The following is a 57,671-nucleotide window of genomic DNA, read 5'->3' on the forward strand; positions in this document are numbered from 1 at the left end:
CGCGCAGAAGACCAAGAGGGACGATGGCGGTGGGCATACACGCACGAACGACTCGTGCGGGCCCGCAACAGTGTGAACCGGCTCATCGGAGCCGAGGTGTTGTTCACCTACACCGACCCCCAGTTTGAGGGGGCGTTGCCGGCGATGAACAACCAGATCGAAGGCGCGACCAACGCGCCCTTGCGTCAACTGTTGCGCGACCACCGGGGAATGCGGCTGACCCGCCGGATCAAAGCGATCTTCTGGTGGTGCTACATGCACACCGAAAACCCGCTCCCACCAGCCCAGATCCTCAAAATCATGCCCACAGACACCCAGATTGAAGCCCAATGGGAACACGCCTCGCGCACACACCCCGCAGCCGGTGTCATCCCCAGATGGGGCGACGCTATCGCCTGGCACGACCTCCACCACACAAGCCCCCACCGAAACAACTGGGACTAACCCTCCACCAACTCTTTTTGTCCTTTAACCCCGATGCGGACCAGTGTTAAATGATACTGGCTTGCAGGTAGTGATTCCTTGATGTTGGCGGCGTGCAGACTGTGTAAGGTGGGGTAGGGGCTGGAAGTAAAGACTGTATGGGCCTGGTGGGAAGGCCTACATAGAGGTTGGCTGGAGGGCTGCCGGCAGAGGTGCGGTAGTCCTTACGAATAGGGGCGGTGGCAATTTTTCTCAGTTTTATTAGTGGTTTGAGACACATTGGTGCAGGTTTTTTGATTTGCCTGCGAGATCCAGGTTGCAGATCTAAAATATTAGGCATTACTAAACGCGATGTATAACACTCCAAAAGCACGGGGTGTTATGTACCATGCTTTGTAATACTTCCCCAACACTCCCTTAAAGCTTCATCAGTGTAGATAAATCACGGGGGAACACAATGGGGGCCTCAACAAATAAACGGTATCTGCAGGCAGCACTGGCCTTAACCCTGCTGGCTTGCTCGAGCATAGCCGGCTGCAGTGACAACCAGGAGCAAAGCGGTTCAAATTCTAGCGGTAAGGCCGCCGTCGCCACTGCACATGCCAAGACGCCAAGCGCCACGCCAAAAGCCAGCGGCAAGGCTACTGGTACGCCTACTGCAACCGGCACGCCCAGCGCTACATCTAGCCCGACACTCATCATGACCCCAGAGCTGGAGGCTTCTAAAAAGCGTGCCCTGGCCACGCCACCACCACCCAAGCCTGAACTGATCACAGTCAACAGTGATGACGGTGCGATCGCTACCGCTAAATACTGGGTGCAGCTTCACTATTACATCTACACCACCGGCAAAGTAGATGAATACAAAGCACTCTGTAGCGGCGATGAATCTACTGCTGTTACTCCAGTAAATTACGCAACCGGAAACCATGCTAGGGGTGGTTGGACTGATCCAGTTGTAATTAATTTTACCGCAGCGTTCCGCAGAGATGACTTCAAAGACGACGTAGTAGTACAAGTTAATTTCGAACGCGAAGCTTACACTGTATATAGCGGTAATGGGGCGACTGAATATTTTCCAAAACAATCACGCTGGGCTGGCGTAAAACTTGAATACACTGACACACAGTGGATCGTTAAAGAGGCTGTTAATAATGAACGTTAAGCAATTATCTGGTTTACTAATTCCAATAATTACTCTATCTGCTTCTGCGCCACCAGATACAGCTGGAGATAGGGACTCTACTGGAAAATCTTTCATTATAAGTGCGCGTGAAGAAACAACTACTCCTGGTGGTTTTTCTGCGGTGGCTGAGCCAGCCGGGCCTGTAGACCCTGAAGCAGCTAAACGAGCCGCTGAAGAATACGCCCAAAAATGCATACTGCCACAGGTAGAAGTACTCATGACAATGGGGATGGCCCCAGGGCCTCCCCAGGAATGCACTGCCCAAGTCAACACTGGCGCGCCACTGGCTGCTGGCCCTACCACGGTCAGTAATGAGCAAGTAGCTCGTCTGATCCCGCATGGTTCTGGGATCAATCGTTACCCCAGCGGGGAAATCTTCGTTATCTTCAAACAACCCATGATGGTGTGGACCAGCCCTGACAAGCAAACCTTCAACATCACCCTGCTAGGCACACCCATTGAGGTTGAGGCGACGCCTACTTCTTTTAACTGGGACTGGGGAGACGGCCAATCCCTCGACACCACTGACCCGGGCACTCCATACCCTAACTACACTGTCAGCCACCCCTACGAAGTAACCGGTAACGGATACGTGATTAGGCTGCGTACTTCCTGGAGTGCTAGGTGGCGTATTGCAGGCCAAGCCCAATGGCACCAGGTCAACGGCACAGTCACCACTACTGAGACATCCAGCCCGTTCAACTTGTATATCGCTGACTCTTACGGAACCACTCCGTAAGTCTTAGTTGCTGCTTCGTAAGAGCTTCTTACGGCACTACTTCAAACTTTTCGGCAACGGCTTGTTGCCACTCGTAATTAGATAAATCAATGCGGATTAATCATGGGGGAAACACAATGAAGACAGCACCATATAAACGTCAGCTTCAAGTAGCGTTGGCTTTAACCCTGTTGGCCTGCTCAGGGCTGAGCGGGTGTAGCGGAGGCCAAGAGCAAGGCGCTGCAAATGCTGGTAGTAGTAAGGCCGCCGTCGCCAGCACACACACCAAGGTAGCCACCGCTGCCCCCACAGCCAGTGGTAAAGCCAAGGATGCTGATAAACCCACAGCCACCTCGACCGCGACCTTGTCACCAGAACTTGAGGCAGCTAAAAAGCGAGCCCTAGCCACACCGCCACCACCCAAGCCTGAACTGATCACTGTCAACAATGACGACGGTGCGATCGCCACTGCCAAGTACTGGGTGCAGTTACACTACTACATATACACCACCGGAAAAGTAGATGAATACAAAGCATTATGTCCAGGAAACGGCGACACGGCCACCAAGCCAGTAAAACACGCAACCGAAAATTACGTTAATGGCGTCTGGAATGACCCCGTCACAATTACGTTTACCAAAGCTTTCCGCAGATCAGATTTTAAAGATAACGTAGTAGTACAAGTCAACTTTGAACGTGAAAGCGTTAATCAGTATGACAGTAATGGCAAGGTTACATATCGCGAGAAACAATCTCGTTGGGCTGGCGTAAAACTTGAATACAACGGTTCACAATGGATCGTAATCGAGGCGGTAAACCGGCTCTTCATAATTGAGGGTGTAGTTGGGGTCTGAATCCTCCTGTTTCGAGGAGGCAGCGGGCGATGTAGTTGGTGAGGTTGCGGAACCCAAGTGCGGATCCGCGTAGATGTTCAAGGCGCCCGTTGATAGCTTCGGTAGGGCCATTGGAGGTGTGGGGATGATCGAAGTAGGCCAGGATGTCCCCGGCTCGGCGTTTGAGTGTCCTGCCCAGCGTAATGAGCTCTCTCAGACCCCTCGGTACACGCGTGCAGGTCAGTGTATTAATTTCGGCTTGCATCATGGCCTTGCCCGCAGCCGTGTCGGGCGCGCGGTAGGCATCAATGATGTTCTGGTAGGCACTCCAGGTGACCTCGAGGGCGACGTGCTCCTGACTGGAAAACAGGTCGAGTAGTTGGTGCTGCTGGCGTGGCGTGAGCAGGCAAGATCTGGTGCGCAAGCATCCTGCGAGCCTTGTACAGGGGATCCGTGGCACGCCCGCGCCGATGGTGAAGGTCTTGCCCGATGCGCCTGCGGCACTCATCCAAAGCGTTGCCAGCCAGGTGTACAACATGGAAGGGATCCATGACTGCCCTTGCATCGGGGAGTTCTTCGGCGGCAGCGCTCTTAAAACCAGTGAATCCATCCATCGCGACGATCTCGATACGCTCACGCCACGTGTCGGGGCGGGAGGCCAGCCAGGCTTTGAAAACCTGCTTGGAGCGACCCGGGACCATGTCCAAGAGCCGGCAGGGGCCGCGACGGTCGCGGATGGGCGTCAAGTCCAAGATAACGGTGACGTATTTGTCTCCGTAGGGGGTGTGACGCCACACGTGTTCATCCACCCCGATGACACGCACGCCATCGAACCGTGCTGGATCATTGATCAGTAGACGCTCTCCTTCGGTCAGGACAGCGGTGTTGGCGGTATTCCAGGACACGCCTAGGGCCTGGGCGATACGAGCCACTGTCAGATGGTGGACCACCAGGCCCACCAGCGCCCAGCGCACCGCCGAGTGTGAGAGCTTCGCGCGTGGATCGGCCGCTGCACTCATGTTTTGACGCCACACGTGAGCGCACTGGGAGCAGCGGTAGCGGCGCACGCTCACGTGCAAGATCGTGGGGTGCCACCCGTAGGGTACGTGAGCCAAGCGCCTGATCACCGTGTCGCGTACGACGCCTTCGCCCCCACACTGTCGGCACCACCGGTCCTCACCCACTACCTTGCAGGCCAAGATGGTCCGATCGCCTCCTACACGCTGGCCCGTCACTTCCAGGCCCAGGTCATCCAGGCGTGTGAAGGTGCTCAGGTCAGGGCGATCAAAGGTAGTATTAGGCATGTCGAGGTCTTTCGGATGGACGGTGTAGGAACCCCCATCATCGGAAGACCTCGACCCCTACCCGGCCACGACACGCCGAACCCCGCATACCACCCCCACACCCTCAATTATGAAGAGCCGGTAAACCGTGAAAGCTAACCAATTGGCGCATTTATTGATCCCGGCAATTATTCTATCTCTTCCTGCAGATACAAATAATTGGGGAGAGATTGATGATGGTGCGGACTCTTTCGTTATTGGTGAGAGTAAAGAAAGTTCAACTAGTCCTGGTGGTTTTTCGGCGATGGCTGAGCCAGCCGGGCCGGTAGATCCTGAAGCGGCTAAACGGGCCGCTGAAAGGTACCGCTTACATTGCGTCACAATGCCGAAAATAGTCGCCATCTTTGATAAAACCGAGGTGATCACCCCCGAGGAATGCACTGCCCAGTGCTAACACTGGTGCGCCTTTGGCTGCTGGGCCTACCACGGTCAGTAACGAGCAGGTAGCTCGCCTTATCCCGCACGGCTCCTGTATCAACTATCCCAGCGGGGAAATCTTCGTTATCTTCAAGCAACCAATGATGGTGCGGACCAGCCCCGATAACATCACCTTGCTAGGCACGCCCATTGAGGTTGAGGCGAGCCCTGTGTCTTTTAATTGGGATTGGGGGGACGGTCAGTCTTTCGAGACCACTGACCCGAGCGTACCTTACCCTAACTACACGGTTAGTCATCCTTATGAGGTTACTGGTGACGGCTATGTGATCAAACTGCGTACTTCCTGGAGTGCTAGGTGGCGTATCGTCGGCCAGGCCCAGTGGCACCAGGTCAATGGCACAGTCACCACTACTGAGACATCCAGCCCGTTCAATCTCTACATTGCCGACTCTTACGGAACCACTCCATAAAAGCTTCTTACGGGACTATTTCAAATTTTTCGGCAATGGCTTATTGCCACTCGTAATTAGATGAATCAACGCAGATAAATCACGGGGAAACACAATGAAAACACCACCAACTAAACGCCACTTACAGACGGCTTTGGCTTTGACGTTACTGGTTTGTTCAGGACTGACTGGGTGTAGTGAGAGCCAGGAACAAAGCGGTTCAAACACAGCTAGCGGCAAAGTCGCCGTCGCCAGCACGCACACTAAAGCGGCTACCGCCACGCCAAAAGCTAGTAGCGGCGCGTCTACTGTAACTGGTAGGCCAAGCACTACAGCTAGCCCGACACTCATCATGACCCCAGAGCTGGAAGCTTCAAAGAAGCGCGCCCTGGCTACGCCACCACCACCCAAACCAGAACTAATCACCGTCAATAGCGATGACGGTGCGATAGCTACCGCCAAATACTGGGTACAGCTGGATTATTACATCTACACCACTGGAAAAACTTCCGAGTACAAAGAACTATGTCCAGGCAGTAGCTACACGGCTACTACGCATGTCGAACATGCAAAGGAAAATCATGCTTTAGGCGGCTGGACTGAGCCGGTTACAGTGAAATTCACTAAAGCTTTTCGTAGGGATGACTTTAAAGACACGGTAGTAATACAAGTCGAGTTTGAGCGTGAAGCTTTCACTCAATATCACAGTGAAGGCAGGATTCAACACTACGAAAAGCAGTCACGCTGGGCTGGTGTAAAGCTTGAATACAACGGCTCAAAATGGATCGTAATTGAAGCGGCTAATCGTGCAGATTAAAAGATTAATATATGTGCTAGTACCAATAATTGCCTTATCTCCTTCTGCGATGGCAAATACTGAGGGAGAGAGTGACGATAATGGCATTGTTATCAGTAAGCGTGAGACCACGACTAGTCCTGGTGGTTTTTCAGCGGTGGCTGAGCCAGCCGGGCCCATAGACCCTGAAGCAGCTGCGATATACGCGGCAACATACCAGTTCGCATGCGTCATAATCCCAAACCTGCTATCTCATGCAACAGGAGGAAAACCTATAGCAGTCCACGAAATGTGCGCTGCTCAAGCCAACACCGGCGCACCCCTAGCAGCCGGCCCCACTACGGTCAGTAACGAGCAAGTAGCGCGGCTCATCCCGCATGGTTCTGGTATTAACCGCTACCCGAGTGGGGAGGTTTTCGTTATTTTTAAGTAACCCATGATGGTGTGGACCAGCCCTGACAAGCAAACCTTCAACATCACTCTACTGGGTACCCCTATTGAGGTTGAAGCTACACCCACTTCTTTTAACTGGGATTGGGGGGACGGTCAGTCCTTTGACACTACTGATCCGGGCAGTCCATACCCTAACTACACGGTCAGCCACCCCTACGAGGTAACCGGCAACGGATACGTGATCAAACTGCGTACTTCCTGGAGTGCTAGGTGGCGTATCGCTGGACAGGCCCAGTGGCACCAAGTCAACGGCACAGTCACCACTACTGAGACATCCAGCCCGTTCAACTTGTATATCGCTGACTCTTACGGAACCACTTCATAAGTTTGACCTAGTAGCTGTAAAAGAGCTTCAAACTAGGTAAATTTAAGCTACGGCGACGGTGGTGTTGACTTCCGCCTAACATAAATCCAGGTGCCATAGTTAGGCAGGGGGTGCACCGCCGTCGTCGTTACCCTAAAAACCTGCAAAACAAGAGGCTGTCCCTAGAGGGACTTCCTCTATGGGCAGGGCGCGGCAGGCCGGCATTGCTTGCGGCTTGCTAGTCTGTTGAGACTAAGTGACCTCAGATTCTAGTGAAGGTTGCTGCAACTACCCCCTAGAATCCAGCGGGCCAGGCAAGTAAAGGACAAGTACGCAGGGAAGGGGTTTACAGATACGGGGTTTTCGTCCGTTGCCTATAAAACCCCATGAAAAAATTATAGGGAAGGGACGATTTTGCCTGTAAATGCATGTGGCTGTACAGAATTTGGCTGTGAAAATTTGCATCACCCAGGTTGCTTGTCCAAGCTGCAGTAATCATGACAGCTTATTTATGTGACACATTCACGCAAATCCGTATCATCCCCTGAAGGGGCCGACACTACACAGTCACGTTTAAGCACCGAGGGGGCAGGTGCTACTTTCAATGAGTCAGGCTCAACCACTAAAAGCCTAGCCGCACCTACACTTATCGCATTGGCACTTATGTCTGGGGTAGCACCGCTATCTACCGACCTATACCTGCCGGCAATGCCAGCCATGGTTAAAGATCTGGCTACCGAATCAGCCACAGTACAGTTGACACTGACTACATTCCTGATCGGTTCGGGACTTGGCCAGGTGTTTTTTGGTCCGCTCTCTGACCGAATTGGGCGCCGTAAACCATTACTAGCAGGGCTAACACTGTATGTTGCGGCATGTCTGATTGCTGCTTTCTCCCCAAATATTGAGCTACTGATTGGGGCCCGCTTACTTATGGGCCTAGCCGGCAGCGCTGGTATGGTGCTTGGACGCGCCATTGTCCTAGATGGCGCTCAGTCTAAGCAGGCTGCCAGCGCCCTAAACGTCATGATGACCATTACTGGGCTAGCGCCAGTTGTTGCCCCATTGCTGGGAGGGGTACTCGCTGACCCTATTGGTTGGCGCGGAATCATGGGGGTTATGGCCGCCATTGGCACGCTAACCATCATCATGACTGTGCTGTTTGTAAGCGAATCGCTTCCGCGTCAGGTGCGTGAAAGTCGCCGAGCAGCGGGGGACAAGGGCGGATTTAAAGCCTTAGCAAACCTGCGCTATATCGGTTTTGGGGCCACCATGGTGTGCGCGGCCGGAGTGCTATTTGCCTACATCGCTGCCTCACCTTTCGTATACCAAAACATGATGGGCATGAGCGCGACGGGCTACTCCATCGCCTTCGCTGTCAACGCTATGGGCATGGTCTCTTGCACTGCGCTTTCAGGCAAACTAGCCAAACGCTACAGCCTAGAAAAGCTAATTGCTTTAGGTCTGGCTATCAATGTTTCAGCCGTGGCAGGTATTGGCCTAGTTACCATTACCGGCTCCGATATTCGCCTGATGGCGCTGTGTTTCTTCTTTGCAGTTGCCTCGCTGGGATTCATTTTTGGTAACTCTACTGCCGTGGCACTGTCCGCAGTTGACCGCGCCGCCGTGGGCACTGCTTCAGCCATGATTGGCATGAGCCAGTTTGCCTTAGGTGGTATCGCCACGGCCACAGCCGGCTTGAGCGGCGAAAACTCTACGGTTGCGCTTGCCATTGTCAGTGCAGTTTCAGCTGCGTGTGCTTTGACTGCTTTCCTCATGGCCCGCAAGGCGCCGGTGAAGATACACCACATCGGCTAGTAGATTGGGGTAGATGGTTAAATTTGTGGCAGGTGGCTGGTCAGCTGCCCGCCATAAGTGTTTTAGGGGGCGCTGTGGCTCTGGCTTCTGTGGCCCTGACTTAGAATGTGCTCATGCAAGCTTTTAACGTTTTAGTTCCGGCCCATGTTGATAACCAGGGTAAGCACGTGCCAGCCTTGGAACTAAGCGAATTTGTTTTAGAAGATGCCGCTGCAGTTAGTGAGATTTGCGCCGACGCCGCGATCGCTAAATGGACTACGGTGCCCAGCCCCTACACGCTTGCAGATGCCCAATATTTCATTAAGGAAGTAGCTCAAGCAGGTTGGCGCCAGGATTTACGCGCAACTTGGGCAGTGCGGTTGGACGGCCAGCTGGTGGGCTGCGTTTCACTTGAGTTTGCTAGCTCTGCAATTGGCTACTGGTTTGCGCCCCAGGTACGCGGCAGCGGGGTTGCCAGGGCGGCTGTGGCGGCAGTAATTCATGCGGCTTTTGATAATTTTGATATGCCCGCCCTGTATTGGGCAGCTGAAATTCACGACGGCGTACCTAACTGGCCTTCGTGGCGTTTGGCCTGGTCGCTTGGTTTCAAGCGGGAAGGTTTGGTGCGTTTGCATGGGCAAAATAAGGGCGAGTATTGCGACCAGTGGGTGGGCACACTGCTAGCTGGTGACCCATTAGAGCCGGTTGCTCCCTGGGATGGCCCGGTCAGGGGGCGCCAGGCTGTGGATACTACTTTGGTGGCTCACGACGGCGTCGGTGAGCGTGAGGGGGACGACCCGGAGGCTTTGGTGCGCCGCTTCCACCATGTTTATGGGCTGCCGGTTTTGCCTACTGATGCCCCTAGTGTTGATAACGAGCGCGTACATATGCGCATGAGCTTGATTGCCGAAGAATTTAGTGAACTAGTAGGTGCGGTCTATGGCAAGCGTGCTCGCGCAGGGGTTGAGGCTGCTTTTAAGCAGGCAGTTAGCGACGACGACGGCTCGCGCGACACGGTCGAGGCGGCTGACGCTTTGGCTGATCTGATCTACGTCATTTACGGTATGGCCCTAGAAATGGGTATTGACCTGGCTAAAGTGTTAGCTGAAGTGCAGCGTTCGAACATGTCTAAACTGGGTGAAGATGGCAAACCTATCTACCGTGAAGATGGCAAGGTGCTTAAAGGCCCGGGCTACTTTAGGCCTGATGTGGCCGGGGTGCTGGGGCTGTAATAGGTTCTGACTATGAGCTAGGAAGGGGACAAGGGCATGAATGTAGAAGCTGAGGCAACTAACCGGGTAGCTATCCTACTGGGCCGAAAAGTGAGCCTAGAAGATTTACACCGCCTGATTTTAGATATCAACTCTCTACTTTCACCCACTGTTCCTATCGTTATGGGCCCAGATTTCGCTATTCGCTGGGTGCTAGGGGTGCGCAGTGTAGAACTTGGCGTCACTGCGGATAGAAAATGGGGCTATAAGCTTACGCTGCGCTGCTATGACACCCAAATAGTAGAGGGTGAAGAAAAGCTTGCGGTTGATTACCGTGAGCCAGATGAAGATATAGCTAATTTTAGCTATGCCTGGTCTATCTATCCGCTTGGTGCACCTAAAGGTTGGTTAGATCTAGCTTATATGCTTTGCTATAACTGGAGTACGTTTGATATGTATTTCGCTCCAGTGCTTAACAGCTTGCCTGAAGCTATCAAACTAATGCCACCCGCTTGGCGTAAACCGGTTAATTTTAGCTGGAATATGGAGGCGTCTGGTTGGGGGATTGTGCAGGTTGGCGCCACTGAGCAGGGACTTACTATCAGCTCAGTTGTGGGCGCCGAACAGGTTGAAATTCCTCTAGAGGCATTATGGCATGTTGATATAACTGCGGTTCTCTCTGGATTGGGTGGGGGAGTGCCACTTAAACAGCTACCTTTCCTAGGTTGTGAAGGTTTAGCTAATGGTCCAGAGTCTTTGACTGGCCAGGAAAGCGCAGAGGATCTAGAGCTGTTTGCTGAGTGGGAAGATGACGAGGAAAACGAAATAGAGCCTGATGGCAGTAACTTTCCAGCCCTTAGTTTCGACGACGTACGCAACTTGGTGGCTAAAGCTCAGCTTGATGAGAGTGAAGGCTTTGAAGAAAAACCGTTGCAGGGTGTGCCAGTTAATCCGGGCCTAGCGTTGCAGTCAGTTTTTAAAATCATTGATAGTTGGCTCTCTGGCATAACCCCCAGCCAAAGCGCCATTGAGGCGGGTGCCTGTCCGGGAGATCTAGGTGGGCGCCAAGCTTGGCTAGGGCCAGGATGGTATTTAGAAAAGCGCTATGCCTGGAATCTAAATGTGGCCCCAGAACCTAAGGAGGCTAGCTTAGAGCTAGATCCAGCCAGTCGTGCCCGCATGGCCTGGTCTTTAGCTTGGGAACTTGAAAAACGTTATGGCGCCCCCATTGGTTCACGCACCACTAGCCAGGGTGGTTTAAGCAGACTGTTTAAACTGGGAGATAAGGGCGTGCAAGTCCACACTGACATCTGGGGGATTACCGTCACCCTAGGTGACTTTATCCAGATCGGTATCCAAAACTCATTTACCTAAAGAGCTGCCAGCTGGCGGGTAGGTTAAGGATAACTGACCCAGAACATCTATAAGCAGCGACTATAAAAAGCTGTGGGGCCACCAAACGGTGACCCCACAGCTTTTAGTTAATGGGCCTTAGCTGTTTAGGCCCTTGTCTACGCCGTCGGCAACTGCCTGCTCAACGGTAGGGGCTACCACCTTGGCACCTACCAGGGCGCCCAGCATCTGTCGCAGGTCTAGTCCCATGGTTTCGCCAAGGCCAGCGTTTACCTGAGACAGGGAGTTGGTAATGTCAGCAACCATCTTGGCGCTGTTACCCTCACCGTACATGGTGATGGAGTCGACGTTAGCCAGCGGCGAGGCAATAGCTGCGGCCACATCCGGCAGGGCCTTGAAGTACATTTCCAGAACGGCTGCCTGATTCATCTTGGCCATGGCTTCAGCCTTCTTTTCCAGACCTTCAGCCTCAGCGCTAAGGATTGCAGCCTTAGCGGCAGCTTCAGCTTCACCCTTGGCACGTAAACCGTCAGCCTCAGCTAGCATCGCCTGCTTGGTGGCCTCAGCGCGCTTTATCTGTTCGAAAGCTTCAGCTTCAGCTTCACGCTGACGGGAATAAAGCTTGGCGTTGGCGGCCTGCTCAGCGGCGTAACGGTCAGCATCGGCCTGGGCGTTAACGGTTGCTTCCAGGGCGTTGCGGGTTACCTTTACTTCGCGTTCCTTAACCAGGGCTTCTTGTTCCTGCTTGACAATGTCTGCCTGAGCAGTTTCGCGCTCAATGTCGCGGCGCTGAATCTGAGTCTGAATCGTGTAGGCAGCGTCGGCCTTGGCCTTTTCAGTGTCGGCCTCAGCCTTCAGAGCTGCGCGGCGCTTAGCTAGATCAGTGTCGCGCTTGGCGATCTCCATGTCGGTGGCTACCTGGGTTTCGTTAGCCTCGTTCTTAGCGCGGGCGCTAGCACTAATAATGTCTCGCTCAGCATTTGCCTTAGCGATAGCAGCGTTCTTGCGGATCTGCTCCACATTGTCGATACCCAGGTTGGAGATCACATTGCGATCATCGGAAACCGACTGGATAGAGAAAGCCACGATTACTAGACCCATTTCCTCCAGGTCACGGGTGGCATTTTCCTGGACACGGTCAGCTAGAGCGGTACGGTCGGTGACGATCTCAGTCAGTTTCATCTGACCGATAATGGCGCGCAGGTGACCTTCAAGAGTGTCACGCACCTGCGTACCGATTTCTGCAGCGCTGCGGTGAATGAAGGAACTAGAAGCTGCGTTAAGTAGCTGCTGGGTTTCGTAACCGATACGCACCTGCACTACTGCATCTACATGCACGTTGATGAAATCATTGGTGGGCACGCTGTCAGTGGTCTTAGCGTCAATGCTAATCATGGAGGCAGTTAGGGTATCGACGCGCTCAATTAGCGGCACTTTCCAGCCGGTCTTACCACGTAGGGCGCGCTGTCCCCAAGGGCCAGAAACTACCTTGATGTCAGCGGGAGAAGCCGAGACAAAGGAGATCCTCAAGAATAAGAACAAACACAGCAATCCGCCACAAATTGCGGCAAAGATAAACATAGATGCACCTTTCAAGTGCTAGAAACTAGCTCAACAGCTAGAAGTCTAACCTTAGAAGCTAATGAAAATCTGGGGGATTAAACCCCAAGTTAAGCTTCATTGAGATCTACTTGGGGACTATTGTCCACTAGCGCGCCGCGATTATAAGTTGTCCACCCCAGCTAAGTGCCACGACACGCCTTAGTTAGTGCTTAGCTCCCTTAGCTCAGCTTTAACTTCTGTGATCGCGAACATATACTTACCTAAACCAATCCGTAAGACGCCGAGGTCTTTTAGCTATGTCTCACCGCTCCAAAGCTGGGGTTTCTATCAACCCTCGCTCAGCTCAAAACATGTCCACGCGCCCCGCTGGAGTGTCTAAAAAAAGTTCAGCCCCTTTAAAACTTTTGGTGCCTTAGGTGCCCTGGCAGCCATTACCATCTGCCTGTTTGTGCAGCTGCCAGGCTTAAGCGTAGAAGGCACCAGGATGTTCGGTATCTTCCTAGCCGCCATTTTGCTGTGGGTTAGTGAGGCTGTGCCGCTAGCTGGTACCGCAGTGCTAGTGATCTTCTTAGAAGTGCTGTTCATTTCTGATCACGCCCTGCTTGACGTAGCTAAAGGTGCCCCAGCCTACACCAAGTTCTTTGGGGCACTAGCCAACCCGGTCATTATTTTGTTCCTGGGTGGCTTTATGGTGGCCGACGGCGCCGCCAAGTACAAACTCGACCGCGCCTTATCAGCGGTGTTGCTAAAGCCTTTTATTGGTAAGCCGCGCCTGACCGTGCTGGGCGTCATGCTAATTACCGCCATCATGAGCATGTTCATGTCGAACACGGCCACCACCGCCACCATGTTTGCGGTGATGATGCCGGTAATTATGGCTCTGCCTGAGGGCAAGGCTCGCACTGGTATCGCGCTGTCGATTCCGGTGGCCGCAAATGTGGGTGGCATGGGCACACCCGTGGGCACACCCCCCAACGCAATTGCCCTGGGTGCACTGGAAAACGCTGGTATTAACGTCACCTTCTTACAGTGGATGCTGGCGGCAGTGCCGTTGATGCTGGTACTGCTGGCATTGTCTTGGGCTTTTATTGCCTGGCGCTACATCCCTAATGACGCAAAGTTCAATATTGACACCAGTGCCCGCTTTGAAAAGTCACGTAACGCCATCATTTTCTACTGCGTAGCTGGGCTGACTATTTTGCTGTGGATGACTGAGTCACTGCACCACATTTCTTCAAACATTGTTGGTTTCTTACCGGTAGTGGTGCTGCTGATGACCAAGGTAATGAGTGGCGATGACCTGCGAGCTTTGGACTGGCCAGTGCTGTGGCTGGTGGCCGGCGGTATCGCACTGGGCTCCGGGGTTAGCGCCACAGGACTAGATAAGTGGATGCTGGGTTCAATCGACTGGACCTCTATCCCTGGCCTGCTGCTGATTTTGGTTTTGGCCCTGGTGGGTTGGGTTACCTCTAACGTAATTTCCCACTCGGCTTCAGCTAACCTGCTGGTGCCTATGGGTATGGGCTTGGCCGTGTCGGTTTCCAGTGGAGCCGCTGAAATTGCCATTGTGATTGCTCTGGGTTGCTCGCTGGGTATGTGCCTGCCTATCTCGACGCCGCCTAACGCCATTGCCTACTCCACGGGCACCACCCCCACCCGCGAAATGGCTATTGTGGGTGTAATCGTTGGCCTGATTGGTATTGTGCTGCTAGCTTTTGTTGCCCCACTAACCTGGGGTGCCATTGGGATCAAATAGGTCATGGCTGCAGATACTGTAACTATTTTGGTCTTTGGCGATAACTCTCATGGTATCGCCGAGCCGCTGAGAGTAGAGCTAGCTAAAGCTTTTACGAAACTACATGTAGACCCAGTTCTTGGCATTGAGCAGATAGATGACTACTGCGCAGGTTTAACTGAGCTTGATCATGTAGCTATCGCGATTGCCACCAGCGAGGTAGCAAATATTGATGCCTTAATTTTTAAGGCCCGCACCCACCAGCACCTAAGCCAAACTCAGTGGCTAGTGGTAAGTGACGCGCAAGTTCACCGTGACCTTACCCAGGCCACCAAGGACGGCATCTTGTCAGCCATTATTAGTGCGCCTTGGAGCCTGCCGCTGCTGGCTGGCCAGGTGTATTCAACGATGCTGCGTTACCTTAACGGTTACAGCCATAAACGCATTCGTGAACTGATTGGCAGACCCCCAGATTTTGCGGTGCAAGGCCCCTTATTAAAGGGACTAAGCACTGATGAACGCGAAATCGTGATGAAGTTTCTCGAAGGCGTGGAGCGAGTACTGGGCCGGCGCCCCCGCATCCAGGTGCCTCCCGGCACGCATCTGCTTACCGAAGGTAAACCAGTTGCGGCTGTGAACCTAGTGCTTGAAGGTAAAGTTTCTCTCTACCGCGACGCGCGTCATGGTGAAGTGTTAGCTCATCTGGCTTCATCAGGGCCAATTATTGGCCTGGTATCGCTGGCACGTGGGGAGAACGCGTTTTTTAGCGCGGTTACTACCGTAAACACTACTTTAGTGCGATTAACTACTGAGCAGCTGCAGATAGTTATCTCTAATGATCCTTCTATTGGTTCAGCCTTAACTGCGCTAGCTATTGGTTCACTGACGCGCCGCCTAATGCGCGCAGAAGAACTGCATGTAGAAAACGCTACCTTAGCTGAGGATCTTGAGGCTCAAAAACAGGCGTTGGCCCGCACTAATGAGGATCTGCGCCAAACCCGCGCCGAGCTAGTGGAGCAGGCCAGGTTTGCAATGCTGGGGGAGTTGAGTGCAGGTATTGCCCATGAACTCAACAATCCGGTTACGGCCCTGCTGCGTGCTGCTGGGCATCTAACCCAGGATGTAGATACGGTACTTAGCTGCGCTAATCCTGAAATAGCCCGCAGTGGCATGCATCAAGGCATGCACAGCCAGACACTGTCTACTGCCGTTGAGCGTCAGCTGACTCGCGAGCTATTGCCTTTAGTGGGGGATAGGAACCTGACGCGCACTCTGGTAAGCGCTGGGGTTAGAGACCAAGCCCAAGTGCGTGAGCTTATGAGCCAAGCTGGAGCAGTTAAGGCTTTTCAAAATGGGGCCAGGCTGGGACAAAGCCTGCGCTCAGTGCTGGCAGCTGGTCAGCGCGTAACTGAACTAACCCAGTCACTTAAAGGCTATGCCCGCCCTGACGCCCAGGAAGGTAGACCCGTAGATTTACGTGCCAACATCGACGACGTCTTACGCCTTACTGCTCATCGCTTACGTAACGTTGAAGTTGAGCGTAACTACGACGACGTACCCGAGGTTCTAGGTTTCCCAGCCAAGCTCTCGCAGGTATGGACCAACCTGATTGTTAATGCGGCTGAAGCTATAGATGACGAAGCTGAAGATCTAACCGCCGGGCAACTACCTGCTCGCGGAGAAAACAAAGCTCATATCACCATCACTGTCACTAATGAGGTTCAGGGAGTTCATGTGGTCATTGAAGATAATGGCCCAGGTATCGAACCCCATGTGCTAGAAAAAATCATGGAGCCACACTTCACTACTAAAGCTGGGCGCGTGCGCTTTGGCTTAGGTATGGGAATGCCTATCGTGCGCTCCATCATTGCTGATCACGGCGGACATTTCTCAATCGATTCCCACCCCGGGTGCACTCGTATGCATGTACTGTTGCCACTAGCAGGGGCGGACAACCTATTCGTAACCCCCTTGCCAACCCCATCACCACAGGAGGAATCATGACTGTGACTATTTTATTGCTCGAAGATGAGGCTGATGTACGCACTGCTTTAGAGCGTGACCTTGAGCCTTTCTGGGGCAAGATCCGCTATGAAGTAGCCCAAGATGTGCCCGACGCTTGGGCAGCTATCGATGACATCCTCTCTGACGGTGACGAACTAGCCCTAGTTCTCTCCGATCACCGCCTACCAGGCGAATCCGGGGTGGACTTCCTAGTGGAGCTAACTCACGACGAGCGTTTTAGCTCCACCCGCACTGTGCTAGTAACTGGTCAAGCCGATCAGGATGACACCATTAAAGCAGTTAATGAAGCTAGCCTAGACTACTACATTGCTAAGCCTTGGGATCCCCAGAAGCTAGCAGCAGTAGTGCGTGAGCAGCTAACTAACTATGTGCTTGAAAACGGCATAGACCCCTTACCCTACCTTCCTGTACTTGATGGGGTACGGGTAATGGAAGCTATACGCTAAGTAGCTTGCAGTTGCTTGGTGAGGCTAGCGGATAGCTAGCCTCACCAAGCAGTAACTTGGCGCGTGGAAAAACTTTGACGGTATTGATTTAGAGCCGCTAGAAAATCCCCCAGCACAGTTTCCACATCTGCTGGTTGTGTGGGATCGAGAGCCGAAATCAAGGTAACCAGTCCACCACAGATGAACCACAGCATTTTTATCTGAGACTGATCCAGTTCTCCGATTTGCCCAACAGCAAGCTCTTGTAGCTTTCCTACAAGCTGACTTGTTAACTCCCTTGCGAAAATAGGATCCTCCACTAGGGGAGCCAGGCGAGCAAAACTATCATCAGCAAAGCGCACTGCAAACTCACGTGGCTGCATAAAGAACTTATCTAGGTAATCCATAGCTTCAACCAGCTTGGCTACTTGAGTAGAAAGATATGCACCACGCAGCTGGGCCAGATCTCGATAATGCAGATAGAAGGTGGCCTTGTTGATACCAGCTTCACGAGCTAGGGAAGTGACAGAGATTTGATTAGCGCTCTTTGGATCCTCTAGAGCGCGAGTATAAGCCTGAAGAATCGCTGCCTCGGCGCGTAGCCAACGTTGGTCTTGCTTGTCTACCATGTACCTAAAATACTGCAATTACGCCTATTAGACACCTGTATCATAGATAAATAGACACTAATCAACGACTGTTGTAGAGAAGATAGACAGTAGATAACTAAGCAACTGTTGTCGAATAAGCAAAGAAGCATAGAACGACAGTTGTCTAACAAAACATTAAGAATAATTATGCACGCCCGGCGGAACCTTAACGAATGAATAAATATGCGGTAATTTTATCGAAAGACTCCCCGAATATTTATTCAACATTGAAGTGAAGAAGTGGGGCGCATACTTATGCACTCATGTTTTGCTAAGCATTTCCAACGTTTCCAGCCGCTTCCCATCCACGCTGCAGGGGCGTGTTATATCCACAAACGACTTTGTTGGAGACCTATAGGGGAGTGGGCTACGTATGCTTGACACTAGTAGTTGTCAATGATGGCCATATAAGCCCTCATCTTAGGAATCGAACCCTATCTGCTAGAGGGCTGAACTTTAAGTTGAAGCTGGCTTATATGAGGCTTCGCGGGGTCAAGGCGTCATCTTAAGTGCGCTACGGCTAGTTTTTTGAAGCGAGTGGTACAGATTCAGTTGGCACTTATGGCACTTAGTGGGGCATCAGCCCAGGGGAGAGGCACCAAACCGCGCTTAGGATGCTTCTGAGCGAAGCTTGATCGGCAATTTTGTAAATTTTTCGCCCTCATAGCCCCATAAACCTAGGGGGAGGTGGTGGGAGCACCAAAAATATGGGTCTTATATTTGGGGAAGATGTAGATTTTTGTTGGAGCTGCTTGCTCTACCGGGGGCGACCTTATGTCATTTTCAACACCTACTGTAAAAGTTGCAGCAAAACGGGCGCCAACCTTTACAGCTGACGCCCGCAAAATTTTACAGAAACTAAATTCTTGTCTTCACTGAAAACGGTTTCAGTCGATTTTCAGTAAGGACGAAAGAGTGTAGTTCTCTCCTTAGAACTGGTCTAGCCGGGGGATGTTACGCATGTTTGAGGTAGCCATTGCTATGGCCTCACCAGCGCCACCGTTCAAAACCACCTTGCTCATAGCAGTAGCAAACCCAATCATCTGCTCACCCTTGATCTCCGGAGGCAGCGATAGTGCGTTGGGGTCGGTGATTACTTCCACCAAGGAGGGGCCATTGTGGGCAAAGGCCTGGCTGAAAGCGTCGCGTAGATCCTTAGGATCATCTACGCGCTGAGCATGGAAGCCGGCAGCTTCAGCGATCTTGGCGTAGTTAACGTCGTGTACGTTAGTGCCAAAATCAGGTAGGCCGTTTACTAGCATTTCTAGTTTGACCATGCCCAGGGTGGAGTTGTTAAACACCACCACGTTGATGGGTAGATCGTACATGCGGGCAGTTACTAGTTCACCTAGCAGCATGGATAGACCGCCGTCGCCAGAAACCGAAATTACCTGGCGACCAGGGTAGGCTACCTGGGCACCAATAGCATGGGGCAGAGCGTTAGCCATAGATCCATGCAGGAAAGAACCAATTAGGCGGCGCGTGCCCAGGGGATCAATGTAGCGGGCAGTCCACACATTGCACATACCGGTGTCAGCAGTGAAGACGGCATCCTTAGCGGCCACTTCATTAAGTACGTGGGCAGCGTATTCGGGGTGAATCGGCTTTAGCTTCTCAGCGTTACGAGTATATGAACCCACTGGGGCGTTCATAAGCTTGGCGTGCTTCTTAAGCTTTCCCTTTAGGAAAGCATCAGAGCGGTTACCATTTAGCTTGGGTAGTAGTTGCTTAATCAGTTCCTTGATATCAGAGTGGATAGCCAGGGAAACATCCGTGCGGCGGCCTAACTTTTCGGCGTGGCTGTCAACCTGTACCGTGCACTTACCAGGTAAGAACTGGTTGTAGGGGAAGTCAGTGCCCAGCATTAGCAGCACATCGGCGTCGACCATACCTTCAGCTGCAGCGCCATAACCAAGCAGGCCGGTCATACCCACATCGAAGGGGTTGTCGTACTGGATGAAGTCTTTACCGCGTAGGGTGTGACCCACGGGAGCCTTGAGCTTATCTGCCAGGGCCACCACCTCGTCGTGAGCATCTTCAACGCCGGCACCTGCAAAGATAGCTACCTTCTTAGAGCGGTTGAGCAGCTCAGCTAGCTCGCGCACATCCTCACTGTTGGGGGAAATCACGCTAGAGCGTGCGGGCACATACTTAGGGGCGTGACCAGTAGCTTTTTGATCTGAAATGTCGCCAGGCAGGGTGATAACACTGACGCCCTTTAGCTCAACTGCGTGACGGATCGCGGCGTTAACTACGCGCGGGCACTGCGCAGCCGTGGAAACCATCTCATTGTAAACGGAGCACTCGTTAAACAGACGGTCAGGGTGGGTTTCTTGGAAATAGGTCTGACCAATCTGCACGGTGGGAATATGTGAAGCAATAGCCAGCACCGGGGCACCTGAACGCTGGGCGTCATAAAGGCCATTAATTAGGTGCAGGTTGCCCGGCCCACAAGAACCAGCGCACACTGCCAGCTTGCCGGTCAGCTGAGCCTCAGCAGCGGCCGCAAAGGCTGCGCCCTCTTCGTGACGTACATGGATCCAGTCAATGCCACCCTTAGCGCTACCGCCAGACTTACGTACGGCATCGACAACGGGGTTTAGAGAGTCTCCAACAATTCCATAAATGTGGCTTACGCCAGCATCAATTAGCTGCTGTACTAACTGCTGAGCGACGTTCATACAAGCTCCTTAAAACTAAGTGTGCCTCCAGTTAAACTTGGAAGACGCCAACTGTTAGGTTTTTAAAACCTAGTAATCCACCATACTCCCTATGGGTCAAAAGTCCCTAGTTTTGTGTGCAAAGAGACGCGGTAGGTTAGCACTGCTACCGTTTTGAGATACTAGGGGCGTGTTGGAACAGCTTATTGCCGCGCCACCGCCCCTGCCGGTAGCCGAGAGTTTAGAGGCCCTAACTGCCCTGGCTACCCCAGGCAACTGCGCACTTATTACGGCTCCTGCCGGTAGTGGCAAAACCACCTTGCTATCGCCAGCCATTGCAGTAGCTCTAGGCGGGCTAGAAAACCGTCGGGTGCTAGTCACTCAGCCACGGCGCGTGGCCGTACGCGCTGCAGCTCGACGTATCGCCTCACTGCTAGGTCAAGAAATAGGCCAAGAAGTGGGTTATAGCGTACGCGGCGATAGGCGTGTAAGCGAAGCTACCCGCATCGAAATGCTAACTCCCGGGGTGCTGCTGCGGCGTCTGCAAAATGACCCTGAGCTACCAGGGGTAGGAGCGGTAGTACTCGATGAATTCCATGAGCGCGATCTAGACACTGATCTGGCTCTAGCTTTCTGTCTGGATGTACGCGCCAGCCTACGCGAAGACCTATTTTTAGCCATCACCTCGGCCACATTAGACGCCAATCCGGTAGCTGAGCTACTTGCCAAAGCCACCGACAGCGCCTGTATAACTACCGAAATTCCCACCCCCATACACCCTCTAGACATTGTCTATAAACCAACGTCGCAAGCTGCTTTAACACCTAATAGCCAGGGCCACATGGGGGTTAACCCTAAGTTCTTAGCTCACTGCAGCCAGGTAGTAGCCGCTGAAGCGAGCCAAACAAATGACGACATACTGGTGTTTTTGCCCGGGGTGGGGGAGATAGAGCGGATCCGCCAGCTTTTAAGCCCCCAAGTGGGCGACGACGTCGAGATTTTAAGCCTGCACGGACAGCTAAGCGGCCCAGCACAAGACCGAATTTTTAGCCCCAGCGCTAAGCAAAGAATTATCCTAGCCACCGCCATTGCCGAGTCTTCTTTGACTATGCCCAAGGTGCGCACCGTGGTGGATGCGGGGCTAGCACGCGAACCTCGTTTAGATGTGCGTCGCGGTATCGGCCAGCTAGTTACCCTGCCGGCTTCGCGTGCTCGTCTGGCCCAAAGAGCTGGTCGCGCCGCCCGCCTAGGACCAGGCAAGGCCATTAGACTCATGGATAAAGTCGATTACGCCCGGCGCCCAGCCCACTCCCAGCCCCAAATCGCCACCTCTCAGCTAACCAATATGCGTTTGCAAGCCGCCGTGTGGGGCGCGAAAAACCCCGGCGACCTGTACCTACTAGACCCACCGCCCAGTGGTGCATGGAGCCAGGCTGGTCAGCAGCTGCGTGCTTTAGGGGCCATTGATGACGACGGCGCCGCCACCAAGAAGGGCCGTAAGCTAGCTAAACTGCCTTTAGAGCCAGCCCTAGCTAGAGCGCTATGGCAAGGCAGCTCCCTGATTGGGATTAGAGACGCAGCCCAGTGCGTGGCCACACTAGCCCAGGACCTGCGTGTAGACGACGGCGACCTAGCTCGCTTTGCCAGTAAAATCCTTTTTCAAGGTGCTCGCCAAGGCAGCGGCGCCTATAAAAGCAGTGAAGCTGGCCAGATTCGCCGTGAAGCTAAACGTTTAGAAGCCACCGCTAAAACCGAGTTTGGGAACCAAACCTTAGGAAAAAGCCCGGAAAAACGTGGCTTTCAAGATTGTCTGGCGCTAATTAGCGCCCTGGCCTACCCGCAGCTACTGGCTTGCAAACGCCCCGATTCTGACACCTACCTGCTAGCTAATGGGGTAGGGGCGCAGCTAGAGAGCCACAGTCCACTAATTGGGCAGCAGTGGCTAGCAGTGAGCGGTGTTGACCGCGCCCCCACCTCCCGTCAGGCACGCATACTTGCGGCTGTGCCCATCAGTGAGGACGACGCCCTAGCTGCTGGCCAGGCGCTGGTTAACGAATGCGACCAAATCACCATTGAAAACGGGCAGGTAAGCGGCCTTAAGCAGCAACGTTTAGGCCAGATTGTGCTGCGTACTAGTGCCACCGCGCCCAGCCCAGAGCAAGCCCTTGAGGCAGTAAAACAATATTTACATAAGCAGGGCCTACAAGCTTTGAACTGGTCTAAAGAAGCCACCAACCTGCGCCAGCGTATGGAGGCTTTGCATCTGGGCTTGGGCTTACCTTGGCTTGATGTAAGTGATCAGGCTCTTTTAGCTAGCCAAGATAGTTGGTTGGCACCCTATGGCCAGTTGCTTACGCAGCACAACATAAGCCAAATACCAATGCTGGAAGTTATGCGCTCCATGCTGCCCTGGCCCCAAGCTGCCCAGCTAGATGAGCTAGCTCCAGTAAATATGCTGATCCCAAGCGGGATATCTAAAGCTATTGATTGGTCTAGTGGCCGCCCGGTACTAACCTTGCGGGTACAACAAGCCTTTGGCTGGACTAGCAGCCCACGCCTAATTGGGGGAGAAGTAGCGCTGTTACTTCATTTAACTGATCCAGCTGGCCGCCCGGTAGCCATAACTGATGATCTAGCCTCGTTTTGGGCTGGGCCCTATCAACAGGTACGTTCCCAGCTACGCGGGCGCTACACCAAACACCCCTGGCCGCAGGATCCTTTAAACGCCACGCCTACCAACCGAGCCAAACCACGTAAGTAAACTAGAAGTTATGACAGCTAAGCAGACTTGGACGCTAGTATTCCTGGGCGCAGCCGTGGGGGCCGCTAGCCGAGTGGGTTTAGGCTCGCTCTGGCAGGGAGCCGCTATTCCTTGGGCTTATGTATTAATTAACCTTTGGGGCGCTTTCGCCTTAGCGGTTCTTTATGGTGGTTTAGCAGGCGAGGGAGGACAAGTTTTAGCAGCTAAGCACCAGCAGGCACTACGCCTGGCTGTAGGTACTGGTTTTATGGGTGGTTTTACTACCTATTCCTCATTTATGCTTCAGGTTTTTAAATTACCTGCGCATCTAGCATTTAGCTACGCTTTGGGCTCGCTTGTGGCCGGCTTAGTGGTGGCAGTTGTGGGCTATAGGCTTGGCCGCACTCTGCGCTGGCGTTACGCGGCAGCCCTAGTTAGTGCCACAGTTTTACTGGTGGGGGCGATGAGTCTGCCTAAAATGTCTACGCTGCTAGCCTTAAGCACCCTGGGAGCAGCTGGAGTGGGGGCACTAGGGCGCTGGAAACTGGGGGACTGGGTGAACAGCAAAATTCATACCCCCATAACTCTGGGCACAACAATAGTTAACCTGGTGGCCTGCACTTTGATGGGGGCAGTAAGTGGGGCCAGTGCTAGCGCTAACTGGCCTTGGCTGGCAGTTATTACCACTGGATTTTTAGGTGGCCTATCTACTTTCTCAACGGCCAGTGTTGAAGGTGGCTCCCTGGTGCTAGCAGGTAAAACTCGCTGGGCACTAACTCACCAGGTAGGTATGGCGTTGAGCTGTTTTGCTGCCCTGGCTTTGGCCTACACTTTGACAAACTAGACTTGGGTTAACTTCCGCGCCACTGAAAGAGTCTTCATGCCCGACATCAAGCTAGTTATCAGCGATCTAGATGGCACCTTGCTAGATGGCAACAGCCAGTTTCCGACCGAGTTTTGGCCGCTGCTAGAGCAAATGCGCCAGCGTGGAGTGCTCTTTGCACCCGCTTCAGGGCGTCAATACGCCAACCTGCTGGGTCATTTTGGTCCCAGTAAAGACATGCCTTTTATCGCTGAAAACGGCGCTTATGTGGTGCAAAATGAGCAGACCATTTCTCTTACCGAATTAAACCCAAATACGGTACGTGCTACTTTAGATGCATTAGAAAATGTTAATAGCGATTTTGGTTTAGTATTTTGTGGAGCCAAAATGGCTTACTGCTCACGCACTGATGAACCTTTCTTAGCGCAGGTACGTAAATACTATGCGGCTTTGGAAATAGTCGATGATCTGCGTAGTGTAGACGCCCCGCTGATTAAAGTGGCTGGTTATGATTTCGACGACGCCGAAGCTAATCTGGGTCCAGCTTTAGAGCCACTGCGCGCCCATGACCAGGTGGTTATTAGCGGCAAAAACTGGGTTGACATTATGGACTCGCGTGTCAATAAGGGCTTGGCGGTGCGCGCCCTGCAAAAGGCGCTAGGTATTAGCCCCCAGCAGACCGCAGTATTTGGTGATTTCTTAAATGACCTGGAAATGATGAGCGAGGCAACCTACTCTTACGCCGTCGCCAACGCTGATCCCCGCGTCAAAGCTGCCGCTAACTACCAGGCCCCAGCCAACACCGAGCACGGGGTAATTACCGTAATCAAACAGCTGCTGGGTCTCTAGAGCGCGGGGACAATACGCCACTGACAGCAAGCTACTTAAATCAACAAGCTACTTAAATCAATGAGTGTGGCCGGCACGTTTACGCGCCGACCACACTACTTACATTTAGCGGTTGCTATGGCCGATTAAAGCCTCAAGCTGGCGCCGCTCCTTCTTAGTGGGCCGCCCAGTGCCGCGATCACGCACAATTGCGGCTGGAGCCTCCAAAGGGGAGGGGCGCGCCGGAGTATGGTCGATATAGCATTCCCGAGCCACCGGGGCGCTTACCCGCTTGGCGATAAGACGCGTCACCTCAAGTAAACGGTCAAAACCCTCCACCCGGTAACGCACCGTATCGCCGACTTTAAGGGCCGTAGCCGCTTTAACCGGCTCACCGTTAATGCGCACATGCCCGGCTCGGCAGGCAGCAGTAGCGGCGGAGCGCGACTTAACCTGACGCACGCTCCACAGCCACACATCTATACGCACGCTGGCTACCTGTGCGCGCTGAGCTACCTCTTGCGGATTTTGAACACTGGCCATGACCAGATTCTAGCGTCGCCTAGACCGCGAGCGCTTTTTAGTGCCGCCTAGGGCTGAGAGGTGGCTGCGCAGCATGTATAGCGCTAGCCAGCCTACGATGGTTAGCGCTACGCCGGCGATGAGTAGGGTTTTGGGGTTTTGTTGTTTGATGATTTTGGTTAGGTTGCCGGTGGTGGATTTACCGTCGTCGCTGCAGTTAGAGAGGACTTTGGATAGGTAGTTTTTGTCTGCTTTGGGTAGGCCGAGCTGGTAGGCGGAGGCTACGGAGACGAAGCGGCGGGCGTAGTTGCAGCTGTAGTTGCTGTTTTCGGGCCACCAGCCGCGTGAGTTGGAGGGGTTCCAGGTGCCTTTGGCGGAGTCTCCGCTGGGGCAGGTGGCTGGGCCGCAGGCGCCTTTGGCTTGGTTGGAGCTGCCGTCTACGGCTAGTAGGTTTAGTGGGTCGTTGGCGATTTGTTGGCGTTTGGAGGCGCTCCATTTCCAGGCGCCGTGGGCCCATACGTAGGCTAGGGGTAGTACGTGGTCGATTTGGACTGCGTCTGAGGTTTGGGTGCCGCGTTTGTAGCTGATGGTTTTGGCGGTGTAGGGGTCGTCTAGGACTCCGGACCATACGGTGGCGTTACGGCATGAGCTGGTTCCTTGGCCTTGGCCTTTGGTGCGTCCTTGGATGCCGGGGGCGCGTGAGTAGTCTGCTTGTTTTAGGTCTCGGCCGAGGATGTCGTTGCGGGTGTCGCAGCCGTTGGAGTCGACGTCGGCCCAGGCTGGTCCGAATAGGCCGAGGCGTCCGCCTTGTCCGTGCCAGGATTTGGGGGCGGGGGCGTCGTCGGGTAGTTGTGCTAGGGCTTGGCGGGCTTGGGAGGCGCTAAGTACGCGTGAGTCGCTCATCCAGTTGGAGTCGATGTTGGGGGCGTTGTTGGCGGCGCCAACTGGGGCGGCTAGGGAGGCGGTTAGGGCCAGTGCCAAGGCGGCTGGTAGGGCGGTGCGGAGCCTGAACATGAGTTCTATTGTGCCTTAAATAGGCTTGAAATACACATAAATTTACGTACATATGTTCTAATTCTTTATAGAACATATGTACTATCTGTTTCTATAGGGAGTTAGTGTTACGTGAGTGAAAATTGAGTCGAACCCACGTACATGAATGGAAGTATATAACTTATACTATCATTTTCATAGGTCGCCACCTAGGTTTTGTTCTTGAGGCCGTGGCGCTTGCATAATTAGATAGACCGCACAGTCCCACAGGGAGTAGGTAAATGTCTAGCTCAAATCTGACCCGCGTAGAGGCAAGCCAACGCGCCCAGGCAGTAGAGGTACTAAGCGAGCTAATCGAGATTGACGTTACGGGTGCCCCAAGTAAAGACACGCATTTCCCGGTTGACGCCACGCTAGAGCTAGCGGTTAAGGATGCTGACACTAAGCTTTGGATTGATTTTCTAGGTGGCCAAGTTGACCAGGTCAGCGTTGACGGGGCCGCAGCTGACTTTACCTATGACGGTAGCCGTATCTGGCTAGGTCAGCTAAGCGCGGGGGAGCACCAGGTTAAGGTGTGTGCTCAGGGTAAGTTCTCTAACACTGGTCAGGGTCTGCACCGTTTTAAGGACCCGGTAGATGGGGCCACCTATCTATACACTCACTTTGAGCCTTCTGATGCGCGTCGTGCTTGGCCGTGCATGGATCAGCCTGACCTTAAAACTGTTTTCACCCTAGTGGTTAAAGCGCCTCTAGCTTGGACTGTGCTCGCTAATGGCCTGCCGGTGCAGACTCGTGAAAGCGGCGACTACAAGCTGATTCGCTTTAGTCCCACCAAGCCGCTGTCAACCTATCTAAGTGCTTTGGCAGCTGGTCCCTACCACCGTGTTTGTGACACTTGGACTTCACGCCTGCACGATGAGCAGGGCGCCTCCCTTGAGGCAGGGGCTCACCCCTTAACTGTGCCGCTGTCTTGGTCTTGCCGAGCCAGCCTAGCTAAGCACCTAGATGCTGATGAACTGCTACAGATCACCAAGCAGGGCCTGGACTACTTTGACGCCACATACGACTTTGCTTACCCCTGGGGCTCGTATGACTGTGTGTTGGTGCCCGAGTACAACATTGGCGCTATGGAAAACCCTGGTTGTGTAACCTTCTCTGAAGACGCCTACCTATTCCAGGGGGAGGCCACCGCTGACCGCCATGCTTCACGTGCTAACACCATGCTGCACGAAATGAGCCACATGTGGTTTGGTGACTTGGTAACCCCGCGTTGGTGGGAGGACACCTGGCTTAAAGAATCTTTCGCAGATCACCAGGGTACTGAGGCTGCCGCGCTGGCCACCAAATATACGGACCAGTGGGTAGCTTTTGCTTCTCGCCGTAAAGCTTGGGCCTATAACGAGGACCAGCGCGTAGACACCACTCACCCCATTGAGGCCCGCGTTGACGACGTCGAAGCTGCCCGCCAAACCTTTGACGGCATCACCTACGCTAAAGGCGCTTCCGTGCTTAAGCAGCTGGTGGCTTATGTAGGCCATGAGCGTTTTGTGCAGGCTGCACGCATTTGGTTTAAGCGCTATGCCTTCTCTAACGCTGACTTAACCCAGTTCTTGCAGGTACTTAGCCAGGCTTCAGGCCAGGACATGAGCGCCTGGGAAGCTGCTTGGCTGCGCACGGCTGGCCCGTCCATCATCACCGATGAGATTGAAATTGAAGATGGCCGCATCAGCCGTCTAACCGTAAACCAGCACAGCGTTGACCTAGCTACCGGGCAGCAGATTTTACGTCCCCACACCCTAAACGTGGGCCTGTACTACCTACGTGACGGCAAGCTGGAACGCGAACACTTACTGCCACTGACCCTAACTGACTCCAGTGCGCAGCTAGATGAAGCTGTGGGGTTGGCGGCCCCGCAAATGGTGCTAGTTAACGACGAAGACCTAACCTACGCGGTGGTGCGTCCCGACGCGCTTTCCCTAGAAACCGCCTCTGAAAACCTGGCGCGCCTAAGTGACCCGCTGGCGCGGGCCCTGTGGTGGTCGATGCTCTACAACCTGGCCCGCGACGGACTACTTAGCGCTAAGCGCTTCATTGAAATCGCGCTAGCCCAAGCCGATGACAACACTGAGCTGGCTACGCTCACTAACCTGTTCACCCAAGCCCAAACCCTGGCCTTGTATTACAGCGCCAACACTCAGGCAGATGTGCAGCTATTGGCGCAAGGGCTAACCAGCCGACTGGACCAGGCTCGCCCAGGCAGCCCAGCCCAAACTGTACTGGCGAAGGCTTATGTAAGTGTGCTGGGGCAGCTGGGCACCAGCGATAAGGAGGTTAGCGCCCAGGGCGCTAAGCAGCTGCAACAGCTATTTGATGGCCACTTTACTGACCTAGAGATCAGCACTGAACTGCGCTGGCGCACCCTAATTTCACTGGCTCGCCTTGACGCAGTTAGTGACATTGACCTGGCAGTGCAGCTAGCCCGCGAAAACACGGCCACCACCATCACCTACCATCTGCAAGCAGCTAAGTCCCGTCCCAATGCGGTTGCTAAGCGTGAAGTGTTCACCCGTCTGCTAGGCGAAGACACTCTCTCTAACGATCACATTGATGCTTTGGTGGGGGCATTTAATGTGCCCAGCCATCGTCAGCTAACGCTACCGTTCGCGCCCGAGTACTTTGCCGCCCTAGAACAGATTTGGGCTAGCCGCAGCCAAGAAATCGCTTCACGTCTAGTCAACGGGCTCTACCCCCACGCTGGCGGCGAGGCTGAGCTGGCACTAAGCCAAGCCTGGCTAGATGAGCACCCGCAAGCCCCGGCGGCTTTACGTCGCCTAGTGCTTAAAGCCCACGACGACCTGGCGCGTGCGGTACGCGCCCGTCACTAAACGTGGATTCGCCGCAGATGCTGCCCCCGCAACCACCGGTTGCGGGGCGCCAGTCCGCGAGCGCCGATCCGTGGCGGATATGGACTATTCCTAATGCACTTTCGGCGCTGCGACTAGCGTTCATCCCGGTGTTTGCGCTTAGTATTTGGCAGGGCCATATGCTTAGTGCCGCGATAATTTTGGTGCTGGCTTCGGTAACTGATTTTCTTGATGGTGTGATTGCCAGGGCCTTCAATCAGCGTTCTCGTCTGGGTAGGCTTTTAGACCCAGCTGCGGACCGGCTTTACATCGCTACGGCGTTGATTATGTTGGCTGTGGTGGGGGCTTTGCCGTGGCTGGTGATGGTTTTGCTGCTGGCACGTGACGTTATTTTGGCGGTGCATGTACCAATTTTTGCGCATTACGGGTATGCTCCTATTTCCGTTAACGCGGCCGGCAAAGTGGGAGCTTTCATGCTGATGAGCGCTTTTCCTTTGCTGTTAGTAAGATTTGCGTGGGTCAGTACTAGCATTTGGGCGCAAATAACGTACAGTGCTGGTGTGGCCACCCTGATTTGGGGGGCAGGCCTGTACTGCTGGTCTGCTTTCATTTATCTCAAACAGATAACACGGGTGCTCTCAGAAGCGGTAAAATAGTCCTAATTGCGCCGCTCCGCATGGCTTTAGGTAGGGAGGAACCAATGACCGATACACCCTTTGAGCGTGACTTAAACTCAACCCAGAGTTTTGGGGCCATTGATCTAACTGCAATGCCCACCAATGCTGTCATTGGACTTAGCGTCCAGGATCAAGCGGCTATTGCTGCTCTGCCGGTTGGTACGGCTTTGCTGATTGTGCTGCAAGCTGGGGGAGGGGCGCGTTTCTTGCTCGACACTGACAAGGTCACTGTTGGCCGTCACCCGCGCGCCGATATTTTCCTCGACGACGTTACGGTTTCGCGTAAGCACGCTCAGTTTATTGCCCTGCCTGACGGCGGCTACCAGGTGGTAGACAATGGCTCCCTCAACGGCACCTACGTCAACCGTACTTGCGTTGACCAGGCAGTTCTAGGCCCTGGCGATGAAGTACAGATAGGTAAGTTCCGTATGGTTTACTACCCTGGTCCGCAGGGTAGCTGATGACATCTTCATCGTCAGCTGTCTCCGCTATTGAGACAACTAAAGCAGGCGAGGTAGCTAAGGACCATGCCTCCATTGAAGCTACCCGCGTACCTGCTGATGTGGTTAGATGCTGGCCCTACGAGGTAGATCAAGCCCCTGTACTGAAAATCGGGCAGGTGGTGGACGAGCTTGAGGCAGAGTTTCCAGCTTTGACTATCTCTAAGGTCCGCTATTTAGAGGACGCCCAGCTTATTTCGCCTTACCGTAAAGGCGGCCCGCAAGGTCACCGCCGTTATTCGCGTGCCCATGTAGAGCGTTTGCGTTACATCCTCACCAGGCAACGTGATGATTTGTGTCATCTACAGGCAATTGGCCAGACTCTGTCTGAACTAGACCAGGGCATAGCTGACGAAACTCCCACCGTCGGCCCACAACTGGTCACCAACAATGGTGAACTGGTTGTAAATCTGCCCAATGACCAATTGCTAAGCGTTAGCCAACTAGCTAAACGCCTAGGGGTAAGCATTGCGCAAATAGAGCAAGTGGTTACGGCCAGGATTGCCGCTCCTGACGCTAAAGGGCGTTTTGATGCCCGCACTGCTCAGGTGGTGCGCCTAGCTTTGGAGATAAGTAAACGCGGCATACCGCTGCGTAATCTGCGCTCTATAAGCATGGCAGCCGACCGTGAAGCTGAACTCATTAGTAGCACGGCCCGTTTACATACCCGTGGTGCGGGGCAAGACAGCTGCGCTTTAGGGCTTGAAATAGCCCAGCTGGTGTCTGCTTTGCACACAACTTTGTTAGAAAAAGCTGTGGTTAGCGACTGCTAACCAACGCGACACGCAGGCCAAAGCTCAACTTAAGCTTCAGGTTTTATATATGCTTGCTGAGTCGTAACTGTGGGGTTATTCCCTTACCGATAGAAGAACAGGAGCACTGCATGAACGCAGAAGAAGCCGCATCACCGGTGGCAAACCAGCGTATGCAAGGCTTGCTGTTTGGCGACCCGCTTCGCTACTTGGATGGCAACACCGGTTACCGTGGCCCTATAGCCTGCCGAGCTGCCGGCATCACCTATCGCCAACTCGACTACTGGGCTCGCACGGGTCTGGTTGAGCCCACAATCCGTGGCGCCAAAGGTTCAGGCAGCCAACGCCTATATTCCTTCCGCGACATCTTGGTACTCAAAGTAGTTAAGCGCCTGCTAGACACCGGCGTGTCCTTACAGCAGATCCGTACCGCCGTCAGTCACCTACACGATAACGGCATTGAGGACCTAGCATCCTTAACGCTTATGAGCGACGGGGCCCGAGTCTATGAATGCACCAGTGAAGATGAGGTTATCGACCTAGTGCAACGCGGCCAGGGCGTGTTTGGAATCGCGGTAGGGCGCGTATGGCGTGAAGTTGAAGGTGAGCTGGCCAAGCTACCTGTAGACCACGCCAACGACATGGTGCATTTTGAAGATGAGCTGGCCCAACGGCGCGCCAAAAAGCGTCAGGCAGTTAGCTAAAAACTGTTAAAAATTTAAACTACCTGGACAGTTGCGTTACACAACTGTCCAGGTAGTTGCCGTTTTGTGACTTTTATAAAACGCTGATTAGACCCGAAAAGAGCCTGGTAACTTTCTAGCGGCCTACATTTCAGGCACAATCAGATATGTGAGCACGACTCTCTTCATCGTCATGGTGGTGGTCATAACGGCCCTCATCTTCGACTTCACTAACGGCTTCCATGATTCTTCTAATGCGATGGCTACCTCAGTGGCCACCGGCGCCTTTACCCCCAAACGGGCGGTTACCGTAGCAGCGGCGCTAAACATCATTGGCGCTTTAATCTCCACTGAAGTAGCTAAAACCATCTCTCATGGCATGTTTGATGATCGCCTCATCCAGGCCGCCCCAGCCATGGTTTTCGCAGGACTAGCAGGCGCTATTTTGTGGAACCTAGCTACCTGGCTATTTGGGCTACCCTCTTCATCTTCGCATGCCCTGTTTGGCGGGCTGATCGGCGCAGTGATTGTTGCAGCCGGTATCCAAGGCGTTAACTGGGGGGTTGTGGTTTCCAAAATCATTTTGCCGGCCGTCGTCGCCCCCTTCGTTGCCGGCACCGCCTCCGGCCTGGCTACCTGGGTTGCCTACAAAATTGTTCCCAGCGATGAGGAAGCCTACACCAACAAAATCTTCAAAATTGCCCAGCGTTTTTCAGCTTCTATGGTGGCTTTCTCCCACGGCACCTCAGATGGGCAAAAAACCATGGGGGTTATCACCCTGGTGTTAGTGGCCGCCGGCTACCAGCAAGCCGGCACCGGCCCGCAATGGTGGGTAGTAATTGCCGCCGGTCTAGCCATCGGTCTAGGTACCTACTCAGGCGGATGGCGCATTATGCGCACCATGGGACGCGGCCTGGTGCACGTAGATCCACCTCAGGGTTTTGCTTCTGAGCTATCTAGCGCCGTAGCTATCTTGGCCTCCAGCCACCTAGGATTTGCTCTTTCCACCACCCACATCTGCTCCGGCTCAGTGGTAGGCACCGGGGTAGGACGCGGCGCCAAAGTTGAAACCGCCACCTTACGCAAAATGTTCATTGCTTGGGTAATCACTTTGCCGGCTGCAGCTGTGGTTGGCGGTCTAACCTCATTCGTAGCCGTAAAGGGCGGAATTCCGGGGCTGTTTGTAGTTATCATCGCCCTGATCTTGTCCTCGCTGATGATCGTGCGGCGCGCTAACCAGAACAAGGTTGACTTCGCTAACGTAAACGACGCCAACACCGTGGTTGTAGACAAGTAAGGCTAAGACATGCAAATCGACTGGTTTTCTCTCCTGATTGTCACGGCCACCACCCTGGTTGCTGCCGTATTCATCATGGTTATCGTGGCTTTAGCAGCTCGCATGTTGGATCTGATCCACCACCGTCGCCGGGAAGGACGCGAAGATGGCGTAGCCTTCTACCAGATCGGCGCCGCCTTTTTCCTAATGCTGGCAGGTGCCATCTTCCTGTTCGGGCTTTGGCTGATGATCCCATATTTCCACTGACCAACCGCCTTCACGCAATTTACTAAGACGTGGCCCCCTAGCTAAGGGGGCCACGTTCTGTATAGGCTAAAACGGTGACTACCTCCGATGAAGACCTCCTGCAAAGCGCTTTAGCTGCCCAGCAACGCTCAACAGCTAACGCTGACCCTGACTATCCGCTAGTACACCTGACAGCTCCAGTAGGACGTCTAAATGACCCCAATGGTTTGTTGGTCGATGAAGACACCTACCACGCTTTCTTCCAGTACACCCCCGAGCACCCGCGTCGCCTGGTCTACTGGGGCCACGCCACCAGTAACGACCTGTTGCACTGGACCCACCACACCCCGGCCATCGTGCCAAACTCTCCCTACGACCGTAACGGCGCCTACTCAGGCGGAGCGATTATTCTCGACGCCGACGAGCTAAGCTGGGTTGACCCTGCTGTTGCCCACACCTACGTTCTGCACTACACCGGTAATCTCAAAGACGCTGTCACCGGTGAACGTGACGCCACTCAGGACGCCGTCGTCTCTGATGACCTAATCAACTTCACCAAGCTAGCCGACAACCCGGTTGTACGCCGTCAACCCGAAGGCTACACCGCCCACTGGCGTGACCCTCAAGTGTGGCGTGACGCCGAAGGCTACCGCATGCTGCTGGGCACCCAGCGTGAAAACGAAACTGGCACCGCCCTGCTTTACCGCAGTGAGGATCTACGCCACTGGCAGCTCGAAGGTGAACTAGAAATCCCCGGTTTCTCTGACACCATCGCCACCGGTTACATGTGGGAATGCCCTAACCTGATGCGCCTGCGTGACGAGGCCGATGGCCAATACTATGACGTGCTCATTATCTGCCCTCAGGGCATGAAGCCAGGCGTTGAAGGCTTCGAAAATGTCTTCCCGTGCATCTACCTGGTTGGTCACCTGCGCGGCACTCGCCTAGAAGATACCGGCGGGCGCTTTGCTGAAGTTGACCGTGGCTTTGAGTTCTACGCCCCGCAGGTATTTGCTCACCGCCGCGAGCAGGCCCCCGACGGCAAGGCCCTACTGATGGCTTGGGCAGGAAACGCGGGGGAGGACGATCAGCCTTCAATCCACTCGGGCAACTGGGTGCACACCATGTCTATGGTGCGCGAACTGAGCCTACGCGCAGGCAAACTGATTCAGCGTCCCCTGCCGGTGCTTGAGGATGTACCCAACCAACGCTCAACCCAGGCTGAATCTGCTGCTTGGGAAAAATCTGCCACCACCTATGATTCTGCTCTTGAAGGTGAGGCCGCAGGTCAGGCATTAGCTAGCGCATTAAACCTAGAGCAAACCCATGCTGCTCTGGCGAATTCACGTTCCTGGCGTTTACGGGCAACCGTAAATCTAAGCCAAGAAGTATTAATTCGTATTGGCGGCGAAAACAGCCACGTGGATATTACTTTAGGGCGTAATTACCTTGAAGTAGACCGCTCTACTAGTGCTTACCCCCATGGTGGTCGCCGCCGCGTCAGCCTACCTGAGCAGGTCGAACGCAGCATCGAATTGATCCACGACCGCTCTATTACGGAGCTATTCGTAGATGAGGGCGAATTAGCATTCACGTTACGCTCCTTCTTACCAACTACTGCCTGCGGCTTTAGCGTTTTCGTAAAGGGAACTGACGCATTTGGTAACAAGGTTCTAACTGATGTTAGCAACCAGGGCGAAAACGGCGTCATTTCGGGCATTACCTATATGAAAAACGATTGACATATAACGTCATATCAGCCAGTATTGAGGGGTTGAGTTTGGTGTACCTCACTAAACTCAACCCCTCAGTGTTGAGACCTTATGAAAGGAAAACCAGTGGCGATGGATCACGCCAAGGTAGCCTCTGAGGTATTGGACGCGCTTGGCGGCGCGGACAATATCAATGCGGCTGCACACTGCGCTACCCGCCTGCGTCTAGTAATTAATGACGACGGCAAAATCAACCAGAAAGCCCTGGACGACAACCCGGCCCTAAAGGGTACCTTCAAGGCTGGCGGCATGTTCCAGATCATCGTAGGCCCCGGTGACGTGGACGTAGTTTACGACCACCTAATTAAAGATGGGGGAGTGCGCGAGGTCTCTAAGGATGAGGCTAAGTCTGAAGCTGAAGCTGGTGGAAACATTTTCTCCCGCTTCATCAAGACTATTGCGGACATCTTCGTCCCCGTGTTGCCGGCCCTAATCGCCGGTGGTTTGCTCATGGCGCTGAACAATGTGCTCACCGCCAAGGGTCTGATTTATGAAGGCGAAGGAATCGTTGACCACTTCAAGTGGCTCAAGGACTATGCCTCGCTAATCAACATGCTCTCTGCTGCCCCCTTCGCCTTCTTGCCGGTACTGATTGGTTTCTCGGCAGTTAAGCGCTTTGGCGGTAACGTCTACCTAGGTGCCGCCATGGGTGCGGCCATGATCTCCAGCTCGCTAACCAGCGCCTACGACCTGAGCCAGGCCCGCATCGACGGCAAGGTGCAGTACTGGCACATGTTTGGTCTGAACGTAGAGCAGGCCGGCTACCAGGCCATGGTTATCCCCGTGCTGGTGGTGGCTTGGATCCTGGCTTGGACTGAGAAGCAGTTCCACAAGGTCTTCAAGGGCACCGCAGACTTCCTGCTTACCCCGCTACTGACCATCTTGATCGTTGGTTTCCTTACCTTCATAGTGGTTGGCCCCATTACCCGTGAAATCTCTGATGGTCTAACTGATGGCATCGTTTGGGTATACGAACACGCCGGCCCGTTTGGTGGTTTTGTCTTTGGTCTGTTCTACTCGCCGATCGTGGTCACCGGTTTGCACCAGTCCTTCCCGGCTGTAGAAATCCCGCTCATCTCTGGCGCAAAGCCCGCTGGTGACTTCATCTTCCCGATCGCCTCTATGGCTAACGTAGCCCAGGGTGCTGCTGCTCTGGCCGTTTTCTTCACTACTCGCGACCAGAAGATGAAGGGCATGTCTGGTGCTTCGGCCGCCTCGGCCCTGTTCGGTATCACCGAACCGGCTATCTTCGGTGTTAACCTGCGTCTGCGCTGGCCCTTCTTCATCGCTATGGGTGCTTCCGCCGTTGGCGCCACCTTGGTATCGCTGTTTGATGTACGCGCCCTGTCGCTGGGTGCTGCTGGTTTCGTTGGTTTCGTATCTATCCGCACCAACGACATTCCCGTGTACGTGGCTATTGAGGCCATCACCTTCCTGGTGGGCTTCATTGCTGCCTTCTTCTACGGCAAGACCCGTGGCAACCAGGGTGCTGGTGAAACTGTAGATGAGGCTCCGGCTGTGGCCATCCCTGAGGAAGCTGCCACCGACTTCTCGATCGTTTCCCCGCTTAAGGGCGAGGTTGTGCCCCTCAACGAGGTTAAGGACGCCACCTTCGCTAAGGGTATTCTCGGCGACGGCGTAGCTATTGCCCCCGCCGGTGGGGTAGTGGTTTCCCCGATCGACGGCGAAGTTAAGGTAGCTTTCCCCACCGGACACGCTTACGGTCTGGTTTCCGCCTCTGGTGTGGAGATCTTGATCCACATTGGTATGGACACCGTTGAGCTCAAGGGTGAGGGCTTCAAGCCGCTAGTTAAGACTGGCGACAAGGTCCGCAAGGGCCAGCCGCTGGTTGAGGTGGACTGGGATCTGCTCAAGTCCAAGGGCTATGAGATCGTCACCCCGGTGGTGGTTTCTAACGGAGCCAAGTTTGCCGGTATCAACGACAAAGCCTCCGGGAAGATTGCCACCGGTGATCCTCTCTACACTGTTGCTCCGGCCCCTGCGCCGGTAGCCTGATCAGCTACTAACTAGCTGGGGGCCCTAACCGATAAGGTTAGGGCCCCCAGCTTTTTTGGTGTAGCGCCAGTTTTTTCAATCAGGCTAGCAACGGCAAAGTTTTAAACGGTCCGGCCGCGATAGAGTTTAACTGGTAGCTCGATGATGTCTGCTGGGAACTGGTCGCGTTGCAGATCAAGGCAATCTACCTGTTCAACTAAAAGCTCCACCGCGTGCTGGGCCATTTGGTTGATGGGTTGGATTACAGTGGACAGCCAAGGCATAGCCTGACGCATGGCGAAGGTGCCATCAAAACCGATCACTTTGAAGTCATCAGGAATCTCAAAGCCATGCTGCAGCGCCCACTCATAGGCGGTGGCCGCACGTAAATCATCGGTAGCAAAAACTGAGTCAACTTCCGGGTGAGTATCTAACTCACGGCGGATAGTTTCTGTCAGCACCCGCTGAGGCGTATTGAAACTGACCGTCATTACTAGCGGCTCAATACCGGCCTGCTCAAGCACGTGGCGGTAGCCTTTTTCACGCAAATTATGCGGCCCCATCCTGGAGGTTAGTAGAGCAGGACGGCGAGCCCCACGATCTAGCAGCAGCTGGGTGGCCTGCCGGGCGCCGTCGTAGTTATCGCATCGCACAATTGGAATGCTGGGGTGCAGGTTGCGGTCAATGGAGACCACCGGCAAATCCAGCGTCGAGTAGTCACATACGTTTTCGTTGTGAGCGCTAGAGATAATGCCATCTACATGCTGGCCTAGTAAAAGATCTAGGTATTCTTTTTCCCGCTCTGGTTTGCCCAGGCTGTTGCACACCAGCATCCGATAATCACGTTTAGCTAGTGCATTTTCTACAGCCACTGCCAGCTCGCCAAAAAACGGCATAGCCAGGGTAGGGATTATTAACCCCACGGTCTGGGTGGCTTTACCACGCAGCGTCCTAGCCGTGTGGTTAGTCAGGTATCCCAGCTCAGTGACAGCTTCGTCGATTCGCTCTTGCATAGCTCGAGACACGTAGCCGCGCCCATTTAAAGCACGCGAGACAGTGGTGGGAGAGACCCCAGCACGACTAGCTACATCAGCAAGCGTAGGTTTACGTTCGGAGCTAGACATGGCAACCTTCTATGGTTTTAAATCCGTACCCTATTAAGTGTAGCGCTTAAAAAGCGTTTGCGCAGGTCAGAGCCAGTTTGATTAGCTGAACGTATAGATCGTTTAGGTATTACTTATAAACCAAACAGAGCCATAGAACGCAAAACAGGTCACTAAAATCAGAAGGAGGACATATACCTTATGTCAAAATCGGGGGAGTAGTCCTAGTGGAAGCCACTAAAAGCTAAGGCTCACTTCCAGGCCAGGGTATGGCCGCCAGCATTGCTTTCAGGTCAGTTTCAATTCAGGATGTGGCTGTCAGTATTTTGCCTCCAGGTCAGTTTCAATCCAGATCATGGCTATTAGCGCGCTAATTTAGCTAGGAAATCGAGCATGGCCTGGCTCATTAGAGCGTGTCCTAGGGTGGCTGGATGCATTGAATCAATAGCTAGCCGAGCCGGCTCAGCACTGGTGGCGATAGCGTCGGTCAAGCAATCAGTGAAGATTAGATCCAGCTGACTGCAAGCCTGGGCAATCATGGTGTTAACGGCGTTGAAGCGTGAGCCGTTAAGGGTGGGGAAATAGGGGCAGACCACCACGCTGGCATGACTGCAAGTGCGCAAGAATTCCAGATCAGCCCAGATAGCTTTACGAACCTGAGCAGCGTGGCTAGGTAAAAAGGCGGCGTCGTTTAAACCAAGACTTACAAAAATTACCTGGGACTGAAGTCTTACAGCGGCTTTAAGTAGCTCAGTATTGGCCACGGCAGGTGCGCGAGTGCCGTCAGGAAGCGCTGGGCCACGTCGGGCAAAGAAACCTAAGCCGTCGATACCTAGATTTATTTCGCGCCAGCCCAGTGCTTGGCACAGCAAACTAGTCCAGCGCTGAGTTGGTTTTTCTATAGCTTGCCAGCCGGTGGTTACAGAGTCGCCAATGAATAGCGCTGCAGGGAAGGGCTGTGCGTTAGGGATTACAGCTTGATCCCAGTTTGAATCCATAGCTAAAGCTTACGCAGCAAGCAGCTATTTGCGACGCATTGAGGCGTACAGGGACAGACTAGGGAAGACCTCTTCCAGCAAAAATGACATAATGTACATTATCGGCGTTTGCGATAGGGGCGTTATTATCTGCTTATGATCATCCGTAAAGCCACATACGCTGATGCTATCGCTATGAGTCAGATCCGCAATGAAGCTGCACGCACTGGCATCGCCCTTTGGACTAGCCACCAAATTTTGCCCGGCGATGCTTCCGCCTGGCTAAAACCAGCGCTAGAACGCGGCACTGCCGTGGTGGCCGTTGACGAGCATGATCAGGTGCTTGGCTACGCTACCGCTGAGCAATGGCGAGCTTATGAAGCCTATGAACACAGCGTAGAAAACTCGATTTATATCCGCACCTCTGCGCGCGGCCAGGGCTTGGGCAAACAGCTCCTAGCTGCTCTCCTAGCTGCCAGCAAAGCTGTTGGAGACAAGCTGATGATGGCTTTTATTGAGTCTGGAAACATTGCTTCCGTTGAACTGCATTCACAAGCCGGTTTTAAGCTCGAATGCGTTATTCCACGTGCTGGCACCAAATTTGGCCAAGATTTGGACCTAACCATTATGAGCTGCCACCTCTAAGTAAAGCTGGCCTTAGAAAACTAGCCTGAGTGACATTGTCTAGTAACTTGCACGCTCAAGGCTTTACCGGCCAATTCCACTTAGCAGCTTGACTTAGTGGCTCTACTCTCTAGATAAATGACATAAGGTGTGCAAGCGCATCTCACTTACACACCTTATGTATTGTATCTACAGGATTTGCAGATAATTAGTAACGTCTAGTCACCCAGAGCGGTGCCAACTTCACGGGCGGCACGGATCCACTCGTGGTTGGTGGGCACATACTTAACCTTGCCGGCCACATCCTTAAGCGGAACCAGCTGAGTGCCGTGACTGCGATCTGCCACCGTAACTCCAAAGCGTCCAGCTTCAATAGCAGCCGCGCCGGCGCTACCAAGACGCGTAGCTAGCAGACGGTCAGCCCCACAGGGCACACCGCCGCGCTGCACATAACCCAAGATCGACACGCGCGCCTCCAGTCCGGTGGCATGTTCTAGCTGCTCAGCTAGGGTGAAGATATTGGCACGCTGAGCGGCCTCTAGTTCCTTAACGTGTTGCTTAGCGCGAGCCTTATTCTCCGGTGAAGAAGCATCCTTAACGATTGAACGCAAAGTTTCCAACTCGGCTGCAGTCTGGGTGCTCATAGCGCCCTCGGCCACGGCAATAACAGAGAAGGTGGAGCCATGGGCACGACGACGGTTAATCTTTTCAACAATCGCATCCACGCTGTAGGGGATTTCGGGAAGCAAAATAACGTCCGCTCCCCCAGCGATACCCGCCCCCAAAGCCAACCAGCCAGCTCGGTGCCCCATGATTTCAGTAAGAATAATGCGGTGGTGCGAGTGCGCCGTCGAGTGCAAACGGTCCAAAGCCTCAGTGGCGATCTCCAAAGCAGTAGCAAAACCGAAGGAAGAGTCAGTCTGGACAATGTCATTGTCGATAGTTTTCGGCAGGTGGATTACGTTTAGCCCCGCTTCCATCAGGCGCCGCGCATTCTTTGCGGTACCTCCGCCACCTAGCATTACCAGGGCATCTAGTCGGTTGTCGTTATAGGTCTGTACGGCGGTGGGGATCATGTCACGTACTTGGCCATCGACATTCATACGGTGTACCTTGTCGCGGCTGGTGCCCAAAATAGTGCCACCAACAGTAAGAATGCCAGATAGGGCCTTGGCATCTAGCTCTACGGAGCGGTTTTCTACCAAACCACGTAGGCCATCTTTGAAACCAATCAGCTCCCAACCGTAGTTACCAATGGCAGACTTGCCAAACCCTCGAATTGCAGCGTTCAAGCCGGGTGCGTCGCCACCGGCTGTAAGGATACCAATGCGCTTTGCCATAGCTACAAGTATGGTGCATAGCGGTAGCCAGTCCCAAGAGCTAAAACAAAATTGGTAGAATAGGAAAGGTTTTTGGAATAAGTCTGCGCCACCAGCGGTTGTAACTTGGCGTAGATATACCCACTTTTAGGAGTTATAGATGGCGGATCGCGCGCTACGAGGTATGACCATTGGTTCTAAGTCAATGGAATCTGAAGACAATGTAGAGTTCGCCGCCCACCAGAACATTACGTTCGTGTGCGATTTGGGGCACGTAACCGTTATCCCCATGGCCATTGAGGCTGATATTCCTCCCACCTGGGAATGCTCCGAGTGTGGCAACCAGGCCCTGCTGCGTGGCGGCGATGAGCCTGAGGCTGAAGAGCCCAAGAAGACTCCGCGTACCCACTGGGACATGCTGCTTGAGCGCCGCACTGAGGAAGAGCTCAAAGAACTGCTAAACGAGCGCCTAGAGATGCTGCGTAGCGGCGAAAGCTACCGTCAGTCCTTCTGAGACAAACACCTATAAAAAGGTTGCTGCCAGCCTAAAGCTGACAGCAACCTTTTTTGCGTTTTGCTTTACTTACGCATCTTGCCTAGCGCCTGGCGTAGCTGCTTACCACGGTGCTTTAGGCCCCAGCGAGTAACCAGCTTTAGTTCCTCAGTGAAGATGCCGCCAGAAAGCTTGGACTCCCCCGCTTCACGCTCAAGGAAAGTAATAGGCATCTCTACAATGCGTCCACCTGCCTGGTATACCAGCAAAGTCATGTTGACTTGGAAACCATAGCCCAGCGCCTCAACCTTATTTAGGTCCATACGGCGTAGCAGATCGGCGCGGTAAACACGGAAGCCTGCGGTAGCGTCACGCACATTTAGCCCCAGAGCCAAGTTGATGTACACGTTTCCGGCGCGCGAAAGCAGTACACGCTTTTGTGACCAACCCTGCGTAGCGCCGCCACTGATCCAACGTGAACCAATCACTAGATCAGGCTTATCCGCCATCTCAGCGCGCTGAATCAGCAGCGCTAAGTCCTCAGCGCGGTGAGAGCCATCAGCATCCATCTCAATGATTAGCTCAAAATCATTTTCTAGCGCCCACTTAAAACCGGCTAGATAAGCCGGGCCTAGACCATTTTTCTCAGTGCGGTGCAGTACGTGGATGTGGTCATCATCCTGGGCACGGGCGTCAGCTAAATCCCCGGTGCCGTCAGGAGAGTTGTCATCAATTACTAAAATGTGTGCTTGTACAGCCGCGCTGCGTACGCGATCAAGAGCAGTTGGTAGGGAATCTATCTCATTGTAGGTAGGGATAAGCACAACCGAACGCATGAAGGCTCCTTAAAACTAGGGCAGGGCACAAAGCCGCTTTAGGGGATACGGCGGCAGCTTGCCACCCGCGTTAAGAGAATACCACCACTGTGGTAAATCTGAATGGGATCATTAAAAACTATTTACTTTTAGTTTTCTTTTTTAAGATCGGCACTGCGAACGCAAAACCTAAGCCCACAATTACAAACCCAAAGGTTAAAAAGCCATCAATGAGCCCGCCGCAGCGGTCAGCGATAGTAATGTCGCGGCGCAAAGGTAGGTCATCCACAATGGCCATCTGGGTGCCACTTTTAGCCAAGCTACGAATCTGGCCATCAGGGCTGATCGTGGCGCTAATGCCGGTGGTAGACACCTGCACTACGGCTCGTCCATGAATGACTGCCTGCAAGCGGCCCATATATAGCTGTTGGCGTGACTCATCAGAGCCGACAAAAGAAGCATTATTGGTGGGAATATATAGGGCCTGCCCGCCCTGGTGCACCCCGGCGCGAAGCTCATTGTCATAAGCCACCTCGAAACAGATCCCCACCGCCAGCTTGGCTTTACGCCCATCGCGGGTAGTGAAAGTCAAAGTATGTGAGCCACTGCCCGCACGCATATCGGTGCTAATGCGGTCAACCTGTTTGGTGATTTTACGTAAAGTGCCCCGCCAAGGCACATACTCCCCAAAAGGTACCGGATGGTGTTTACGGTAAATTTCTCCCGCCCCATCAGCCCCATTCCAAACGATCATGTCGTTATAGCGGCTGGAGGCGCCGTCGTCGTAAAGCACACCACCAACCACAATCGGGGCCTTAATATCCTCACTGGCCTGCGTAACCACGGCGGCCACCTGCGGGTAAGAGCGCGGGTCTAAATCAGCTGAATTTTCCGGCCACAACACCACATCTACCCCACCGGCGCCAACCTCGCCCTGTAGCTTGCGCGTGCCCGCCACATGCTGGCCAGTTACCAGCATTTCTCGGCTAAAAGCCTGGCTGGGATCCTTACCGGGGATACTTCCCTGCACCGCCCCCACCCGCAATATGCCCGCCTGGGCGGCAGTCGGTAACTCAATAAAAGTAGGCCCCAGCACTAGCAAAGCCGCTAACGCCAATGCAGTTACCGCCTTCTCCAGGCGCAAACGTAACAAGCTCACCAGTCCCAAAGCGCCCAGTGAACCTAGCAAAGCCACCACAAACGTTAAACCACTAGAACCCAGCCAGCTAGCTAGTGGCAGCAGGGGCGAATAAATTTGCGACTGCGCCAGGCGCGCCCACGCAAAACCACCCAGCGGCCAGCTAGAACGCAGCTGCTCACAGCCAGCAAATAAAAACGCAAAAATCGCGGCGCCACTAAGCAGATGCTCACGCACCCAGGCCGTGCCACTAACTGCCGCCCACAGCCAAGCAAACACCGCTAAATACAGTGACTCAAAAATAGTTAACGCCACCCAGCCCAGCGGATTACCCATAGACACCTGGGTGAACTGAAACAAGGGCGCAAACAAGCCAACTGCGTAGCAAAAACCTAGGCGGAAGCTACCGGCGCGCTCGCGGGTAAGCAGGTACAGCGCCCCCACGCCGCCAATAGGCACCGCCCACACAGGCGTGTAAAAAAACTTGGCAACCACTAGCCCCAGGGCCAAAGCCAAAACACACAAAGCCAAAAAATGCTTTGCCCCACCCGGCGCAGCCAAGCCAGGCAAGCTTATACGTTTGACCACGCCACTACTCCCCTATTCAAGCCGGCCTCCAAACGCACCAGGTCAGTTACCGCAATAGTCTCCAACTGCCCATCCAAAGCCAAAGAACGCATTTGGCGCACCAGATCCAAAAGCTGCTTGCACCAGCGCACAAAATCACCAGCGCCCATCTCACTTAGAGCCAGGACATCTTTAAGATCTGCTCCGTTCACCCAATCGTTAATAGCCTCAGCTAAATCCCATTGGGCATCCCCGCTGCGCGCCAGCTCCACTGCCAGTTCCTGCACATGAATTCGCTCGGCCTGATCAGTGGTTTTACGTAGGGCCTTACCCAAAGTGCCGTCACTAAAAGCCACCTTGGAACCAATACGCGGCTCAAACACGCAGCTAGAGGCCACCCCTGCTAACTGTGCGGGAGACAGATTAGCCCACACCCCATTAACCAGGCACTGGGCCACCAGTAGATCACGTTCAGCATAGATACGCGCCAACAACTTACCGCGTGCAGTTGGGCGCAGCTGGTCTGCTTCACGCTCCAGGTAGCCAAAATGCTCTAGAACCTTGCACACCGCCTCAAAAGTGCGGGCGATAGAAGAAGTACGCGCATGCACGCGGGCACTAATGCGGTCAGCTTCCCTCTGCGCCTTAGCCCATTTACGCCCCACCACCGCATGTTCCTCACGGTGCGGGCAGCTGTGACAAGGATGCTCACGCAGCTGACTGCGCAGCTGGTCAAGGCGTACGCGTAGCTGCTTGGTGCGCACGGACTGCTTAGCGCGTAGCTTCGCGGGTTTCAAATCTCCTCCCGCCACCATCTGCGATAGGCGCGCGGCAGTTTTCTTAAGGGCACTATGGTTACGTGCCCCCACGCTGTGGCCAAGCTGCATTTTGCCCAGCACCACCGCCGGGCCTTTAAGCTCAAGAGGGGTAAGTACCTGCACCTTAGCGGTCTCATCCACAATGCTCAGCAGCGGCAAGCCCGCCGCGTCCTGGCGCCGCTCCAGCACCACCGCATGGCGCGAACGACGGCCCACGCGTAGCAAAATCACATCCCCACGCTTCAAGGCGCGCATTTGGGAGGTTAAATAGCGGGTTTCATCAGCGCTAATAAGCTGTTTGAGCTCTTTATCGCCGGACGAAATATCCAGCAGTAGCTGCGCATAGCTGATGTAGTCCCCATGTGAGCAGCGCATTTGCGAACTGAGATTATCAGCTTTGGCACGGGCTTTACGGGCGCTCGCGGCTAGTTCCACTACCGCCCGGTCAGCTTGGAACTGGGCGAAAGATGACTCCAAAATGTCGCGAGCCACATTGTAGTTGGTGCGCGAGAGCAGGTTAACCGCCATATTGTAGTTAGGCGTGAAAGCGCTTTTGAGTGGGTAGGAGCGTTTGGAGGCCAGCGAGGCCACGGTTTGGGCTTCTACCTGCCCGGCTCCCAGCACGACGGCGTAACCGATACTGTCAATGCCGCGCCGGCCAGCTCGCCCAGTTAGCTGAGTGTACTGGCCGGGGGTGAGTTGGTTATGAGCTTGGCCGTCCCATTTACGTAAAGATTCCAGCACCACTGTGCGCGCAGGCATGTTAACCCCCAGGGCCAGAGTTTCGGTGGCATAAACCACCTTAACTAGGCCTTGGGCAAAGAGCTGCTCAACAGTTTCTTTAAAAGCCGTAAGCATTCCGGCGTGGTGGGCAGCAATGCCGTGTTCTAGGGCGCTAGCCCAGCTGTAAAAACCCACAGCGGCCAGATCCGCGCCAGAAAGCTGGGCGGTATTGGCCTGAATAATCCTCCTGATCTGCTGCGCTTCTTCAGCAGTGGTCAGGTTTATGCCTGCATTCATGGCTTGGGAAACAGCTTCTTCACAGCCGTTGCGGGAAAACACGAATACGATTGCCGGCAGCATATGGGCTTTATGCAGCGCTTCAATCACCACTGAGCGACGCGGCGGGGTAAGTGAAGGCGGGGCTGGGAAGCGTCCCGGGCGCGGTGGGCGCTTATAGCCGCCTTGAGCGCGCCGGGCTCGGTGCAAGGCGCTGGTTAGATCACGGTTAATGACGGCGCCACTATCTGTATCCTCATGGCTGTAGAGCGGAAATAGTTTACGCCCCACCATCATGAACTGCTTAAGCGGCACTGGACGATGCTCACTAACAATTACCTGACAGTGTCCACGAACTTCTTCTAGCCACTGACCAAACTCTTCCGCATTTGAAACGGTTGCCGACAGGGCCACTACCTGTACGCTGGCCTCTAGGTGAATAATGGATTCTTCCCATACCGGCCCACGGAAACGGTCCGCTAGGTAGTGCACCTCATCCATCACCACATAGGCCAGGTTTTCCAGGTCCGCCGAGCCGGCGTAAAGCATGTTACGCAAAACCTCAGTAGTCATTACGACTATGGGTGCGTGGGGGTTGATGGAATTGTCTCCGGTTAAAAGGCCGACGACGTCGTGGCCGTAGCGGGTCACCAGGTCCAGGTATTTTTGGTTACTTAAAGCCTTAATGGGGGTGGTGTAGAAAGTTTTGCGTCCACTCATAAGCCCCAGGTAGACGGCGAACTCCCCCACCACAGTTTTACCAGCTCCGGTAGGGGCGGCCACCAACACTGACTTGCCCTCCTCCAGGGCCCGGCAGCCTTCTAACTGAAAATCATCAAGTGGAAAATCGTATTGCGCCTCAAAACGAGCTAGGCGCGTAGCCTCATGCTTAGCTAAGGCACGTGCGGCTGCATAGCGCTCAGCCGGAGAAGATCCCATTAGTTATTACTCCAGTTATCAACCAGCGTTAAAGCATCAGAAATTACTTCCAAAGTCACCGGGGCGTGGCCAAGAGGTTCACCGTCACCGTAAAGCAGCGGCAAATCTGGGCCATCAATAGTGAGCGTGGAGGCATTAGTCATGTGTACTGCCGGGTGGTTTACGTGGGTACCGGAAAAAATGCGGGGAAACACCCGCAGTACCGTAAAGCGCGCCACCGGATCTACACTCACCAAGGTTCCCTGACCATCAGTGGCACTGGCCTGCGGGGCGATGTGCATGCCCCCGCCATAGTAGGAAGTGTTAGCGAAAGCCACCAGGTGCAAGCGCTGAGCAGGCAGCTTGACGCCGTCTAGGGTCAGCTCATAGTGGTAGCCCTTAAGCGTGGCAAATTCACGTACTGCTGCACGCACATACCTGCCCCGGTTGCGCGGCCAGTCATAGTTGTTAGCGCGCTGGTTAATAGCTGCATCCACACCAGCAGTTACCACGCTCAGCACCCAGCGTTGCCTGCGATCATCGGCTGCGAAGGTAGCTTTAATTAGATCAGTTTTAAGTGTGTTTAGGGGCCCAGCTTTAAGGTTGTTTAGTAATCGATCGGCGCTGCGACGCCAGTCGGTAATACCAAAGTGACGGGCGCCGTCGTTACCAGTACCTGCCGGAATAATAGCTAAAGCCGCCTCTGTATCAGCCACCGCATCTAAGGCTAAGGTGACTGTGCCATCTCCCCCAGCTACTACCAGCAGGTCGTAGCTGCCTATTTCCAGGGAGCTTAGACGTGAAAGCGAATCCACCAGATTGTCGCCGGTGACATCTATAAAATCGAAAGCTCCCAGACGCGTCGCATCATGCTCAAGCGCATTGAATTTACGCATCAGATAGCGGTAGGCGGCTAGGCCATTACCAGCACCAGCCGCCTTATTACCAAGTAGTACTATCCGCATTAGCTGTTGGCCGGTCCAATCTGCGCAGTGCTAGGGGTAGCCAGGGCAGCATCAAGGGCGGCGTCTTCTTCAGCCATACGCTTGGCGCGACGCTTGTCTCGCAGCATCGCAATACCGCAAGCCCCAAAGTAGAGCGCACAAATCGGTAGCGCCATAAAAATCATGGACCAAGGGTCAGGCAGTGGGTTAGCGATAGCCATGAAAATAAAGACAAAGACCACTGCGATACGCCAGCCACGCAGCATGGTCCGGCCCTTAATCAGACCCAGGTGGTTTAGCCCCACCATCATTTCAGGGAACAAGAAAGCCAAACCAAAGACCAGCAGCAGGCGGGTCACAAAAGACAGGTACTGGCTAGCATCCAGGTATCCGGTAGAAGAAGTCGGGATGAAACCGGTAAGCACATCCACAGCGTGAGGAATCAGCCAGATACCCAGCAGACAGCCACATATAAACAAAGCCAGCCCGGCTAGGCCGTAGCCCAGCGCCAGTAGCTTCTCTTTCGGCAGCAACCCTGGGGCAATAAACGCCCAAAACTGGTAGATCCACAAAGGAGCCGAGCCAACAAAGCCCGCCCACATAGATACACGCAGCTTGATATCGAAGGAAGATAGTACAGTCCCAAAGTTAACAGTGACATTGTGACCATGCGCGCGCGCCACTTCCAGCGGATTAGTCAGCACCGCAAAAGCCTGGTCGTAAAAGATCCAGGCCACGATGGTTCCAACTAACACACCCAGGGCAGCAATAATTAAACGGTTGCGTGCCTCGCGCAGGTGCGCCCCCAAAGACATGCGTGCTTCAGGGTTGTCCTTACGCTTACGTAGCTTAAAACGCTTCTTCTTGGGCGTGTCCTCAGCCACCTGTATTCCTTCTACAAAAATCGAAACCGCACTAAGCGTGCAGGGCAGACCCCACGGCCTACCCTGCACTTAGTCAGCTATGCGTCACTTAGCCTCGCCCTGCTGCTCAGGGGCGGCCTGAGGCTGGGAAGGCTGGGTGTAGTAAGTACCCTCCTGAGGAGTGATCTGTGCCTGCTTCTGTGCAGGAGCATCCTCCTCCTTGAGTTCCTTAACTTCCTTCTTAAGGACCTTCATCGACTTGCCGAGGCTACCGGCGATCTCCGGCAGCTTGTTGGCGCCGAACAGCAAAATCAACAAGACGATGATTACGATCCAGTGCCAGGGGCGAAATGCTCCCATAGTGAGCCTGCCTTCCAAAGACTTGGCATGAAAATTCATGTATGGACGGGGAAAGTTTACCGTTTTACCAGCCGATCCAAGAATCGGGGCCAGCCACAGCAAACCCATATACCTATTATCTTGCCACGAACCGGGCCAAATCACTTCTTTAGGCTCACGCTTTGAGCATAGTTAGCCCGGGCTTTAGCTGCGCGAACACTGACTTTTTCTAACAATGTGGCAGGTTCTACAGCTAGCAGCTCACCGCTTGCGCGCAACACCACAGACTCTAGCCAGGCCTGGGAACGGCCAATTATTTCTATGGTGATGGTGCCGTCTTGGTTATAAATAACCTGTTTAGGGCTAGCTACTTGTGTCAACCAAATTCCACTAGGCCGGATACGCAAAGTGGCTGTTTTGGCTGTGCGACCCCAACTTTGGCCCCGGGCGCGACGACGTTTGTCAGCTGAGGTGTTGGGTTCTGGGGCGCCTTTGCGTACCTGGCCGCCCAGGCTTAACGCGCTGATGCGTTCTAGCCGGAAGCGGCGTTTAGCCCTGGCCCCATGACAGTAGCCCACCAGTGTAAGCCGGGCGCCGTCGCTAACTAGCCACCAGGGGTCCACGTTGCGCTGGGAGCTAAGCCCAGCGGCGTCAACGTAGCTGAGCTTTAGGGCGCGCCCAGTCATAAGGGCTTCTAGTACTGTGGCAAAAACTTGGCTTAGGGCCGTGTTCATGGGGCCGGCCAGGTTTTTGGTCTCAGCGCTAGCGGCTGTTTCTAGCTCGGCTGCACCCGGGGTATTAGGGCTTAACTGCAGTAATTGGTTTAGCTGGCGAGCGTAACTTTGCCAGGGGCCAGCTTCTAAAGCTGCCAGGGCAAAAGCCAAAACTTCACGGTCAAGCTCATCTAGATGCAGCTGGTTAGCCAATCCCCCAGCGTTACTGAGGCTCACTTTACCCTCATGTAAATCAGCAAAATCAAAATCTAGCCCCTGCCAGGGCACATGATCGGCGCCGGCTAAGCTCAAGCTATCTACGTCTTTACGGATCTGCTGCGGGCTAACTCCAAAGTGACTAGCTAAGCTGTCAAAGCTTTGCCCCGGGTGCGTTTTAACCCATTGCACCAGGGCTAACATGCGGGCCACAACTATGGTGGTGGGCGGGTAGACCTTAGGGCTTTTGGGTTTTGTCCGGCTAACTCCCCCCTCATCATGGGCTGGCTTAGCTTCTATGTTTTCTAGGGCTTGCAACCGTCTTAGCACTGCTTGGGCTAGGTCAGCCGGCTCAAGCACCAGGGCCTGCTCCGCTAAGGAGCTAAGCGTAGACACTAGTTGCAGCTGATCACTTGGGTGATAGTCAAGTAGGTAGCGGTCTTGCCCCAGTGCCTTGGCATGGGCTTTTAACTGCCAGGCACTATTTGGCGCTAACCAAAGCTTAGCTTGACAGTGTCTACTATCTGACGGCAGGGCCGGCTCTGGCCGCTCAGCCTCTGGCAGCGGCCGGGCATTTATCTGGCCCACTATGCGATCAACGCGAAAACGCCGGTAGGCCTGAGCTAGCTGATCAAAACCGTCAAGATACCAGCCCCCCTCAAGCACACTTAACTTAGCGCCCCACACCTGACGTTGACGTGGGCTGCGATCATGCAGGCCCTGATAGGCAAATTCCAGTTGGGCGCCTCTAGTTAAGCCCTGCACTACCTCTTGGCTAAGCTCCGGACCGGGCGTGGGCAGAGCCTTAAACACACGGTTGTATAAGGGGTAATAGGCCTTTAGTTTGGTTCGCACAATACTTAGCCGTGTACCAATAAAACCGCCACTAAACAGGTGCGTGGCTAGTTCTAGGGTCAGCAGCTGCGCTGGCGATAAATCTGGTAACTGCGGACAGTAGCTGGTGGGGGTAAGTAGGTAGCGTTTATGGGGATGCGTGTTGGTGGGGTTATCTACATCAACTTCAGAGTTGATTACTATTCCCAGTTCACGTAGCGTGGCGCGGTCGCGCTCAAATCTACGCACCTGTTTGCGCTCAACGCTGCTTTGGGTGGCTGCGTCATAGCCGCCCACCTGCCTAGTTATCTGCCGTAAGGTCAGTCCTCGCGGGTTGCCAGACAGCGCTAACAGCAGGTTAAGCACTCTCTCCTCAACACTGACTGGTTGGCTCATGCCTTTAGCCTACAGGTAGGCTACAGCCATGATGTGGCGTGATGGCGTAGTTGAGCAGCTGCATAGCACTTGGGGCGGTTGCGCTCTGGTTTGGGTACGGATTGAGGCCGCCCCAGCTAACGCACGTGTTTATCTGCCCGGAGAAAAGGTAAAAGCACTGCTATATACGGACCTGTTTGGCCAGGCCCAGATCGGTGAGCGGGTGCGTATTGAGGTTTCTGCCTTAGCCCGCTCACTTGGTACAGGTGGGCACGCCATGGTTGGGGCCCGTCTAGACCAGCTCAACGACGACGTCGAACCGGCTGGTCACCTGGTTAAAGCCCGCTACATGCCCAACCAGAAGCTAGTTACCAGTGTTGATGAGCCAGGCACGGCCCACCACCAGCTATTAAACACTGAGCTAGACCTGGCAGGTGGCGCTGTGGTGGTGGCCGATCTGCATTCTGCCCTGCCGGCCATAATTGCCGGGGCACGCTGCCCGCTGGTAGGTGAGGATCCGTCTCAAGCTCCGCCACCAAAAATCGCTTATGTTATGAGCGACGGCGCCGCGCTGCCACTGCCTTATTCGCGCAGCGTTTTTGGGTTAAAACAAGCCGGCTGGCTAGTTGGGAGCGTGGCCACGGGACAGTCTTGGGGTGGCGATTTAGAGGCTGTCTCACTACATAACGGCCTGTTAGCGGCGCGCCATGTGCTAGGCGCAGACATAATTGTGCTGACCCAGGGGCCAGGCAATTTGGGTAGTGACACGCCCTGGGGTTTTTCCGGGGTAGCTTGCGCCGATGCGCTTAACGCTGCTGCGGTGCTAGAGGGTGAGCCAATTGCCTCTTTGCGCGTGTCTCAGGCTGATGCGCGCGTGCGCCACCTGGGGATTTCGCACCATTCTTTAACCGCTTATAGCCGCGCTACGCTGTGTAGCGCGCTCATTGCTGTGCCCGAGCTGGACGGAGAGTTTGGTGAACTGGTTAAATCCCAGGCCCGCCAGTTGGCGCTGCCACGCCAGCTAGGCCAGCCTCACCGCCTGGTTTCTGTTTCCTGCCAGGGCTTAGATGAGGCTTTGGCTACCAGCCCGGTAAAACTATCTACTATGGGTCGCGGCCTTGACCAAGACCGCGCCAGTTTCATTACGGCAGCAGCTGCCGGCCGGGCAGCGCGCGCACACTGGCTTAAAACTTTAGAATCATGACTTCACAGCTTAAACCCGTAAGAGTGCCCTTTTGGGGCCCACTAACCGCCCAGGTGCACGGTATTTACCGGCGCGCTTTTCCGCCTAATGAGCAAATTCCATTAGCGTTTTTGCATGTCTCTTCTTTGCGCCTAAATGCGCAGTTTTTAGCGTGGATTGACCCTAAACAGCCGACCTCTGTAGATGGGGTAGCTCGCGTGGTGGCCATGACCTACTTTCAGCGTGCTCACGGCCTGCTATACCTGGCGTTTTTAGCAGTAAATGATCAGCTACGCAGCGCCGGCTATGGCTCGCGTGTACTTAATGCTATTTGTGAGCATAACCGTGACCTGCCGATATTTTTAGAGATTGAACCTGTAGACGAGCCTGGCGCCCCAAATCCGCACCAGCGTCAGCGCCGACTGCGGTTTTATGAAAAGAATGGTTTTGAGTTAACCAATATGCTCACTGAAGAATCTGGGGACACCTATAGAGTGCTACGCCGTGGAGCGCAGGCAGCGAAGGTCAGCCCTAAACAATTACAGCGCGCTCTAAACTCTATGGGTTTAGGGGTAGTGCGTTCACGTGTAAGTACTGACTGAGGAAAACCACTATGTTTGGCATTGCCCCTTCTTATCCAGCTATGCGTTTTACTTTAGCTTGCCAGAGTGAAAACGCTATTCAGTGCGTAATTAATGTGCTAGGAGCAAAGAAGTTTAGACTGGTAGATAATAAGATCGACCTGCTACTAAAACAGCAGGGCTGGACTGGAGTAATAGTAGCTCAAGGCTCAAATGCTCGGGCCAACATAATCGACACGATAACTGATCCAGAGTTATTTGGAATGGCTTCACTAGCGATGGTACCAATTAGTATCGTTGCTCACGAGCGTCAGCGCGGCAAAACTGAGATTGCCTTAGTAGCCAATAATTTTGCTGACGGCACGGAACTATTTGTGGTACTTATTCCTAGCCTTAGAGCTGATAGTTGGATTGAATACAAGTTTTTTGCTAAATGCATGAAAGCAGTAATTAGCTCACTGCGTGAAGCTAATTTACTAACCTCTCCCCCGCAAAGCATCAAATCTCATAAGCTACCTAATGATTTACCAGCAAATATTAGCTATATTCGACGCCTGCGTCGGCAAGCTAAAAAGCTGCCAGACACGCAGCCTTTTTAAAGGAGTATGCCTGGCAGCTAACTAGTGGCCGTCTAGGGTATTTAGTCAGTAGCGGCCTAGATCAGGGCGTCTAGTAGCTTTTCGCGCGTGACCGGTTTGGAGCCAAACACCTTCAGCTCGCTTAAGAATTTGATCATCGCCTCAACTTCGCTGGCACCAATTTTGCCGATCTGATCAGCGCTGAGCCCACTGGGCTTAATCAGCTCAGCGGTAGCCACGGCCACCTTGCGAGCCTTGGCGGCCTGCTTGGCGTCAGCTAGGTCGGGCACGTACTTGACCGCAGCTTTCACGGCGGCGTCGGGATCAGTGACAAAAGTCTGCATCCCCTTAACCGAGGCAGCAACAGCGGCTTTAAGGGCGTCACGTTTAGCAGCTAAAGCCTTGGTGGAGGTAACCAGGCTGGCGCCAATCAGTGGCGGGTTGGTGGCTACTGCCAACTTACGTACCTTCATGCCTGATTCTTCTAGGGCGACGGCGTCGTTGTTGGAGTAGCCCACAATGGCATCTACCTTGCCGCTCATCAGGGCTGCCTGCTGAGTGTAGCCAATAGACATAATGTTGACGTCATTTTGGCTCAGTCCCGCGCTACGCAAAGCCAGTAGCAGACCGAACCAGTTTTCGCCATAGGTTCCCGGGGTACCAATCTTCTTACCACGCAGCTGCGCAAGTGAAGTGATAGAGGAGTTGGCCGGCACCATAATGCATACCGCATAGCTGTGGTAGTAGCCGCCCACAACCACCAGGTTTGAACCGTTAGAGCAGGCCACAGCGGCTTCGTCGGCGCCAGCAATAACCAGGTCTTCGCTGCCGGCGCTCAGCGCATCAAACAGGCCTTCCTGGGCCCCATGGTGGCGCAGCTTGACACTGTCTGCGTATTGCTTATTGGCCTGTGCCAAATAGAAGGGTGCGAACTGGATGTTGGGGGTGTAGGTCAGACCAATAGTTAAGGGCTGAGCCCCGGTCTTAGATTTGCTGGCAGTACCTGAGGAGCAAGCCCCTAGGGCTACGCCCCCTGCTGCTAAACCCAGTAGGCTAACTGCTTGGCGACGTGAAATCATGGTGTTTCCTAACTTTGAATTGCGGCGATTGTGCGCGAACGCTTTTCGCAGGCATGAATCAAACCGTGCAAAGTAGTGGCCATAACTGACAGCACCACGATGGTGGCAAATAGACCTGCGGTATTTACGGCGTCGCGCTGGGATGCTAAAACCATGCCCAATCCCGTGCCCCCCATGGTCATCTCCCCTACTACCGCACCGGTAATTGACAGTGTCATGCCGGTACGCAAACCTGCCAAAATTGCCGGAGTAGCTAGCGGCAGTTCCATATAGATAATCATTTTGAAACCACCCGCCCCATCAAGCCGGGCCGCCTCGATCACATCACGATTGATTGACCTTAGCCCCAGCAAAATAGAGATAGTGATTGGGAAAAACACCATAAAGGCACATAGCAGCACTACCGGGAACAAACCGTAACCAACCCACAACACCAGCAAAGGCGCAATCGCAATAGCCGGAATCGCTTGACTTGCGGCCACATAAGGCAGCACAGTTTGCGAAAACAGTGGCCAGTGAAATAGCGCCAATGCTAAGGGTAAAGCCCCTACAAAAGCCAACATACAGCCCAAAATGGCTTCACGCAGGGTAACCCAGGCGTAGCCAAGCATATTGGCGTGGCAAATTGAGGTAATTAGCGAGTCAATGATGTGGGTGGGGGCTGGCAGAAAATACTCAGCCACAGCTCCGGATACAGAAATTAGCTGCCAGAAGACTAAAACCACTACACCTAGCGTAATTGCTAGCCATGGCCTGTAAGCTCGCATCTAATTCCTTCCGAAGATAGCGGAAGTTTCCTCCCGGTAAGCGCCGGGGAATACAAGGATGCGCGCGCACAGCGCCTGCAGGTCACCTAAAATAGGCAAACCCGCGTGCCTCCTCCCATCCGGACTTTAACCGTCGGTGCTGGAATTTCACCAGCTCAGCCACCAGTAGATACCGGTGGGTCGCGGACTATAACCGCCGGCTCGGAATTTCACCGACCCCGGAGCACGTTTTACATGCCAACTATAAACCTAGGCCCAAGGCCTCAACAACTTAGGCTTAAACCCGTTAGCTAAATTTTTTACGCTGCTAGAGCAGCAATTACGACGGCGCTAGCCCAGTTACCTTCATGGGTTAGTGACACCAGCCAGCTAAGCTCACCCACACTTTGGCTAACCGCCTGGGCTACCTGGCCGCGTAGTGCTAGCTGGGGACGTAGCTGCTCATCTAGCAGTACTTCGACCTGATCCCAGTTGAAACTTTCCAAGCTTAGTGGCTGGGGGGTGGCAGCACCTTTAAGTTCCACCAAAGCAGTGGACCAGGCCTTAACAAAAGCCTCTTTGGCAGCCCAGCGCGCCGCCAGGTGTGGGGCTAACTCCTGCCAGTTTGGCTCAGCTCCCCTGGCTCGCACCCGCGCCTGGGCTTGTCTTAGTTCACGGGGACTAAAAGCTTGCTGACCAAAACTAGTACCAGGCTGAGATAGTTGCTGAGCAAAAGCATCTATCTGCACTAGGTCAACCCCTACTCCCACTGGACACTGACCAGTAACTTTGGGGGCAACGATTTTAGGCTTATCCACTCCCCCAGCTTAACTAGCCATGACGCTAAAAACAGCGGTGGGGGGTGGATCCTTTAAGGATCCACCCCCCACCTTAAGCGCTAGCTATTACTCACCAGCGTGGTAAACACCGTCGGCACCCAAGCGGGCCTCGGGGTCAAGCAGCATGGCTGCCTCAACCTCGTGCGGGTCGCGGGTTTCGGTTTCTTCACCCAGGCGACGGCCATCGATCTGCTCGAACAGGGCCACGCGGCCGATCATGCCGGCGCGGCGGCGGCGCGTACCGGCAGCCAGGCGGGCATTGGCGCTAGCCAGCCAGGCGTCGACGGCCTGCTGGCCGCCAGCCTTACGCAGGGCAGATTCGAAAGCACCGGGGTGAACCATGGCCAGCAGGCCAGATACGTGTCCGAAGCCCAGCGAGGTAGCCAAGCCGGCACGGATCGGACCAGCACCAGGCACGCGACCGCTTTCGCCGCCACGGCCAGCCAGACGCATAGCCTTACGCGGCCAGATCCAGAAGCTGTCCTTCTTGAGCTTGATGTCCACGCAGTCCAGCGAGGCGTTACCCGGAGCCACACCGGTAGCCAGGATTTCGGTCAAACCGGCCACCTGGAACACTGCGGCACCACCCTTAGCGTGACCAGTGATGGTCTTCTGGGAGACCGCTACCAGCGGGTTACCCTCGCTACGGCCAAGTGCCCGAGCCAGGCGGGTGTGCAGTTCAGACTCGTTGGGGTCGTTAGCACCGGTGGAGGTGTCGTGCTTGGACACCACGGCGATGTCGTCAGGCTCAACGCCCAGCTTGGCCAAAGACTTAGCCAGACGCGAGTTGCTGCCGCCACGGCCCGCAGCCAGAGCACCCAGGCCCGGGGCCGGGATGGAGGTGTGGGCGCCGTCGGCGTAGGAAGAGACGAAACCAAGCACTGCAGCAACCGGCAGACCCAGCTTGGCCGCTACGTCACCACGGGCCAGGATGACGGTACCGCCACCTTGGGCTTCCACGAAGCCGCCGCGACGACGGTCGTTAGCACGTGAGAAGTGACGCGGGCTGATGCCCTTAGCCTTCATGGCAGCCGCCTCAGCGGTGGCGTTCATGTTACCGAAGCCAACCACGGACTCAACCGAGATGTCGTCGATAGCACCGGCAACCACCACCTGGGCCTTACCCAGTGCGATCTTGTCCCAACCTTCTTCAATGGATACGGCTGCAGTTGCGCAGGCGCTAACCGGCTGCACCATGGAACCGTAACCACCGATGAAGGACTGCATCACGTGTGCGGCCACAACGTTAGGCAGGGCCTCCTGCAAAATGTCACTGGGGCGTTCCTCGTTGAGGAAGCGGCCAACGAACATCTTGCGCATTGACTCCATGCCACCAAAACCGGTGCCCTGAGTGGAGGCCACATCGGCCGGGTGCACAGCCTGCAACAGCTCGGCGGGGCTGAAACCAGCGTTGAGGAAGGCCTCAACGGCAGTAACCAGGTTCCAAGAGGCGATCCGGTCCAAAGACTCGGTCATGGACGCCGGGATACCCCAACGCTGCGGGTCGAAGTCACGCGGGAACTGGCCACCTACAGTGCGGCTCAGCGCGGCGCGGCGCGGTACGCGGGCCAGCGAACCCGCCAGGCGGGTCACGATCCACTCGCCGCTTTCACTGTCTTCACTGATCAGGGTGTGTG

At 54.3% G+C, this 57,671-nt stretch carries 48 protein-coding genes, 3 pseudogenes and 1 riboswitch (1 of these 52 only partly in view); of the genes and pseudogenes, 31 read left to right on the forward strand and 20 right to left on the reverse strand.

From position 1 onward, the window contains the following. The 4 genes and pseudogenes from HMPREF0045_RS10885 to HMPREF0045_RS02070 all read left to right on the forward strand — a co-directional run. A pseudogene (locus tag HMPREF0045_RS10885) lies at positions 1 to 444 on the forward strand (hypothetical protein); the annotation flags it as partial. Between the two features lie 436 nt (positions 445 to 880). Next, a complete protein-coding gene (locus HMPREF0045_RS02060; protein ID WP_005985022.1) occupies positions 881 to 1,588 on the forward strand; it encodes a DUF6318 family protein in 708 nt (235 codons plus the stop codon). Beyond that, the gene (locus HMPREF0045_RS02065; RefSeq protein WP_005985025.1) at positions 1,578 to 2,348 is read left to right on the forward strand and encodes a hypothetical protein; all 771 of its coding nucleotides are present in this window, start codon (positions 1,578 to 1,580) and stop codon (positions 2,346 to 2,348) included. The genes HMPREF0045_RS02060 and HMPREF0045_RS02065 overlap by 11 nt, the downstream gene beginning before the upstream one ends. Positions 2,349 to 2,464: 116 nt before the next feature. Then, positions 2,465 to 3,181, forward strand: coding sequence for a DUF6318 family protein (locus HMPREF0045_RS02070; protein ID WP_005985027.1), 717 nt, complete (start codon positions 2,465 to 2,467; stop codon positions 3,179 to 3,181). Here the strand turns inward: HMPREF0045_RS02070 and HMPREF0045_RS02075 are convergent. After that, positions 3,153 to 4,464: pseudogene (locus tag HMPREF0045_RS02075) on the reverse strand (ISL3 family transposase). The gene HMPREF0045_RS02070 and the pseudogene HMPREF0045_RS02075 sit on opposite strands and share 29 nt — an antisense overlap. A gap of 127 nt (positions 4,465 to 4,591) precedes the next feature. Between HMPREF0045_RS02075 and HMPREF0045_RS10890 the strand changes: the two are divergent. The 7 genes from HMPREF0045_RS10890 (at position 4,592) to HMPREF0045_RS02105 (ending at position 11,265) form a co-directional block, all read left to right on the forward strand. Further along, on the forward strand, positions 4,592 to 4,897 hold the full coding sequence (locus tag HMPREF0045_RS10890; protein ID WP_005985032.1) for a hypothetical protein: 306 nt from the start codon (positions 4,592 to 4,594) through the stop codon (positions 4,895 to 4,897). Positions 4,898 to 4,910: 13 nt separating this feature from the next. Further along, positions 4,911 to 5,351: a hypothetical protein gene (locus HMPREF0045_RS10895; protein ID WP_005985034.1), complete on the forward strand. Its 441-nt coding sequence runs from the start codon at positions 4,911 to 4,913 to the stop codon at positions 5,349 to 5,351. 94 nt (positions 5,352 to 5,445) lie between these two features. Next, positions 5,446 to 6,147 carry a DUF6318 family protein gene (locus tag HMPREF0045_RS09505; protein WP_081466770.1) on the forward strand — a complete coding sequence of 234 codons (702 nt, stop codon included), beginning with the start codon at positions 5,446 to 5,448 and terminating at the stop codon, positions 6,145 to 6,147. 415 nt (positions 6,148 to 6,562) lie between these two features. Further along, positions 6,563 to 6,904, forward strand: a complete 342-nt coding sequence (locus HMPREF0045_RS10900) for a hypothetical protein (RefSeq protein ID WP_005985041.1) — start codon at positions 6,563 to 6,565, stop codon at positions 6,902 to 6,904. A 633-nt stretch (positions 6,905 to 7,537) separates the two neighbouring features. Further along, positions 7,538 to 8,701 carry a multidrug effflux MFS transporter gene (locus HMPREF0045_RS02095; protein ID WP_155813070.1) on the forward strand — a complete coding sequence of 388 codons (1,164 nt, stop codon included), beginning with the start codon at positions 7,538 to 7,540 and terminating at the stop codon, positions 8,699 to 8,701. Positions 8,702 to 8,814: 113 nt separating this feature from the next. Then, positions 8,815 to 9,912: a bifunctional GNAT family N-acetyltransferase/nucleoside triphosphate pyrophosphohydrolase family protein gene (locus HMPREF0045_RS02100; protein ID WP_005985045.1), complete on the forward strand. Its 1,098-nt coding sequence runs from the start codon at positions 8,815 to 8,817 to the stop codon at positions 9,910 to 9,912. Between the two features lie 36 nt (positions 9,913 to 9,948). Continuing rightward, a complete protein-coding gene (locus tag HMPREF0045_RS02105; protein ID WP_005985047.1) occupies positions 9,949 to 11,265 on the forward strand; it encodes a hypothetical protein in 1,317 nt (438 codons plus the stop codon). A 117-nt stretch (positions 11,266 to 11,382) separates the two neighbouring features. Here the strand turns inward: HMPREF0045_RS02105 and HMPREF0045_RS02110 are convergent, their stop codons facing one another. After that, entirely contained in the window at positions 11,383 to 12,825 is a 1,443-nt protein-coding gene (locus tag HMPREF0045_RS02110) for a flotillin family protein (protein WP_005985049.1), read from the reverse strand. A gap of 332 nt (positions 12,826 to 13,157) precedes the next feature. Between HMPREF0045_RS02110 and HMPREF0045_RS02115 the strand changes: the two are divergent. The 3 genes and pseudogenes from HMPREF0045_RS02115 (at position 13,158) to HMPREF0045_RS02125 (ending at position 17,013) form a co-directional block, all read left to right on the forward strand. Then, a pseudogene (locus HMPREF0045_RS02115) lies at positions 13,158 to 14,563 on the forward strand (SLC13 family permease). A gap of 3 nt (positions 14,564 to 14,566) precedes the next feature. Then, complete coding sequence (locus tag HMPREF0045_RS02120) at positions 14,567 to 16,546, forward strand: sensor histidine kinase (RefSeq protein WP_005985052.1); 1,980 nt, start codon at positions 14,567 to 14,569, stop codon at positions 16,544 to 16,546. After that, positions 16,543 to 17,013: a response regulator gene (locus HMPREF0045_RS02125; RefSeq protein ID WP_005985054.1), complete on the forward strand. Its 471-nt coding sequence runs from the start codon at positions 16,543 to 16,545 to the stop codon at positions 17,011 to 17,013. The genes HMPREF0045_RS02120 and HMPREF0045_RS02125 overlap by 4 nt, the downstream gene beginning before the upstream one ends. A gap of 41 nt (positions 17,014 to 17,054) precedes the next feature. Here the strand turns inward: HMPREF0045_RS02125 and HMPREF0045_RS02130 are convergent, their stop codons facing one another. Both HMPREF0045_RS02130 and HMPREF0045_RS02135 read right to left on the reverse strand, forming a co-directional pair. Next, positions 17,055 to 17,621 carry a TetR/AcrR family transcriptional regulator gene (locus HMPREF0045_RS02130; protein WP_040315652.1) on the reverse strand — a complete coding sequence of 189 codons (567 nt, stop codon included), beginning with the start codon at positions 17,619 to 17,621 and terminating at the stop codon, positions 17,055 to 17,057. Between the two features lie 950 nt (positions 17,622 to 18,571). Then, a complete protein-coding gene (locus HMPREF0045_RS02135; protein WP_005985058.1) occupies positions 18,572 to 20,323 on the reverse strand; it encodes a pyruvate dehydrogenase in 1,752 nt (583 codons plus the stop codon). A gap of 169 nt (positions 20,324 to 20,492) precedes the next feature. Between HMPREF0045_RS02135 and hrpB the strand changes: the two genes are divergently transcribed. Genes hrpB through HMPREF0045_RS02155 form a run of 3 tightly spaced genes read left to right on the forward strand, consistent with a single transcriptional unit; the run spans position 20,493 to position 24,714 of the window. Beyond that, complete coding sequence (gene hrpB, locus HMPREF0045_RS02140) at positions 20,493 to 23,063, forward strand: ATP-dependent helicase HrpB (RefSeq protein WP_005985060.1); 2,571 nt, start codon at positions 20,493 to 20,495, stop codon at positions 23,061 to 23,063. A 10-nt stretch (positions 23,064 to 23,073) separates the two neighbouring features. Then, complete coding sequence (locus HMPREF0045_RS09510; protein ID WP_005985063.1) at positions 23,074 to 23,886, forward strand: fluoride efflux transporter FluC; 813 nt, start codon at positions 23,074 to 23,076, stop codon at positions 23,884 to 23,886. 36 nt (positions 23,887 to 23,922) lie between these two features. After that, positions 23,923 to 24,714 carry a Cof-type HAD-IIB family hydrolase gene (locus HMPREF0045_RS02155; protein WP_005985065.1) on the forward strand — a complete coding sequence of 264 codons (792 nt, stop codon included), beginning with the start codon at positions 23,923 to 23,925 and terminating at the stop codon, positions 24,712 to 24,714. Between the two features lie 105 nt (positions 24,715 to 24,819). On the opposite strand, the gene HMPREF0045_RS02160 is transcribed toward HMPREF0045_RS02155, so the two are convergent. Next, entirely contained in the window at positions 24,820 to 25,236 is a 417-nt protein-coding gene (locus HMPREF0045_RS02160; protein WP_005985067.1) for an RNA-binding S4 domain-containing protein, read from the reverse strand. Positions 25,237 to 25,245: 9 nt separating this feature from the next. Further along, positions 25,246 to 26,229: an HNH endonuclease family protein gene (locus tag HMPREF0045_RS02165; protein ID WP_005985069.1), complete on the reverse strand. Its 984-nt coding sequence runs from the start codon at positions 26,227 to 26,229 to the stop codon at positions 25,246 to 25,248. Positions 26,230 to 26,489: 260 nt separating this feature from the next. Between HMPREF0045_RS02165 and pepN the strand changes: the two genes are divergently transcribed. From pepN to HMPREF0045_RS02210, 9 genes are all read left to right on the forward strand, one after another. Beyond that, complete coding sequence (gene pepN / locus HMPREF0045_RS02170) at positions 26,490 to 29,093, forward strand: aminopeptidase N (protein ID WP_005985071.1); 2,604 nt, start codon at positions 26,490 to 26,492, stop codon at positions 29,091 to 29,093. 17 nt (positions 29,094 to 29,110) lie between these two features. After that, entirely contained in the window at positions 29,111 to 29,728 is a 618-nt protein-coding gene (locus tag HMPREF0045_RS02175) for a CDP-alcohol phosphatidyltransferase family protein (protein WP_005985073.1), read from the forward strand. Between the two features lie 44 nt (positions 29,729 to 29,772). Continuing rightward, positions 29,773 to 30,210, forward strand: coding sequence for an FHA domain-containing protein (locus HMPREF0045_RS02180; protein WP_005985076.1), 438 nt, complete (start codon positions 29,773 to 29,775; stop codon positions 30,208 to 30,210). Further along, positions 30,210 to 31,022, forward strand: a complete 813-nt coding sequence (gene ftsR, locus HMPREF0045_RS02185) for a transcriptional regulator FtsR (protein ID WP_005985079.1) — start codon at positions 30,210 to 30,212, stop codon at positions 31,020 to 31,022. The genes HMPREF0045_RS02180 and ftsR overlap by 1 nt, the downstream gene beginning before the upstream one ends. Before the next feature lie 110 nt (positions 31,023 to 31,132). After that, complete coding sequence (locus HMPREF0045_RS02190; RefSeq protein ID WP_005985082.1) at positions 31,133 to 31,705, forward strand: MerR family transcriptional regulator; 573 nt, start codon at positions 31,133 to 31,135, stop codon at positions 31,703 to 31,705. A gap of 148 nt (positions 31,706 to 31,853) precedes the next feature. Continuing rightward, on the forward strand, positions 31,854 to 32,981 hold the full coding sequence (locus HMPREF0045_RS02195; RefSeq protein WP_040315653.1) for an inorganic phosphate transporter: 1,128 nt from the start codon (positions 31,854 to 31,856) through the stop codon (positions 32,979 to 32,981). A gap of 9 nt (positions 32,982 to 32,990) precedes the next feature. Next, entirely contained in the window at positions 32,991 to 33,227 is a 237-nt protein-coding gene (locus tag HMPREF0045_RS02200) for a hypothetical protein (protein WP_005985086.1), read from the forward strand. Between the two features lie 74 nt (positions 33,228 to 33,301). Beyond that, positions 33,302 to 34,948: a glycoside hydrolase family 32 protein gene (locus tag HMPREF0045_RS02205; protein ID WP_005985088.1), complete on the forward strand. Its 1,647-nt coding sequence runs from the start codon at positions 33,302 to 33,304 to the stop codon at positions 34,946 to 34,948. A gap of 102 nt (positions 34,949 to 35,050) precedes the next feature. Next, a complete protein-coding gene (locus tag HMPREF0045_RS02210) occupies positions 35,051 to 36,994 on the forward strand; it encodes a sucrose-specific PTS transporter subunit IIBC (RefSeq protein WP_050807418.1) in 1,944 nt (647 codons plus the stop codon). A gap of 101 nt (positions 36,995 to 37,095) precedes the next feature. On the opposite strand, the gene HMPREF0045_RS02215 is transcribed toward HMPREF0045_RS02210, so the two are convergent. Together HMPREF0045_RS02215 and HMPREF0045_RS02220 are read right to left on the reverse strand one after the other, a co-directional pair. Then, positions 37,096 to 38,097, reverse strand: coding sequence for a LacI family DNA-binding transcriptional regulator (locus tag HMPREF0045_RS02215; RefSeq protein ID WP_005985091.1), 1,002 nt, complete (start codon positions 38,095 to 38,097; stop codon positions 37,096 to 37,098). Positions 38,098 to 38,438: 341 nt separating this feature from the next. Beyond that, a complete protein-coding gene (locus HMPREF0045_RS02220) occupies positions 38,439 to 39,074 on the reverse strand; it encodes an SGNH/GDSL hydrolase family protein (RefSeq protein WP_005985093.1) in 636 nt (211 codons plus the stop codon). A gap of 135 nt (positions 39,075 to 39,209) precedes the next feature. Here HMPREF0045_RS02220 and HMPREF0045_RS02225 point away from each other — a divergent pair, with 135 nt between their 5' ends. Beyond that, positions 39,210 to 39,698 (forward strand): GNAT family N-acetyltransferase, encoded by a 489-nt coding sequence (locus HMPREF0045_RS02225; protein ID WP_005985094.1) that lies wholly within the window; start codon positions 39,210 to 39,212, stop codon positions 39,696 to 39,698. A 197-nt stretch (positions 39,699 to 39,895) separates the two neighbouring features. Here HMPREF0045_RS02225 and HMPREF0045_RS02230 read toward each other — a convergent pair whose 3' ends face one another. After that, positions 39,896 to 41,017, reverse strand: coding sequence for a 6-phosphofructokinase (locus HMPREF0045_RS02230; RefSeq protein WP_005985095.1), 1,122 nt, complete (start codon positions 41,015 to 41,017; stop codon positions 39,896 to 39,898). A gap of 139 nt (positions 41,018 to 41,156) precedes the next feature. Here HMPREF0045_RS02230 and HMPREF0045_RS02235 point away from each other — a divergent pair, with 139 nt between their 5' ends. Further along, positions 41,157 to 41,510 carry an RNA polymerase-binding protein RbpA gene (locus HMPREF0045_RS02235; protein ID WP_005985096.1) on the forward strand — a complete coding sequence of 118 codons (354 nt, stop codon included), beginning with the start codon at positions 41,157 to 41,159 and terminating at the stop codon, positions 41,508 to 41,510. Positions 41,511 to 41,575: 65 nt separating this feature from the next. On the opposite strand, the gene HMPREF0045_RS02240 is transcribed toward HMPREF0045_RS02235, so the two are convergent. The 7 genes from HMPREF0045_RS02240 to HMPREF0045_RS02270 all read right to left on the reverse strand — a co-directional run bounded on the left by HMPREF0045_RS02240 (position 41,576) and on the right by HMPREF0045_RS02270 (position 51,049). Beyond that, complete coding sequence (locus HMPREF0045_RS02240; protein ID WP_005985097.1) at positions 41,576 to 42,325, reverse strand: polyprenol monophosphomannose synthase; 750 nt, start codon at positions 42,323 to 42,325, stop codon at positions 41,576 to 41,578. 118 nt (positions 42,326 to 42,443) lie between these two features. Then, a complete protein-coding gene (gene lnt / locus HMPREF0045_RS02245) occupies positions 42,444 to 44,030 on the reverse strand; it encodes an apolipoprotein N-acyltransferase (RefSeq protein ID WP_005985098.1) in 1,587 nt (528 codons plus the stop codon). After that, entirely contained in the window at positions 44,015 to 46,765 is a 2,751-nt protein-coding gene (locus HMPREF0045_RS02250; RefSeq protein WP_005985099.1) for a DEAD/DEAH box helicase, read from the reverse strand. The genes lnt and HMPREF0045_RS02250 overlap by 16 nt, the downstream gene beginning before the upstream one ends. Further along, positions 46,765 to 47,709, reverse strand: a complete 945-nt coding sequence (locus HMPREF0045_RS02255; protein ID WP_005985100.1) for a diacylglycerol/lipid kinase family protein — start codon at positions 47,707 to 47,709, stop codon at positions 46,765 to 46,767. Before HMPREF0045_RS02255 ends, HMPREF0045_RS02250 begins: the two co-directional genes overlap by 1 nt. After that, entirely contained in the window at positions 47,709 to 48,572 is an 864-nt protein-coding gene (gene tatC, locus HMPREF0045_RS02260; RefSeq protein ID WP_005985101.1) for a twin-arginine translocase subunit TatC, read from the reverse strand. Before tatC ends, HMPREF0045_RS02255 begins: the two co-directional genes overlap by 1 nt. 84 nt (positions 48,573 to 48,656) lie before the next feature. After that, positions 48,657 to 48,911: a Sec-independent protein translocase subunit TatA gene (gene tatA / locus HMPREF0045_RS02265; protein ID WP_040315905.1), complete on the reverse strand. Its 255-nt coding sequence runs from the start codon at positions 48,909 to 48,911 to the stop codon at positions 48,657 to 48,659. 140 nt (positions 48,912 to 49,051) lie between these two features. Next, positions 49,052 to 51,049, reverse strand: a complete 1,998-nt coding sequence (locus HMPREF0045_RS02270) for a helix-turn-helix transcriptional regulator (RefSeq protein WP_081466772.1) — start codon at positions 51,047 to 51,049, stop codon at positions 49,052 to 49,054. 28 nt (positions 51,050 to 51,077) lie between these two features. Between HMPREF0045_RS02270 and HMPREF0045_RS02275 the strand changes: the two genes are divergently transcribed. The 3 genes from HMPREF0045_RS02275 to HMPREF0045_RS02285 are packed head-to-tail and all read left to right on the forward strand — an operon-like array spanning position 51,078 to position 53,391. After that, on the forward strand, positions 51,078 to 52,232 hold the full coding sequence (locus tag HMPREF0045_RS02275; RefSeq protein WP_005985104.1) for a DUF3866 family protein: 1,155 nt from the start codon (positions 51,078 to 51,080) through the stop codon (positions 52,230 to 52,232). Continuing rightward, positions 52,229 to 52,813 carry a GNAT family N-acetyltransferase gene (locus tag HMPREF0045_RS02280; RefSeq protein WP_005985105.1) on the forward strand — a complete coding sequence of 195 codons (585 nt, stop codon included), beginning with the start codon at positions 52,229 to 52,231 and terminating at the stop codon, positions 52,811 to 52,813. The genes HMPREF0045_RS02275 and HMPREF0045_RS02280 overlap by 4 nt, the downstream gene beginning before the upstream one ends. 11 nt (positions 52,814 to 52,824) lie before the next feature. Then, positions 52,825 to 53,391 carry a hypothetical protein gene (locus HMPREF0045_RS02285; protein ID WP_005985106.1) on the forward strand — a complete coding sequence of 189 codons (567 nt, stop codon included), beginning with the start codon at positions 52,825 to 52,827 and terminating at the stop codon, positions 53,389 to 53,391. Between the two features lie 56 nt (positions 53,392 to 53,447). Here HMPREF0045_RS02285 and HMPREF0045_RS02290 read toward each other — a convergent pair whose 3' ends face one another. The 4 genes from HMPREF0045_RS02290 to HMPREF0045_RS02305 form a co-directional block, all read right to left on the reverse strand. Next, positions 53,448 to 54,449, reverse strand: coding sequence for an ABC transporter substrate-binding protein (locus HMPREF0045_RS02290; RefSeq protein ID WP_005985107.1), 1,002 nt, complete (start codon positions 54,447 to 54,449; stop codon positions 53,448 to 53,450). 8 nt (positions 54,450 to 54,457) lie between these two features. After that, positions 54,458 to 55,174 (reverse strand): ABC transporter permease, encoded by a 717-nt coding sequence (locus tag HMPREF0045_RS02295; RefSeq protein WP_231196664.1) that lies wholly within the window; start codon positions 55,172 to 55,174, stop codon positions 54,458 to 54,460. Positions 55,175 to 55,318: 144 nt separating this feature from the next. Further along, positions 55,319 to 55,446: riboswitch (FMN riboswitch) on the reverse strand. A gap of 69 nt (positions 55,447 to 55,515) precedes the next feature. Further along, positions 55,516 to 56,013, reverse strand: coding sequence for a holo-ACP synthase (locus HMPREF0045_RS02300; RefSeq protein WP_005985110.1), 498 nt, complete (start codon positions 56,011 to 56,013; stop codon positions 55,516 to 55,518). An 87-nt stretch (positions 56,014 to 56,100) separates the two neighbouring features. Beyond that, positions 56,101 to 57,671 carry the end of a type I polyketide synthase gene (locus HMPREF0045_RS02305; protein WP_005985112.1) on the reverse strand. 7,855 nt of this gene lie beyond the right edge of the window, so the window shows 1,571 of its 9,426 coding nt (coding positions 7,856-9,426); the start codon falls outside the window, past its right edge — the gene reads right to left on this strand; its stop codon occupies positions 56,101 to 56,103.

This window comes from Actinomyces graevenitzii C83, assembly GCF_000239695.1.
Taxonomy (GTDB): Bacteria; Actinomycetota; Actinomycetes; order Actinomycetales; family Actinomycetaceae; genus Actinomyces; species Actinomyces graevenitzii.

Bases quoted from the DNA above. Each gene is read 5' to 3' on its own strand.
- HMPREF0045_RS02060 (WP_005985022.1), top strand. From the start codon at position 881: ATGGGGGCCTCAACAAATAAACGGTATCTGCAGGCAGCACTGGCCTTA.
- HMPREF0045_RS02065 (WP_005985025.1), top strand. From the start codon at position 1,578: ATGAACGTTAAGCAATTATCTGGTTTACTAATTCCAATAATTACTCTA.
- HMPREF0045_RS02070 (WP_005985027.1), top strand. From the start codon at position 2,465: ATGAAGACAGCACCATATAAACGTCAGCTTCAAGTAGCGTTGGCTTTA.
- HMPREF0045_RS09505 (WP_081466770.1), top strand. From the start codon at position 5,446: ATGAAAACACCACCAACTAAACGCCACTTACAGACGGCTTTGGCTTTG.
- HMPREF0045_RS10900 (WP_005985041.1), top strand. From the start codon at position 6,563: ATGATGGTGTGGACCAGCCCTGACAAGCAAACCTTCAACATCACTCTA.
- HMPREF0045_RS02100 (WP_005985045.1), top strand. From the start codon at position 8,815: ATGCAAGCTTTTAACGTTTTAGTTCCGGCCCATGTTGATAACCAGGGT.
- HMPREF0045_RS02105 (WP_005985047.1), top strand. From the start codon at position 9,949: ATGAATGTAGAAGCTGAGGCAACTAACCGGGTAGCTATCCTACTGGGC.
- HMPREF0045_RS02110 (WP_005985049.1), bottom strand. From the start codon at position 12,825: ATGTTTATCTTTGCCGCAATTTGTGGCGGATTGCTGTGTTTGTTCTTA.
- HMPREF0045_RS02120 (WP_005985052.1), top strand. From the start codon at position 14,567: ATGGCTGCAGATACTGTAACTATTTTGGTCTTTGGCGATAACTCTCAT.
- HMPREF0045_RS02125 (WP_005985054.1), top strand. From the start codon at position 16,543: ATGACTGTGACTATTTTATTGCTCGAAGATGAGGCTGATGTACGCACT.
- HMPREF0045_RS02130 (WP_040315652.1), bottom strand. From the start codon at position 17,621: ATGGTAGACAAGCAAGACCAACGTTGGCTACGCGCCGAGGCAGCGATT.
- HMPREF0045_RS02135 (WP_005985058.1), bottom strand. From the start codon at position 20,323: ATGAACGTCGCTCAGCAGTTAGTACAGCAGCTAATTGATGCTGGCGTA.
- HMPREF0045_RS09510 (WP_005985063.1), top strand. From the start codon at position 23,074: ATGACAGCTAAGCAGACTTGGACGCTAGTATTCCTGGGCGCAGCCGTG.
- HMPREF0045_RS02155 (WP_005985065.1), top strand. From the start codon at position 23,923: ATGCCCGACATCAAGCTAGTTATCAGCGATCTAGATGGCACCTTGCTA.
- HMPREF0045_RS02160 (WP_005985067.1), bottom strand. From the start codon at position 25,236: ATGGCCAGTGTTCAAAATCCGCAAGAGGTAGCTCAGCGCGCACAGGTA.
- HMPREF0045_RS02165 (WP_005985069.1), bottom strand. From the start codon at position 26,229: ATGTTCAGGCTCCGCACCGCCCTACCAGCCGCCTTGGCACTGGCCCTA.
- pepN (WP_005985071.1), top strand. From the start codon at position 26,490: ATGTCTAGCTCAAATCTGACCCGCGTAGAGGCAAGCCAACGCGCCCAG.
- HMPREF0045_RS02175 (WP_005985073.1), top strand. From the start codon at position 29,111: ATGCTGCCCCCGCAACCACCGGTTGCGGGGCGCCAGTCCGCGAGCGCC.
- HMPREF0045_RS02180 (WP_005985076.1), top strand. From the start codon at position 29,773: ATGACCGATACACCCTTTGAGCGTGACTTAAACTCAACCCAGAGTTTT.
- ftsR (WP_005985079.1), top strand. From the start codon at position 30,210: ATGACATCTTCATCGTCAGCTGTCTCCGCTATTGAGACAACTAAAGCA.
- HMPREF0045_RS02190 (WP_005985082.1), top strand. From the start codon at position 31,133: ATGAACGCAGAAGAAGCCGCATCACCGGTGGCAAACCAGCGTATGCAA.
- HMPREF0045_RS02200 (WP_005985086.1), top strand. From the start codon at position 32,991: ATGCAAATCGACTGGTTTTCTCTCCTGATTGTCACGGCCACCACCCTG.
- HMPREF0045_RS02210 (WP_050807418.1), top strand. From the start codon at position 35,051: ATGGATCACGCCAAGGTAGCCTCTGAGGTATTGGACGCGCTTGGCGGC.
- HMPREF0045_RS02215 (WP_005985091.1), bottom strand. From the start codon at position 38,097: ATGTCTAGCTCCGAACGTAAACCTACGCTTGCTGATGTAGCTAGTCGT.
- HMPREF0045_RS02220 (WP_005985093.1), bottom strand. From the start codon at position 39,074: ATGGATTCAAACTGGGATCAAGCTGTAATCCCTAACGCACAGCCCTTC.
- HMPREF0045_RS02225 (WP_005985094.1), top strand. From the start codon at position 39,210: ATGATCATCCGTAAAGCCACATACGCTGATGCTATCGCTATGAGTCAG.
- HMPREF0045_RS02230 (WP_005985095.1), bottom strand. From the start codon at position 41,017: ATGGCAAAGCGCATTGGTATCCTTACAGCCGGTGGCGACGCACCCGGC.
- HMPREF0045_RS02235 (WP_005985096.1), top strand. From the start codon at position 41,157: ATGGCGGATCGCGCGCTACGAGGTATGACCATTGGTTCTAAGTCAATG.
- HMPREF0045_RS02240 (WP_005985097.1), bottom strand. From the start codon at position 42,325: ATGCGTTCGGTTGTGCTTATCCCTACCTACAATGAGATAGATTCCCTA.
- HMPREF0045_RS02250 (WP_005985099.1), bottom strand. From the start codon at position 46,765: ATGGGATCTTCTCCGGCTGAGCGCTATGCAGCCGCACGTGCCTTAGCT.
- HMPREF0045_RS02255 (WP_005985100.1), bottom strand. From the start codon at position 47,709: ATGCGGATAGTACTACTTGGTAATAAGGCGGCTGGTGCTGGTAATGGC.
- tatA (WP_040315905.1), bottom strand. From the start codon at position 48,911: ATGGGAGCATTTCGCCCCTGGCACTGGATCGTAATCATCGTCTTGTTG.
- HMPREF0045_RS02270 (WP_081466772.1), bottom strand. From the start codon at position 51,049: ATGAGCCAACCAGTCAGTGTTGAGGAGAGAGTGCTTAACCTGCTGTTA.
- HMPREF0045_RS02275 (WP_005985104.1), top strand. From the start codon at position 51,078: ATGATGTGGCGTGATGGCGTAGTTGAGCAGCTGCATAGCACTTGGGGC.
- HMPREF0045_RS02280 (WP_005985105.1), top strand. From the start codon at position 52,229: ATGACTTCACAGCTTAAACCCGTAAGAGTGCCCTTTTGGGGCCCACTA.
- HMPREF0045_RS02285 (WP_005985106.1), top strand. From the start codon at position 52,825: ATGTTTGGCATTGCCCCTTCTTATCCAGCTATGCGTTTTACTTTAGCT.
- HMPREF0045_RS02290 (WP_005985107.1), bottom strand. From the start codon at position 54,449: ATGATTTCACGTCGCCAAGCAGTTAGCCTACTGGGTTTAGCAGCAGGG.